This is a genomic window from Leptolyngbya sp. GGD (genome assembly GCF_026735145.1).
In the GTDB taxonomy this organism is placed as follows: domain Bacteria; phylum Cyanobacteriota; class Cyanobacteriia; order Leptolyngbyales; family Leptolyngbyaceae; genus Leptolyngbya; species Leptolyngbya boryana.
Genome location: NZ_JAPQKE010000002.1, coordinates 1,150,259 through 1,205,770, shown reverse-complemented (window position 1 = coordinate 1,205,770; position 55,512 = coordinate 1,150,259). Strand labels below are relative to the sequence as shown.

The window sequence follows — 55,512 nt, the reverse complement described above, 5'->3', positions numbered from 1 at the left end:
ATATCGCTCAAAGAACGCCAACTCACCCACATGACTTGCCAGATGCCGATACGTCGTTTCACCCATCGCAATATCGAGTCCGATTTGTTTCGTTGCTGTTTCTAATCGAAATGCCGCATTCACGGTATCACCCAATGCTGTGTAATCGGGTCGATCGCCGCTACCTGTGTTACCGACCATCGCAAATCCCGTATTCACACCTGCCCCGATCCGAATCGGAAATGGCAAGGGATAGTCTCGATACAAATCACTCGTCATCTTATGAAGCGCATTAATCGCCTGACAGATTCGTAGTGACTCATCCCGCTCGACTCCATGCGCTCCATGCGTCCAGACCGCCATCACCGCATCGCCAATATATTTATCGACCCAACTGCCATACTCTCGAATAATCTCACCTGCTTGGCGAAACCAAGTCCCGATCATCTCAGAAAGAATGCTTTCGTCTAGCTGACGCGTCAGAATCGTAAAATCGCGAATATCAACAACCAAAACCGAGATTAAACAGCGCACTGAGAGCGCTGCGGTTGCCGTGAAATCTTTAGAGTCGAGATCGCTCGACGGAGCAGGACGATTCATAGGACAGAAGAAATCTAGTTCAGTCTGTCCAAACGTGAGACGATCGCCATTCTGCAATGTCACCGGAATGCTCACCCGCCGCCCATTCACAAAAGTGCCGTTGCGACTGCCGAGATCGATCAAATAATATTCTCCCGTTTCCATCCATTGCAGCATGGCATGGTTACGTGAAATCCAGCGATCGCCAATCACAAATGTGTTATCCTCGCTCCGTCCAATTGTCCAGCAGCTATTACCCACTAAAGGCAAGCGCTGACGATTGAGATCGCTATGTAGGATGAGATGAGGAATAGGTTGGAGAGTTACCACAGGCTCAACAAGGAAAATAAGGTCATTCTTTCCTTATGATGCAACGCTTGCGATGGAAATGTGTCAGTAGTAGCGCTTGTAATGTAAAGGTGAAGTGAATTATTTTTTACTGTATTTTCCGCAGTATTCAACTGAGAGAAATTGCGTGCAATCGCGCTATCTACGAGTTTATGCCAGGGTTGCTGCAATCCAGAAAAGACTGTCAACTAGAATGGTACTGAGAACAGCACCACCAAATGCTACCCAATGCGGCGTTTTCACCCGCAGCGAGAGAACACCGATTACAAGGAGTAGCGTAGCTAGTGAAATCACCCAGAAAATGCCATGAGGTGTGTACATTTGCATAAGAGCTTCTTGAAAGATCGGCTGCACTGCATCTGGTTCTACCTGCATTAATCGCCGCCAATACGGAATCAAGTCACTCACGTAGAAATATAAATCAGTGATTGCAGTTCCAAAGAGGGAGCCTAAGTAGAAAAAGTTTCCAAGTTTGCACCAATTCTGCCGCAATCCCCAGATCGCGATCGGCAGCCCAATCGCTTCGATCGGTAAATGTAACGTGGGTTCCCAACGCATCCACCCCCAGTAAAGCGAGCCAGCAAGCCATGTCCAAGTGAATCCTGTGATTAACTCACCCCAGTGTTGTGTTTTTGATTTCGCAGAAAGCGCGATCGAGACCCAAACCCATACTGAAGTGAGTAAAAGGCAGAGCAGCGGAATCGATCGGACTAAGGGCGCTTCAAAGAACACAGGAACCGACACCAAAAAGACCGATGCACCGAAAATGAGACGATTGCGCGACGGGAGTTGCCGCTCTATCAGAGAAGATTCAGTGAGAGAAGATTTAGAAACCGCGATCACTTCAGCCTCTTGGGATGGGGTGGGGGTGGGCGAATAGGAAATCAAAGGAAAATTTAATCCTGTTCATTTTATTTACTTAACTTAACATTACCATAGGATTTTCTGGGGACGGGAGCCTCAATTTGTAAATCATTCTTAAGGAGAATGCCCCCCCTAGGCATATTTCAGAATAGCGGAACTATCTTGAAATTGCGAATAAATTTAGGAGAACGAATTCAGAAATCGCTGAAATGGCAGTACACTGCACAGCGAGAGTTCTGCTCCTAGTTTTTGAAGGTTGAGAAGCGCATGACCCCACTTTTAGTCGTTGCTAGTGAGAGCAATAGTCTGTTTGCTCTTTTCCAAGGTGTTGTCTTGGGTTTAGTGCAAGGAATTACAGAGTTTCTGCCGATCAGCAGTACGGCGCATTTGATTATTTTTACAGATGTGTTCGGCTGGCAGAACCAATGGAAAAAAGAAGCGATCGATGCGATTCAGTTCGGCAGTGTCATCGCAGTGCTGATGTACTTTTGGAAGGATATTCGGAATATTCTCTCAGGAGCTTTGGGGGCATTTGTGCGCAAGGAGTGGTATCGCGAAGACTGGAAGATCTTTATCGGCATTGTCTTCGGAACAGTTCCAGCCTTAGCGGGTGGCTTGATGCTCAAAGAGTTGGGCGTAAAGTTAGAGAGTGCGACACTAATTGCTGTGATGTCGATCGTGATGTCGCTTTTGTTGGCACTTGCCGAGAAAGTCGGTTCTCGGAAACGGGGGTTTGATGAGCTTGAGGTTAAAGATGGGATTTTGGTTGGACTTGGGCAAATGATTGCGTTGCTGCCTGGAGCCTCGCGCTCAGGTTCGACTTTGACGACTGGCTTGTTTTTAGGATTACGCAGAGAAACAGCGGCTCGATTTTCCTTTCTGCTCGGTCTGCCGACTTTGGCGATTGCCACCTTAGTGCAAACGAAAGATGTGTTGCAAGATGGTTCAATGGGAATGCCCTTGCTGTTTGGCATCATTTCAGCGTTTGTGTTTTCGTATTTATCGATCGCTTGGCTGCTGAAGTTTTTGCAGCGTCAGAGTACTTGGGTCTTTGTCTGGTATCGCTTGGCGTTAGGCATCACATTATTAGCCGCAATCGCCACACAAGTTCTAAAGGCTTAAACTAGAGAAGCTGTCAAAGTTCGAGTCATGAGCGAGATTTCTATTCGTCCGGCGTTAATTACTGGGGTGTTGTCGGGTTCAATCGCGCAAGAGATTGGATTTGAGGTGGGCGATCGCATTGTATCGATCAACGGCGAAAAGCCTCGCGATCTGATCGACTATCAGTTTTTGTGTGCGGACGAATTTTTAGAACTCGACGTGATCGATCGCAAAGGAAAAACCCATCAGATCGAAATTGAAAAGGATTACGATGAGGATCTGGGTTTGGAGTTTGAAACGGCTCTGTTTGATGGGTTGATCCAATGTACGAATCGCTGTCCATTTTGCTTTATTGATCAACAGCCTCCGGGCAAGCGAGATAGTCTTTACCTCAAAGATGATGACTATCGGCTGAGTTTTCTTTATGGGAGCTATTTGACGCTGACGAATTTGACTCAGCGCGAGTGGAACCGGATTGAACAGATGAGGCTTTCCCCACTTTATGTTTCAGTTCATGCAACTGAAGCAGATGTCAGAACTCGGTTGCTGAAAAATTCAAGAGCAGGTCAAATTCTCGACCAGATGCGATGGTTCCAAGAACGACAGCTACAGATCCATGCTCAAGTGGTTCTCTGTCCTGGTATCAATGATGGTGAGCACTTAACTCGGACGATCGAGGATCTAGCGCAGTTTCACACAGGAGAGATTCCAGCAGTTGCGTCGATCGCGGTGGTGCCCGTTGGACTGACCCGATTTCGACCCGATGAAGATGAATTGATTCCCGTTTCACCTGAGAAAGCGAGAGAAGTAATTGCCCAAGTACAAGCACTGCAAGCTAAATTCCGAAAAGAGCAGGGCAGTACGATTGTTTGGTTAGCAGATGAGTGGTTCTTAATCGCTGGAGCCGATTTACCTCCAGAATCACACTATGAAGACTATCCACAAATTGGTAATGGTGTAGGTTCGATTCGATTGTTCCTAAAAGAGTTTGAAACAGCAGCACAACGACTTCCACAGAAGATTGCGCCTGCACGCGAGTATATCTGGGTTTTGGGGAATGCAGTTGAGAGAGCGTTTCTGCCGATTCTCGATCGCTTAAACCAAGTTCAAGGTTTGACGGTCAAAATGGTTGCTCTGAATAGCCAGTACTGGGGTCAGAGCATGACTGTCACGGGGCTACTGACTGGGCAAGACATTTTGGCAGCACTGCAAGGGAGAGCGCTCGGAGACGGAATTCTTTTGCCGTCTTTGATGCTGAAACAAGATGCAGCCGTATTTTTAGATGACATGACTGTGGCAGATTTGGAGCATCGATTGGCAACGAAAATTACGATCGTTCAAGGAGTTGAAGGTCTGATTGAGGCTTGCCAATCGATGCAGGCTATTGCGGTTTAATTGCAGTTGCTAGATAGCTCTGCCCACTCGCAACTATGCAAATATTGTTAATCAGGCTTGCGAACTCGTTCTTCGATATCTTCCAAGGTTTTGAGTACTAGTCGTTTTGCTTGGAGTCGCCAGCCGAGTTTTTGAATTTGGAAGGCGATCGCGCCTCCAGCGATGGTGGCAACAAAATCTAACGGTTGCGACATGGAAATGCCAAACAATAAACCCAACCCAGCAATTCCCCAAAATGGTAGTGCAACCGTCTGACGCTGATCTTCGATGATTTTGCGAATTGGATCAGTTGGCATTTCTGCTAAAAGTTGCTCTTTGACTTGCTTTTGCTCATTGGCAGAAACCGATAAACCAATTTTCTGTCGGAGCTTTTCAATTTTACGGGCATCGGTACTGTACTGTGTCAGTTCATCTTCTGCCATGAGAATTAAGCGATCGTACTGTCCCATTCTGTTTTGAATAACTCGCCTCCTCTATTGTTCATCAAATTCTGCTTTAATTCAGGGTTTTACGGTTGGATAAGTTTTTGCCGCAAGATTGTAGCAATCAAACGCAAGCCATTTCCTAGTAGACAACCTTCAACATGCCTAGTCCTAAACGATGAGCAATGACTCTAATTTTTGTTTGTTCTTCAGCACTGAGCGGACTGTCTAACGTCATTGCAGCTTGCAGGACTCGATGAGCATCACTTTGAGCAATTTGACCTGTGGCGAGAATTCGGTCAAGCACCGAGCTAACAGCACCATCAGAGCAGGTGGAATTGGTTTGAGTGTAAAGCATCGCAGACCTCGCTAGAGTAGATGTTCAGTAAGCATTGCAGCTTGTGTTCTTGTTTATACTTTCGTCGGCGAGGCGATGATTTCCGTACAGCTAAAGTAAAGAATCAGTGAATCTTATCACTCAGAGAAAATACTGAGATGGGTTGCTTGAAGCTGCGATCGCATCTAGAACTGCCCACGCATATCTAATAGCAGCGCTGATCGATCGAACGATTAGATCAACCTCCGTAATTCTTGTAGCAACCCATGAGGAATTGCTTTCACCAGGTGCCGAGTAGATGAAAGCAATTGAGTTAGCGATGCCGATTTCAACAAAAAAGCCCCCAGAAATTCTGGGGGCTTGCAATCTATCACTCAAAGCAACTTTTGTGCTTATTTGCCGATCACTGCTTTCGCACGAGCCACAACGTTATCGACGGTGTAGCCGAATTTCTCCATAGCAACGTTACCTGGAGCCGAGATACCAAAGCGCTCAATGCTGATCATGTCGCCTTCGCTTCCCATGTACTTCTGCCAACCGAAGCTAGAAGCAGCTTCAACCACGAGGCGTTTTTGATCTGCTTTCGGGAAGATGGTGTTCTTGTAAGCTTCATCTTGCTCCTCGAACAGTTCCCAACAAGGCATCGATACCACACGGACTTTGTGACCTTCTGCACGCAGTTTCTCAGCAGCAGTTACACAAAGGCTCACTTCACTTCCCGTTCCCACCAAGATGATGTCTGGCAGGTCATCGCTACCGGAAAGAATGTATGCACCACGAGCGACTGCATCGATCGAGCTACCATCCAAGTTCGGCAATGCTTGACGAGTCATTGCCAACAGCGAAGGCTGCTTACGACGCTCCATTGCGATCTTGTATGCACCAGAGGTTTCATTTCCATCTGCAGGACGAAAGACCAACAGATTCGGAATCGCACGCAGCGATGCAAGCGTCTCAATCGGTTGGTGAGTGGGACCATCTTCACCCAATGCAACTGAGTCATGAGTCATGACATAAATCACGCCTGCTTCAGACAGTGCAGAAAGGCGAATCGCTGCCCGCATGTAGTCCACAAACACCAAGAAGGTTGCACAGTAAGGAATCAAGCCCGAATTGTGCAATGCAATTCCATTACAGATTGCGCCCATTGCATGTTCGCGGACTCCAAAGCGGAGGTTGCGGTTTTGGTAAGAGCCTTTCTGGAAGTCACCGAACCCTTTCAGCAAGGTCAAGTTCGAGTGAGTCAAGTCAGCCGAACCACCGATCAGTTCGGGAACCACAGGCGCGATCGCATTCAAGGTCTTCTCAGACGTTTGACGGGTCGCTAAGCCTTTATCTTCAGGCGAGTAGACCGGAAGGCACTTTTCCCAACCGTCTGGAAGCTTGCCGCTCAGCAGGCGCTCAAAGGTTGCTGCATCTTCAGGATATTTCGCTTTGTAGTCTGCAAATGCTGCATTCCAATCAGATTCGAGCTTCGCACCGCGCTCGATCGCTTTGCGCCAGTGATTCAACGCATCTTCGGGAACCACGAAAGGTTCGTAATCCCAACCTAACTGCTTGCGGGTTGCAGCCACTTCGTCACCACCCAAAGCAGCGCCGTGAACGCCTGCGGTTCCTTGCTTGTTGGGTGAACCGAATCCGATCGTCGTGCGGATTTTGATCAAGGTCGGCTTGGTCGTTTCTTTCTTCGCTTCTGCGATCGCGGCTTCGATTGCAGCAGTATTGGTATCGCCATCGGGCACAGTGAGAACTTGCCAACCATACGCTTCGTAGCGTTTACCCACATCTTCAGTAAAGGAAACTTCCGTGTCTCCATCGATCGAGATATGGTTGTCATCATAGAGGGCGATCAGTTTACCCAAACCCAGGTGTCCAGCCAGTGAGCAAGCTTCACCCGAAACGCCTTCCATGTTGCAGCCATCACCCATGATCACATAGGTATAGTGATCAACAATCGTTGCATCGGGCTTGTTGAATTTTGCAGCCAGGTGCGCTTCAGCGATTGCCAAACCAACCCCATTACAAATCCCTTGACCCAAAGGCCCAGTTGTGACTTCAACACCCGCAGTTTCAAAATTTTCTGGGTGTCCAGGCGTGCGCGATCCGAGTTGGCGGAACTGTTTGATATCGTCGATCGTCACACTGTCATAGCCCGCCAAATAGAGCAATGCATATTGCAGCATTGAGCCGTGACCTGCGGACAGCACGAAGCGATCGCGGTTGAACCACTGCGGATTTTTGGGATTAAACCGCATGAACTTGTCCCATAGCACGAAGGACATCGGAGCCGCACCCATCGGCAATCCTGGGTGTCCGGATTTTGCTTTCTCAACGCCATCGATCGCTAAAAAGCGAATCGAATTAATGCAAAGTTCTTCGAGTGACTGGGCTGCAACGACCATGATTTCTGTTAAGAATGAACGACGAGTGGGAAATAACGGAAGAATTCGATCAAATCCGAATACTTGATTCCATTATGAGGAAAAGTAGGCAAAAATACCTAATCAGAAAAAGCTATCAAAGGCTGTCAATTGATAACAGCCTCCTAATAATCCTAGATAACGGTAGCCAGTTCAAGTTTATGGCTCAAACTTTTTAAATGCGATCGTCACATTGTGTCCGCCAAACCCAAAAGAGTTGGACAGCGCAACGTTCACGACATGTTCGCGGCTTTCATTGGCAACGTAATCGAGATCACAAGCTGGATCGGGTTCGACCAAATTAATCGTTGGAGGAACGCGATCGTTGTGGATTGCCATCACGGTTGCAACGGCTTCAATTCCGCCAGAACCGCCGAGCAAGTGACCCGTCATCGATTTCGTGGAGCTGACGAGAATTTGTTTTGCGCGATCGCCCAGAGCAGTTTTAATCGCCATCGTCTCATTTGGATCATTGACGGGCGTACTGGTTCCGTGAGCATTGACGTAATCCACCTGATCCGGAGTGAGTCCGCCATCTTTTAGACAGAACTGAATCGCTCTTGCGGCATCTTTTCCGCCTGGAGTTTGTCCTGTGATGTGATAAGCATCGCAAGTTACGCCATAGCCGACGATTTCAGCGTAAATCTTTGCGCCACGAGCCAGCGCGTGTTCCATTTCTTCGAGCAGAAGAATTCCAGATCCTTCACCTAAGACGAAACCGTCGCGATCTTTATCAAACGGGCGGCTCGCGTGAGTAGGGTCATCATTTCTTAATGAGAGGGCTTTACACGCTGCAAATCCTGCTACTGCAAGCGAAGTGACTGCCGCTTCAGTACCACCGCAAATCATGGCTTGAGCATAGCCGCGTCGCACCCATTGAAACGCATCGCCGATCGCATTCGAGCCAGCCGCGCAAGCGGTCACTGAACAAGAGTTTGGACCTTTTGCACCAATGTGAATCGCCGTAAGACCTGCCGCCATATTCGCAATCATCATGGGAATCATGAACGGACTACAGCGATCGGGTCCTTTGGTCAGGTTAATTTCTTGCTGATCTTCGAGAACTTTCAAGCCGCCAATGCCCGTTCCGATCAAAACTCCGACCTGTTCTGCATTCAGATCATTGATCTCGAAATTTGCATCTGCCAAAGCTTGTTTACTGGCTGCAACCGCAAATTGACAAAAGCGATCCATCCGTTTTGCTTCTTTGCGATCCATATATTGAATCGGATCAAAGCCTTTTACCTCAGCGGCAAAACGACAATCATGCCGAGACGCATCGAATAAAGTAATGGGGGCAATGCCATTACGTCCCGCCATTAGCCCGTCCCAATACTCAGAAAGCGTATTGCCGATCGGCGTAATTGCACCAAGCCCTGTGACAACAACGCGCTTATTTACCGTATTTGTCATGATGTCCAATGAAAAAAGGATGTGGGGATAAAGGATGAGGGACAAGTCACAGTCTTATCCCCCATTCTTCGGAGATTTGACTAAGCCGAGGCTGCAACTTTGCCACTGATGTAATCGACTGCAGATTGAACCGTTGCAATTTCTTCTGCCGCTTCATCGGGGATTTCGATGTCGAATTCTTCTTCGAGTGCCATCACCAATTCAACGGTGTCGAGTGAATCTGCACCTAAGTCGTTTGCAAAACTAGCAGCAGGAACAACTTTAGCGGCATCGACACCTAACTGTTCTGCCACGATCTTCTGGACTTTATCAAAAATTTCGGTCTCGCTCATAAAATTCCTCTTGAGTTGCAGCCGCAACGAATCACACTAAACACAGAAATGCTCATTCATTTTGAGCATCTCTTCATCTTATCTGAATGAAGTCATCTCATATCAGATTCGGGTGCGGTGAACATTTTGCCACGATCGCTGACCAAATTCCTCAGTTTTTCTTAAGATCGGTGTTTTCGAGGCGGTGGGCGCTACTATCAAAGTCGGATGAGTCGGGCAAATTCTATGGTTCTGAAATACGCTTATTTCCCTGGTTGTGTCGCGCAAGGAGCGTGTCGGGAGTTGGATCAATCGACCAAAGCTGTGTCGCGATCGCTCGGAATCGAATTGATCGAATTGAAAAAAGCTGCTTGTTGCGGTTCGGGAACGTTTAAAGAAGATTCTCAACTGCTCGAAGATACGGTCAATGCTAGAAATATTGCTTTAGCTGAAGAATTAAACTTGCCGCTCTTGACGCATTGCAGCACCTGTCAGGGCGTAATCGGGCATGTGGATGAACGATTGAAATCAGCAGATTCAGAGTATTTGAATCAAGTGAATGGGTTTTTGAACCGGGAAGGATGTTCGCCTTATCAGGGAAGCACTGAGGTCAAACATTTACTTTGGGCATTGGTGAGTGATTATGGACTCGATGCGATCGCGGCAAAAGTCACTCGCAAGCTCTCAGGTCTTAAATGTGCAGCATTTTATGGCTGTTATCTCTTGCGCGGGCAGGATCGTCCTTTAGATGATCCATTCAATCCCACGTCAATGGAGAACTTATTTGAGGCAGTGGGCGCAACACCGATTCAGTATCGCGGTCGGACTCAATGTTGTGGATGGCCACTCTCGAGTTATGCAACTGAGCAGTCGTTTCAGATGGCAGGGAAGCATATCAAAGCGGCGATTCAAGCTGGAGCCGATTGTATGGTCACGCCATGTCCGCTGTGCCATTTGAATTTAGACTCGCGACAGCCAGAAGTTGAACAAGTCATTGGAGAGAAATTAGGCTTACCAATTTTGCATTTGCCGCAGTTGGTAGGATTGGCGATCGGGATTTCGCCTTCGGAGTTGGGACTCGATCGCCACATCGTTGCCACAAAATCAGTGCTTGCAAAATTAGGAAAATAGAAAAATACTAAGAAATAGTGCCAGGCTTGACACACTAGGTTACTTTAGTAGGTAAACGCACCGAATTCGTGAGTCTCTATGCAGCTACACTGCACTCGTCCTGGTTGTGCCCGTCCTGTGAATCATTTCGCAGACCTAGACGACCCCAACATCTTAAAATCTGTTCCCCAGAAATTTTGTATGCATTGTGGCATGCCATTGATATTGGTGGGACGGTATTTGCCGACAAAATTATTGGGACAAGGCGGATTTGGCACAGCATTTCTGGCGCGCGATCGCTATACGCCAGGCATGAGATCGTGTGTGGTCAAGCAGTTTCAACCTTCTGGCAATCTCAAGCCTGCTCAGCTCAAAGTTGCTCAAGATCTGTTTGAACGAGAAGCCGAAGTGCTCGAGCAACTCGGACGAGAACATCCGCAGATTCCCGATTTGTTCGCGTTTTTTGAAATCACTGATCCGAATTCTCCAAAAAACGCTAAATTCTTTTACTTAGTTCAGGAATATATTGAAGGGCAAACCTTAGAAGCAGAGCTAGTTCAAAACGGAAGATTTTCTGAGTCAGACATGCGCAACGCTCTAGAACAAACCCTGAAGATTTTAGAGTTTGTGCATGAGAATGGCTCAATTCATCGGGATATTAAGCCTTCCAATATCATGCGTCATCAGAATGGGCGCTTCTACTTGCTCGATTTCGGAGCAGTCAAATTTGTCACAAAGGCGGTTGGAAATATTCAAAGTTCAACCGGGATTTACTCCGCAGGATTTGCTCCGCCCGAACAGATTTCAGGCAGCCAGGTTTTTCCTGCAAGTGACTTGTACGCTCTAGCAGCCACTTGTGTGATGTTACTCACTGGAAAATCGCCGCAAGATTTATTTGATAGCTATAACAACCAGTGGAATTGGCGAAAGCAGGCTCAAGTCAGTTCACAATTTGCAGACGTCCTCGATCGTATGCTGCGTCATGCTCCAGCAGAGCGCTTTCAATCTGCAACTGAAGTGCTCGCCGCCCTCGCTCCAAAACCCACTCCCCCACCTCCCACTCCCCCACTCCCCACTCCGACTCCTCAGCGATCGCCGATTATTTCCCGCTTCTCAACCCTAGAATGGATCGGCGGATCAATCTTCACTGGATTTGAAGCAGGCATTTTAGCGATCGCAATGGTGAGCCTGCTCGGAACAACCCTCATCAGTGCGACCTTCTGGCTGATGTTGGTTGGAATTTTGCTCTTGGCACAGTACTGGCGATTCATTGAAAAGATTGATCTCGTGATTTTGGCAGGCGTTTCACTGTTGACGGTTGGATTTGTCAGGCAGCTAAATGGGGCAGGTGAATTTGTTCGGGCAGGTCATCCGGCACTGAATGTTTTAATTTTTGCAGGCTTAACGGCGTTGGTTGCACTCGCGATCGGACTTGTATTTCGTTTAATATTCAACCTAGTTTCTCGACTCTTATGACTCAGAAAAACGAAGCCCCTGCTTTACTTTTTTCGTTGTTGATTACAGGTAGCTTGATTGCTGCTGGCGTTTGGTGGCTAGCTGAGAAATCAGGAATTTCGGTTGGTAATTTTGAGCCGAAGCCTTCTGCGACTGCTTTGCCCAATTCAAAGCCCTCAGCCGATTGGACAGAGGTGCAGAATGTCCCACCTGGAATTTTTAATTATGGTGGCAGTACGTCTTGGGCACCGATTCGTTTGAGTGTGGATGCAGCACTACAAGCTGCTCGTCCCGAATTTCGACTGCGTTATGTCAATCCAGTTGGCAGCGCACCTAGCTCAGCAGTCGGCATTCAGATGTTGTTGAATGGTCAAATTCAGTTTGCTCAATCTTCACGACCTATCACGCCACAAGAGCAGCAAGAAGCACAGCAAAAAGGCTTGAGCTTGAAAGAAATTCCCATCGCGATCGATGGCATTGCGATCGCAGTTCACCCCTCTCAATCTGCGCCGGGATTAACCCTCGATCAACTCCGCGAGATTTACTTAGGGCGGATTACCAATTGGCAACAAGTCGGCGGTCAGGATTTAGCGATCGTCGTTTTTTCACGTCGGGATCTCGATGGCAATATCTTCTCTGAGCAAGTACTCAAAGGACAGCCTTTACCTGCAACGACTCAGATTGTTGGCACCACAACAGAGGGATTACAAAAAGTAGGCTCAACTCCTGGGGGAATCTACTTTGCTTCAGCGCCTGAAGTTGTGCCGCAGTGTACTGTGAAAACAATGCCGTTGGGAACGACGAATCAGTTTGTTGCAGCTTACGAAGGATCGCTTGCAACTTGTCCAACTCGGAATCGATTAAATACAAAAGCCTTTCAGGATGGCACTTATCCGCTGACCCGCAATCTTTCGGTAATTGTGAAACAAAACAATAGCAGAGAACAACAAGCAGGTGAAGCATATGCGAATCTGCTTTTGAGTACTCCAGCACAGGAGGCGATCGCGAAAGCAGGATTTGTGCGCGTGCGTTAATTTCCTCGTGGCTCTGTTGCAATAATATGCACATCAATGTTGCGCAAGGATTTTAGCAATCGCTGAGTCAGAGAGCCGCGAATCAAAGTGCTCCAGTACGATCGACGACTTTCCCCAATCACAATTTGCGTAATTCGGTATTCTTGAGCAACTTGTGCGATCGCTTTTGCTCGATCGGGTTCTGTCACGCGAATAAATTGACCGCCAAACTCCTGACAGATCTGCTCACAAGTCTCAATATGTAAGGTTTCTGCTTTCGTTAAAAATCGATCCGGCGCGTTGACAAACAGGCAGTAAAGTAGCCCGTGCATATATCCTGCAATTCTAGCTCCGCGCCGAAGTAACTGAATCGAATTGGGATAAGTCGAAATGCAGACTAAGATGCGCTCATGAATGTTACAGAAGGAAGCATTCTCACTTTCAATTTCCTTCTCTTCAACATTATCTGCAATCTCTCGCAGCGCTAGCTCTCTAAGTGCAATCAAATTCCGACGCTGAAAAAAGTTTTGCAAAGCTTGATCAATCTTCTCAGGCGCATAGATTTTGCCATCTTTGAGCCGCTCCTCCAACGTTTCAGGAGTCACATCAACTACGACAATCTCATCGGCTTGTTCTAAAACGCGATCGGGGATTCTCTCTCGGACAACAACGCCCGTAATTCGAGCTACCAGATCATTCAAGCTTTCTAGATGCTGAATGTTGACGGTCGAGAACACATCAATTCCCGCTGCCAAAATTTCTTCGACATCTTGATATCGCTTCTCGTACTTTGAACCTGGCACATTCGTATGCGCTAGCTCATCAATCAACGCAAGCTGAGGCTGGCGAGCCATCACTGCTGCTGTATCCATTTCAGTGAGGACAACTCCCGAAACCAGCAGTTGTTGGCGGGGGACTTGTTCTAGCCCGATCGCTTTTTGCGCGGTTTCCTCTCGGTTATGCGTTTCGAGTAGCCCGATGACAACATCGACACCTTCTTGTTTCAAGCCACGCGCTTCTTCGAGCATCTTGACCGTCTTCCCAACGCCAGGCGACATGCCGATGAAAATCTTATGCTTGCCCCGACGAGAAAGTGTGTTCATGGAGAGTGACTTCAAAGACTTCAGCAAACGCGATCGCAATTCTTTCTTTGACCTCTTCGACCGTAACGCCTGGAACAAACTGCTCCAAACTTCCGACCGGCTTATCTGCAATCCCACACGGCACAATTCGCTCAAATCCACTCAAATCAGGGCAGACATTCAACGCAAACCCATGCATCGTAATCCAACGACTGACTTTTATCCCAATCGCTGCGAGCTTTCGTCCCTCAACCCAAACCCCAGTCAATCCTGGAATCCGAATTCCTTCTAATTCATACATTGCTAGAACTCGGATGATCACTTCTTCCAACTGTCGCAGATACCAATGCAAATCCTTGCGATAGTACTGCAAATTCAAAATCGGATAGCCCACCAGTTGCCCAGGGCAGTGATAGGTTACTTCTCCACCGCGCTCAATTCGATGCAATTCATACTCACCCGGAGCAAACTTGAGAAATCCGATATCCGAACCCTGTCCAAGTGTGTAAACAGGAGGATGTTCTAGCAAAATCAAAATATCATCGAGAGCCGCATTCTCTTTGCGCTCATTCACCAGCGATCGCTGCCATTTCCAGGCAGTTTGATAAGGCACTAACCCTTGAGAGTACAAAAAACACGATCGCATAGAGCTTGGTGAATCCCCGATTAATAAGATTCGCTCAAAATTGCAGAAAGATCAAGCGAGAAACAGGGGAGATCACCGCCCTTTTTGAATCAAGAATTGTCAACAGATGCAAAACATTTTTAACCGAACTGTTTACTGCAATACCAAAGTGCTAGTGTGAAGTTAATCACCCACCATTCCAGGGGAGGAGCAGCTTATATGAAGCTTGTGATTCAGGGAAAGAACATTGAAATCACAGATGCGATTCGAGAGTACGTTCACCAAAAAATTGAAAAAGCGGTGAACCACTACCAGGCATTAACAACCGAAGTCGATGTTCATCTCTCTGTCGCCCGAAACCCTCGCGTTGCAAAACAAATTGCAGAGGTCACGATCTATGCGAACGGAACTGTCGTTCGCGCCGAAGAAGCCAGCGAAAATCTTTACGCCAGTATTGATTTAGTCGCAGATAAAATTAGTCGGAGACTCCGAAAATACAAAGAAAAACGTGCAAATCATCGTCATGAAAAAACGACTGAACTTCTAGAAGGACAGCCTGTGGTAGAAGAGTTGCGGCTCGACCGAGAACCGGAACTGCCTGCCCAAGTGGTTCGGACGAAGTATTTCTCAATGCCACCGATGACCGTTGATCAAGCGATCGAGCAGCTAGAACTTGTCGGACATGACTTCTATATGTTCCGCAATATCGAGACGGGTGAAATCAACGTCGCTTATGAACGGAATCACGGGGGATACGGTGTCATTCAACCGCGCAACGGCAACGGACACACTCACCAAAATGGGAATGGTAAACACGCGACTGAGACTGCCAGCTCGCTAATTTCATAAGACAAGATGGGGTGCTCAACGCGCCCCATTTTTGTTAAGACAATCTGAGATTTCAATCGATTGGATGCAATCAATTTGATAATCCATAGACTGAATAATTTCAGATTCAGAAATTCCCGATTTTCTATCTCAATTCAAGCTTCGATCGCGCTGTAAATTTAATGTCTGATTTTTGCACTCTTCAATGCAGAAATTTAGAGATTACATTTACAGAAATGCGATCGAGGTATGTTCTGCATTTCACTTAATTCAAGAGGTCAGATATGAAAGGTAATTCTATCGGCATCCGAAGTGTGGCGATCGTAGGTCCTTACCTGAGCGGCAAAACCACCTTACTCGAAAGCTTACTTTGGGTCACCAAAGCAGTGTCTCGCAAAGGAACGGTTCAAGACAAAAACACTGTCGGAGACAGCAGCCAAGAAGCCCGCGATCGCCAAATGACCGTTGAAGTCAACGCAGCACACACCGTCTATGAAGACGTGCGGTTTACCTTCCTTGACTGTCCCGGATCGGTAGAATTTGCTCAGGAAACCTTGAACGCCCTGATCGGCGTAGATGCAGTGGTTGTCGTCTGCGAACCTGTCGTCGATCGAGTGATGACTCTATCGCCCTTGTTCAAATTCCTAGACGATTGGGAAATTCCGCACTTCGTATTTTTGAACAAAATGGATCGCGCTGATGTAGATTTCATGGAAGTTCTACACGCGCTCAAAGCTGTTTCAAGCCGTCCACTGATTCCGCATCAATATCCGATTGGCCGGGGCGAATCGATTTTAGGCTTTATCAATCTCGTCAACGAGCAAGCCTACCACTATCATCCGGGCGCACCTGCTGACCCAGTTCCTTTCCCCAATGAACTCAAAGAAGAAGAGCAGCTTGCCCGTATGGAAATGCTGGAAACGCTCGCAAATTGGGATGATCACCTGCTAGAAGAACTTTTAGAAGAAATTGAGCCACCCGAAGAAGAGATTTTGAACGATCTGAAAATGGAACTGGGTGCTGACTTGATTGTGCCTGTGTTCTTTGGATGCGCAGATCGCGATTATGGTGTGCGTCCTTTACTCGAAGCATTACTACAAGAAACATCAGAGCCAACTGCGATCGCAGAACGCCGCAACATCAAATCTGATGCAGAAATCGCTCAAGTGCTCAAAACTTACAACACTCAACAAGGAGGCAAGCTCTCTCTGATTCGCGTTTGGCAAGGCACCATCACAGACGGCATGACCTTAAATGGAGTACGCATCGGTGGAATGTATCGCCTGATGGGGCAACAACAGCAAAGTATCAATGAAGCTCATGCAGGTGAGATTGTTGCACTTGCCCGAATGGAAGGCATTAAAACAGGCGATACCCTTTCGCCAGCAGAAGTTCCAGCACTGCGTCAGCCTGAGCAGATCAAACCTGTCTTTGCCATGGCAATTCAAGCCGAGAAGCGCAATGATGAAGTGAAGCTAACGGGAACACTTGCAAAACTCTTAGAAGAAGATGCTGGGCTCCGTTGGGAACAGCATGGCGATACCCATGAAATCATTCTCTGGGGACAAGGTGAAATCCACTTGCAAGTTGCACTCGATCGCTTACGCCGCAAGTACAATCTCCCAATGGTGACGCATCTGCCGCAAGTTCCCTACAAAGAAACCGTTCGCAAATCCACAAACTCTCATGGTCGCTACAAGCACCAAACAGGCGGACATGGACAATTTGGAGATGTCTATCTCGACATTCAGCCTGTTGCACGCGGGGATGGCTTCCGGTTTGGTGAAAAAATTGTGGGTGGAGTCGTTCCGAAACAGTACATTCCAGGAGTAGAAATGGGTGTACGGGAGTATCTCACAACGGGACCACTAGGGTTCCCAGTTGTCGATATTGCTGTGACTTTAACGAATGGTTCCTATCACAGTGTTGATAGTTCGGAGCAAGCTTTCAAGCAAGCCGCTCGGATTGCAATGCAGGAAGGCATGGCGAAGTGTGAGCCTGTGTTACTAGAACCGATCGTCAAAGCTGTGATTTCTGTTCCAACGGATTTCACTTCAAAGGTGCTACGGCTGTCGAGTGGTCGTCGCGGTCAAGTACTAGGCTACGACGCGAAAGAGGGTTGGACAGGTTGGGATGATGTCGTTGTGCTCCTGCCCCAAGCAGAAATGCATGACTTAATTGTAGAACTGCGATCGCAGACAATGGGAGTCGGATTCTTCCAGTGTGAATTCGATCATCTGCAAGAAGTCCCCGATAAGCTAGCCGAAAGAGTTCTCGTCACGACTGGACACAGCAACGGTAAACGTTAGTTTTTGATCTATCTCTCTAAGGATCAGCGTCTCCGGAGTCGAAATTGCTCGACTCCGGTTTCTTGTTGAAGGAACTCGATCAATGACGACGATCGACCAATTGAATTCCTCTACTTAATCTATTTTGGTTCAAATGTACTATAATAGAGCGAGGGATGATCGGCAATCACTGACCATCCCTCGCTCTCGATTTGGGCACTCTGGCTACATGATGAACCTAGTAGAGGGGCTGTAAATGATCGAAACTAAGTACGATTTTGAACAGGCAATTCTTCCGACTGGTACCCCCCTTCAAACCAATTTATTGCTACGATTTCGAGCTGATCTTCCTGAATCTCCGCGCCGCGATTTGAACTTATCTCTCGTCATCGATCGCTCTGGATCAATGGCAGGCGCGCCGCTACATCATGCTTTGAAAGCTGCTGAATCTGTTGTCGATCAACTCGAAGCAACCGATACGCTTTCAGTCGTGGTTTACGATGATGTCGTAGATGTTCCGGTTGCTCCTCAAGCTGTGAGTGACAAATCTGCACTCAAATCTGCGATTCGTCGAGTTCAAGCAGGTGGGCTTACGAATCTTTCGGGTGGCTGGCTCAAAGGATGCGAGTTTGTCAAAGCGCATCTTGATCCACAAAAGGTCAACCGGGTGCTGCTCCTGACGGATGGTCATGCAAACATGGGGATTCAAGATCCGCGAGTCCTAACTACAACTTCAGGACAAAAAGCAGAAGAAGGCATTGCGACCACGACCTTAGGGTTTGCTCAAGGCTTTAATGAAGATATGCTGATTGGCATGGCAAGAGCCTCGAAAGGGAACTTCTACTTCATTCAGAGCATTGATGAAGCGAGCGAAGTGTTTAGCATCGAACTGGATAGCTTGCGGGCAGTCGTAGGACAAAATCTCTCAGTGACGATCGAGCTTGCTCCCGGTGTTGAACTACTCGATACATTGAGCCTAGCTGAGGTGACACAAACTGCTCAAGGCGCAACTGTTATTGGCTTAGGCGATTTGTATGAGCGCGAAGACAAGTTACTAGGCTTGAGCTTGTCACTTCCCTCTGCATCGGTTGGCGATTTGCCGATTATGAGAGTGCATTACAGCGCAGATGTGATTCAAGACGGAGCAATTCAATCCGTTGCAGGAACATCTGAGATTGTGGCAAAGATTGGCACGATCGAGGAATCTGCCAGCGCTGCATCTAGTCATATCCTTCTAGAACTCAGCCAACTGACGATCGCGAAAACAAAGGAAACTGCGCTGAATCTAGCAGAACAGGGCAAGCATCAAGAAGCAGAATTTGCTCTGCGATCGCTGATTCAAAATCTTCGCAGTAAAGGCTTAGACGAAACCTTTGAAATTGCAGAAGAGATCGAGCAGCTTGATTACTTTGCAAATCGGATTGCACAAGGAGTACTCGGAAATGCAGGACGCAAAGAACTAAGAGATCAAAGTTTCCAAAGCTTGACTCGCAATCGGAGCGATCTAGCAGGTCGGGGTGTGACGGCTGGCGAAGAAATTGCAGCCATGGCAACGGTGCAAGAAGTTGGCTCTGGAATTGAATTAATCTGCGTGCGAGAAGGCGGAAAACTGCGAGTCAAGGTCGTTTCCGATGGCTATGATTCGACCAAGAATGTACAGTTTCCACGTGCGATTCGAGCAGAAGGAGCGCGTTATGTCGTAGAAGGAATTGAGCTTTCCGCAGATCAATCTTTCTACCGAGTGCAAGGTCAGATCCAGCGATTTGTGAAGCCAGGGGAAGTAGATGTATTTGCAAGTTTTGGTCGATCGCGATCGAGAACTGCATCCACCGCATCAAAAGCACCCGCAACAGCCGCAGCTTTGCCAACCACAGATACAGTTGGAGATGGCATCTTAGTGCAGTGTGTGAAAGACGGCAGCAAGTTGAGAGCGCGAGTCGTTGCAGACGGGTACGAACCGGACTGGAACATGCGCTTTCCGCGATCGATTCGCGAAGAAGGAATGCTCTATGTCGTCGAAGCGGTGAAAACGGCTCCTGATGGTAAGTCTTACATCGCTTGCGGCGAGATCAAGCGGTTCGTCCAAGCTGCAATCGCAAGTTAACCCTATCTAAGCTTCGATCACAGGCTGATAGTCGTCTGGATTGTCAAATCCAGCTATCCAGGCGGCTGCCTGATGACAAGTTCGTAGATAAGGCGGAACTCGCAAAATATGCAGATGTCCCGTTGAAGGACAAGTCACTTTTAAGAGCATCAGCGGCTCGTCATCTTCAAAAGCAATACAGATCAGTTGACGTTCTCCACCCGCATCGGTATCACGATCGCGCACGACACCCCCCACCTGCTGCAAAAAGGTGTCATATCCCAATCGCTCAATCAGCACCCGGCGCAGTTCAACATTTTCGACATTGAGAATATCTTGTCCCGTATGGGTTTCAAACGCGATCGCATCGCTGACCCGCACGCCCCGCCAGCGCAACACAAATCCATGCCCTTTCGGAAGGTGCATAATTCCGCTGTCTGCAATTTCAATCCAGTGCGTCACATGCAACCCTTTCGGCAGGAACGTGAGATTCGGACAATCACTAATATCCAAGCTTTCACACGTGAGATTTTCGGGCAGCGTGTAAAGGGCTGACGCGCGACTTAGATTCAAATGACCCAAAACGCGCATCCCGTCCCAAGCGCGACGTTCAAGAATCAACTTCCGAGCACGATCGCCCGAAATCGGTTCATGAGTTTCAGGAAGAGGACGAATCGACTTTTTGGGAATTCGCCCATTTGCCATTAAGCTCCGCATTAATCAGACACCTCAACATAGTGACCAGGACGATATTCGCGCTGTTTCCAAACTCGATACAATCCCTGCGGAAGCTCGATCGCATGATGTTCCTCGTGAACTAAGGTGGCACTGAATGCTTTAACTTCTAAAAATAGATTCTCACCTTGCTCCCAAAGTTGCACCGCTTGAGCTTGCTGAATTCGATGCTGATGTCCTGTTACTTCACCTTCGGCTAAGGTTACACTCTCGCGTTTTCTCACGTTATTGGGAAGACGATCAATTTGTCTCAGTAAAACATCACCATGTCGGTAAAGCGTACCTGCAATCGGACTTCGCATCAGCGTACTCCTGAAAGTCTAAATTAGTACAATTTTACCAATTGAATACTCTGAAGGTCAATATTTATAGAGAGTCCTCAATCTTGCTTTAAGACAGTCGATCGCACTTTGAGTGTCATAACCAAGCGAATCGATGCTACTATTGCCAAGAATTGTTTCGCAAATTGTTCATATTCATGAACAATTGTCATTTGATCGCGATCGGAAACTTAATTCGTTTCGCCTCGGTCAAACTGAACAGGATGATTGAGCCGAATCACAACTCCGATCTGATGCAACGAGCCTGCGATGAAAATCCGCCGTTTGCAGATGATCGATAGGGACAGTAAACGCCTCGGATTTCAGTCGATGTATCGTTTTTGAAGCCAGGAGCAATCATGAAGTCATTGGTTCGTTGGAGTACAACCGCTGCGTTAGTTGGCGGAACCTTGATGGGGACGCTAGTCGGCGGGCTGCAGGCACTTGCCCTAACACCAGAACAAATTAGTCAAAAGTTACGGGCTGTTCCAGTTTTCACGATCGCCAATAACCAAGGTGCGCCACTCGTCGCCCAGCCTCCCAACGGTCAAAAGGGAAATCCGGTTGCAGGGGTATTTATTAGCCAGAAAGATGCAGCAGCATTTTTAGAGAATTTGAAAGCAAAGAATCCAGCCCTGGCAAAGGATGTCAGAGTCGTTCCGGTCTCGCTCGCTGAAGTCTATCAACTCAACCAGGGAGCACAAGGCAAGCCTGATAAGTTAGATTTCGCGTATGTTCCTACGAAGCAGCAGGTTGATTCTGCTGTCGCGATTCTCAAGCAAGGGGGTCAGCAAGTCAGCCAGTTTAATGGCACACCGCTATTCGTCGCACGAGCTGGAAAAGAAAAGGGATTTTTGACGATTCAAGAAGGCAACCAGTCTGTGATCCCAATGTTCTTTAACAAAGAAGATTTACAGCCGTTGGTCGATCGCTTTAAGCAACAAAAGCCTGATTTAGCAGCCACAGTGGATATTCAGGTCTTCCCGCTTGAAGGCGTAATGGAAGCGATGAAGAAGGAAAAAGACCCGCAACTCGATAAGATTGTGCTGATTCCGCCGAGAGAGACGATCGAGTTTGTGCGATCGCAGCAACCGCAGCAGGGTCAACAGCAAAGACCGCAGCAGGGTCAACAGCAAAGACCGCAGCAAGGTCAACAGCAAAGACCCGCTCCACAACCGCAAAGACGTTAATTTGAATGGGATTTTCAGTTCCCGGTGTCCAACTTTGGCAGTGGCGATCGCGCGCAAAAAATAGCGCGATCGCCCACGGTCTTCCCCCGAACGAAGTCGATTGGCTCTTGCAAGAATTAGCAGGAGTGAGTCGGCTTTTCCTGCGTTTGCAGCCAGAATCCGAGCTTGAGTTGAAGGTGTCTTTACAAGAACTCGATCGACTTTGGCAGCGCAGAGTGCAGGAATTCGTTCCCGTTCAGTATTTAGCGGGCGTTACGCCTTGGCGTGAATTTGAATTGCACGTCGCTCCGGGAGTCTTGATCCCGCGACCTGAAACGGAATTGCTGATTGATTTGGCACTCGCGCAAGATTTAACCCTCAAATCGGGGCATTGGGTAGATTTAGGAACCGGAAGCGGGGCAATCGCGATCGGACTCGCTTTTGCCCTACCGAATGCGACCATTCATGCCGTTGATCGCAGTGCAGAAGCTTTAGCGATCGCATCACTCAATGCAGAAACCTTGAATGCACCTGTTCAGTTCTATCAGGGCAATTGGTTTGACGCGATCCCTCATTTGAAAGGTCAACTCAGCGGAGTGGTGTCTAATCCGCCTTATATTCCGACTGAGAGTGTTGCTGAATTGCAGCCTGAAGTGAGATTACACGAACCGCATCTGGCTTTAGATGGCGGAGCAGATGGGTTAGAGAGTATTCGAGAATTGGTGAATCGTGCCCCGGACTATCTAATTTCGGGAGGCGTTTGGATGGTTGAGATGATGATGGGACAAGGAAACGCGATCGCACAACTGCTTTCGGCACAGGGAAGTTACGATCGCATTGAGATTCACAAAGATCTCGCTGGAATTGAACGATTTGTAACTGCTTACCGACTATGATGCGACCGACTCCAATACCACCCGAACCTGGACAGGAATCTGTCTGGGATTATCCGCGCCCACCGAGATTAGAGCCTGTTGAGAAACAGATTCAGATTATTTTTAATGGCGTGACGATCGTCGATACGCATCACGCGATGCGAGTGTTAGAGACAAGCCATCCTCCGACTTACTACATTCCACCAGAAGACATTCAGCAACAGTACTTACTGCCCTCGGCTCGCACCACATTCTGCGAATGGAAAGGGGCAGGCAGTTATTACAGTGTCAAAGTGGGAGAAAAAAGCGCGATCGATGTCGCTTGGTACTACAGCAATCCGACTCCAAACTTTGCAGCGATTCAGAACTATGTCGCGTTCTATGCAGCTCCGATGGATGGATGCTATGTGAATGGAGAAAAGGTGATTCCGCAGCCAGGACAGTTTTATGGAGGCTGGATTACAAAAGATATCGTAGGCCCATTTAAGGGTGAGATGGGATCTTGGGGGTGGTAGCTAAGAAACTGAAACCTTGAAGTGTTTCCAAAGCCTTCAATTTCTTCGCGTAAAATAGAGCCTAGACCGAGGACGATCTAGGCTCCGTTTTTTATAACCCAACCTAATTAAGCCAGTCGGGAAGTCTCGTAAGAGTTCAATACCTTTATTACTTTCAATCTTACGCAAAGCATTTCCAAACTGGTGGGAAAGCACACAGTTCTTTAGATTTTGACACTTAGTTTAACAATACGGCTGGGATCATACGACCGATCCTGCGAAACTACAGTTTTGGCAAAGACAGAACTAAACGCTGATTTTGCCCAAATTGGTCGATGAGATCGCGTCGCATCGCTAAAAATAACGCAACAATAAAAGTATCCTTAACTCCAAGTGTTCATGAGCAGCAACGAATTAAACAGCACCGAATTTGCCCGGTATCTTGAGCAAACTGGAAATGTGACAAAACCCTGGTTGCTCGCCCAGCTTAGACTCATGAAGCTGAAAGAACAACGATCGCAGCTATCCTTAGAAGAATATGAACAGCGAGTGACCGATATTCATCAGGATGTGATGAATTTGGGCGAATGGTGGGTTGGAATCGAAGATGAGGTGTTCTAATGCGACGGCGTAAGCAAGCGACGGTGGAAATTAATCTCAATGATCCGCAGTACTATCTGAATCGAGAGTTGAGTTGGATTGAGTTTAATAGCCGAGTTCTTCATGAAGCATTTGATCCACGCACGCCTTTACTTGAGCGCTTAAAGTTTTTAGCGATTTTTAGCTCGAACTTAGATGAGTATTTCATGGTACGCATCGGAGCACTCAAAGAGCAAATTGAAGCTCAGGTAAGAAAGCTGAGTCCAGATGGTCGCACGCCTCAAGAACAGTTAAATTTAATCAACGATCGCTTACGTCCCCTTGTTGCAAAACAGCATCGTCATTTTGAAGAAGCACTGCGCCCGCAGCTTTCAGCACAAGGCGTTTATCTACTGGACTATATCGATCTTAACCAAGAACAACGAGCATACTTACATCAATACTTTGAGGAAAAAGTTTTTCCAGTTCTGACTCCGTTAGCGATCGATCCTGGACATCCTTTTCCTTACATTTCCAATCTCAGTCTCAACTTAGCGGTTGTGATCAAAGACCCGGTAGACGACGAGGAACTGTATGCACGGGTAAAAGTTCCGAAAGTTTTGCCACGATTTATTCCTTTGCCGATCGAGACGCAAGATCTGCCAACTTCGATCGCAAAAAGCCGGGCAACCGTCTGGGCAGGTGTGCCGCTCGAGCAAGTCATTGCTCACAATCTAGAGGCATTATTTCCTGGCATGAACATTCAGGAATATCATCCCTTCCGAATCACGCGCAATGCCGATTTAGAAGTCGAAGAAGATGAAGCCGATGATTTGATGTCCGCGATCGAAGAAGAATTGAGAAAGCGGCGATTCGGTGGTTCTGCCGTGCGCCTTGAAGTCAATCCATCGATGCCCGAACAATTGCGATCGATGCTGATCGAAGAGATGGAGATTTCTTCAGAAGATGTTTATGAAATCGAGGGTCTACTCTGTCTGCGCGATCTGTTTATGTTTGGAGGATTACCGCTTCCAGAGCTAAAAGATCCCCCCTGGAGTCCGATTACACATCCGAAGCTCAAAAGAGTTAATGAAGTCCCTGTGCAAGAAGCTTTAACGCATGATGAGAACTTCTTTTCAGTCATGCGAAAGCAGGATTTGCTGGTACATCACCCGTATCATTCCTTTTCTCGCAGTGTGCAGCGATTTATTGAAGAAGCAGCCCACGATCCGAATGTGCTGGCAATCAAGATGACCCTATATCGAACTTCAGGGGATTCTCCGATCGTTCAAGCATTAATTGCAGCCGCAGAGAATGGCGTTCAAGTTGCTGCTTTAGTCGAACTGAAAGCTCGATTTGATGAAGAAAATAACATCAATTGGGCGAAAAAGTTAGAAAGTGCCGGGGTTCACGTTGTTTATGGGTTAGTCGGGCTAAAAACTCATACGAAGCTTGTCTTAGTCGTTCGACGTGAAGAAGACCGAATTAAAAGATATGTGCATATTGGCACAGGTAACTATAATCCGAAGACAGCTCGCCTTTATACCGATTTAGGGGTTTTTAGTTGTCGAGAGGAGCTAGGCGCTGATTTAACGGATCTCTTTAACTATTTGACCGGATATTCACGGCAGCAGTCTTATCGCAGATTATTGGTTGCGCCTGTGAATTTGCGCGATCGTATGTTGGCATATATCGAGCGTGAAATTGAGCATCAACAGAACGGCGGTCAAGGTCGAATTGTTGCCAAGATGAATGCTTTGGTTGATCCGCGCTTGATTATGGCATTGTATGAGGCTTCGCAAGCGGGCGTTCAAATTGATTTGATTGTGCGGGGAATTTGCTGTCTGCGCCCCGGATTGCCCGAGATTAGTGAGAATATCCGCGTCATCAGCATTGTGGGACGCTTTCTCGAACATGCGCGCATTTTCTATTTCAACAACAATGGTGAGCCAGAGGTCTTTATTGGCAGTGCCGACTGGATGCCGAGAAATCTCGATCGCCGAGTTGAAGCAGTTGTCCCTGTCGAAGAACCGAGTCTGGCTCAAGATTTGCAAGAAATTTTAGGCATTATGCTGGCAGATAATCGTCACGCCTGGGATTTGCAGTCGGATGGTAAATATGTCCAGCGCAAACCCCAAGCGGATCAAGCTGAGCAGAGTTCGCAGCAAACTTTTATGGACATGGCGCAAAAGCAAAGTTAATTGCTTCGAGATCTTCAAATGTCAGACTCGCTCGGCAAGAGCAGCGAATGTAGAACCAGATTTCGTAGCTAGCTAATTTGCGATCGAACTCTTGCCAGAGTCGCAACTCTTCCAGACTTTCTAAGCGTTGGATCTTTCTCTTTAGAACAATGTGTGAGGTAAATTCGGATCATTTTGTTTCAGATCCAATCGATCTGGCTGAGAAGATCCAAATTGTAGAATCAGCTGCCAAGCATTTCGGTACATGGCGCTCTTTGGCTTACGCTGGCGTTTCTCAGCTTCTACAAAATGAATTTCACTGCCGTAGCTGATGAAGATATCAACCGGAAAAACATAGAACACATCAAGATCTGCAAGGTAAGCAAGAGCAAAATCGAAGTCAGTTGGCTGATAGACGTCCCGAAGCATGACGCGGCGATTTGTTTTAGTCCGACGATTATCAACGACATAATTACCAGAGGGTTCATCCAACCAAGCAGATTTCACCTGAATCTTGATTAACCTTCCCGACACATCAAAGACCAAATCATAGGGAAGTCGATCGCCAACAGGTTGCAGCACACCCCACCCCTGTTTCAGCGCATAGAGGATCGCAGCTTGCTCAGCAATATCGCCCCTTAGCTTAGTATCCATACTTCTAAATCTGTTTAAACGACTAGAGCGGTAGACTCTTTTGAATCTACCGCTCTAGATTTGGTGGCGGGGCATGGATTTGAACCATGGACCTTCGGGTTATGCTTACCACTACAACTTTCGTTGCCTGAACTCTGTTCAGTTTGTGGTCTGGACTGTCCCTTCACCCTCAGCTTTCCTGTTAGGGTGCTTGCCTAACCAGTCTCTACACCTTCCTCTTTCGAGGCTTGGTTCGGGATTACCGCGCTATTGGCTTCCCCGACTTAGACAAGTAAACACACATCAGTTTCTTGATATGCCGCCCATCTAGAAAATCAGCTTAAAAGCGTATAACTGATCTTCGATCCGAGCCCGACGAGCTACCAGACTGCTCTACCCCGCGTCGCTGTGTGCTTTCGCTTGGCAACTCAACCAGTATAACCATAAGTCCCCAAAAGTTGCAATACCCAATTTAAAGCGAGAAGATAGAGAGGTTCTTATTTGAGCCGAAATCATGGCGACTTGGCGGTGCGTAAAATATTGTGGAGCTTGCTGCAACCTCGATCCGAGCGATCGACCAGAGTTAGAAACCTATCTCAATCCCGAACAACTCCATCTGTATCTCAGCATGGTCGGTGAAGACGGCTGGTGTGTGAATTTCAACCAAACGACTCGCGAATGCGAAATTTATGACACTCGACCGAGCTTTTGCCGCGTCACGCCGGAAACCTTTCAGGAGATGTTTGGCATTGAGCCAGAAGAATTAAACGAGTTCGCGATCGACTGCTGTCGCGAACAGATCGAAGCCGTTTATGGCGATCGCAGTTTGGAGTCGTTGAAATTTGAGCGAGAAATTGGACTCTAGCAAAAGAAAGCATTTGCGGGTATAGTGTCAGAATAATGAAAAGAAAATGAAAGTAGTTTCATGCCTTCTCCTGACCTCCCCACCCTTGAAACACAAGAAGTCATCATTCTTGAAAAGACCCAGCCTAGCCTGAAGGCGAATTTTCTGAGCGCCTTCGGTTCCACTTTCATCACGATCTTCTTAGCCGAGTTAGGCGATAAGACCCAACTGGCAACCTTGCTGATGAGCGCTCAATCTCATCATCCTTGGATCGTGTTTGCGGGCGCTGCGACTGCACTCGTGGCAACCAGCTTAGTCGGCGTTCTGGTCGGGCGTTGGCTCTGTCAAAACGTTTCTCCAAAAACCTTGGAAAAAGCAACCGGTGGAATTCTCTTATTAGTTGCAGCGCTGTTAGTTGTCGATGTCATGGGGATGTAAATTATGGACTGGCAATTAATGGGCATTAGTTTTGTCACTGTCTTTTTAGCAGAGCTAGGCGATAAAAGTCAGCTTGCCGCGATCGCGCTCAGCAGCAACAGCAATAACTCTCCCAAAGCAATTTTTCTTGGAACTGTAGCGGCGTTAGTTCTAGCCAGTTTTATTGGTGTGATTCTTGGAGAAGGAACCGCACAGCTTTTGCCGACAAAATGGACAAAAATCATTGCAGCGATCGGATTTTTGATCCTAGCCGTACGACTCCTTTGGTTTAGCAACTGCGAAGAAGAAGCGTAACCCCATTGCAATTCTACAATTTAGAAAAAATTAGAGAAAAAGCCTCCAGCATTTGGAGGCTTTTCAATGGAGTTCACCGCACGAATTGGAATTCACCATTCCAAACTTGTCTAAAATTCACGTTTCAGCAGCCATCCCCCTGCAAGTAGCTTGCACGATTCAAGCATCCAATAGCCGATGTGAAGCTGATCCATTCCCGTTGGAACTTGCGCAGGCGCAAAGAGATTCAGATTCAAGCCGAGCGCACTCATCTGAGGCGACAGCAAATAAGTGCAAGTTATCGCGATCGCAAACAACACTCCAGCTAATACGATCGAAGTTAAAGTCTTCTCAGACTGCTGCTGAACTAAAACACTCGTCAAAACCGAAGCAGCACAAAGCAATTCTAAGCGATTAAATATCCAGAAAATTCCATATCCAGCCGTTGCAAAATCAGGCTGCGACATCATTCCAGCTGCAAATAGACTTGGCAGAACTACCAAATCAAGCAACACACTACTGCTGATCCAAAATGCCAAGGTGAGGATCAAAATCTTTCGCCAATTTACAAAATTGGAACTGACTTTTGAAGCGACAGTCATAACGCAGACCTATGCTCGAATTACTCTAAATTCAGCCTAACAAATCCCACTTTAGACGATGGATTTGAGATAAGAAACTTAGCAAAGAAATTTAGATCAAAAATAGAGGATCTAGCGATAAAAACTAGATCCTCTATTCAGGTAATCGAACATTAAAATATAAATCGAAACTGATCAGAATCCTGCAACTTCCATCTTGAGAGATGCAATATCCTCCTTAATTGATAACAGTACAAACTCAATTGGCTACGTATCTTCTGAAAACAGCAAGATATCCAGTTGCAGGGGCTTTGAGGCGGAGACACAGAACTCAAAGCGGTGGTATGGAGATTGAGGAGAAACATCTCTCTGTGTCTGCATTTAAATTAGCATTTCTCTCCAAAATTGACGAGCGAGTTTAATAGTTAAAAATCGAAGTTAATATAAGTTAATCTTCTCTTAAACTCCGGTTTAAAGTACGATCGCTTAGACTGAAAGTATTGCTCTACATCGCTTTATGAAAAGCCAATTCGCTGCAATTGTCTTCAGTCTTTTGAGCTTGACGCTTCCCGCTCAAGCCGTACAAGTTCGAGGCACAACTTACTTTGTCTCCCCACCTCGGCTAGTCGGTGCATCCACCACTCAGAATCATGTCTATGCTTGGAGCGCAACCTACTACTTTACGTTAGAGATTCCAGACAATTCGGGCGAACCCCTGCAACGAGTGACGATCGCTCAAGACGATGGAGTTGATCGGGTTCGGTTCAATCTCAAGGAAACAGAAGCCTTCGACGGCGATCGGCGATCGCGCACTAAACTTGGACTCGGTGAAGTTACGCTTGACGAGAAAACCAAAGCCGTAACTGTTAACTTCAATCCACCAGTTCCGGCTGGAAAACGAGTGACGATCGCACTTGCACCAGAGCGCAACCCCGCTTACGGAGGAGTCTACCTGTTTGGAGTCACTGCCTTTCCCACAGGCGATCCAGCCTATGGACAATTTCTAGGATTTGGGCGCATCTCAATTTACGACAATCGCTTTGATTCGTTCTTTTTCCGTCCTCGATTTCGGCATTAGCTACAGATCGATCTGTTTCTATCCCACATCAACCCTTGCGCGGCTGCAAACTCTGTATCTTCTATTCCGCAAGCTTTAGTGCCACTTCGGGAACAGGAACATCTTGCACCAAAATCGATTTTGTGACTAGTCATACTGAAACTGTGAGAGTCCCCAGGAGTGAACCCATCATGCAAGCTTCTCTACGCTGGTCAATTTTTCCGACTGCGATCATGGCTGTTTTCGCAATGTCTAATCTCGCTGCAAGTCAACAAGTGGTCTCGATCGCCTCTAATACGTCGCCCATTACTCTCAATGGCATATCCGGAGGTGACAAAAAAGATTCAAGCTGTGCTGGCTTCATTGGCGATCGTCCAAATCACACCGTTCAAGTCACTGCCGATCGTAATCTCAAATTTACACTTCAAGGCAGCGGCGAACCGACACTATTGATCATCGGTACACAAGGACAAAATTTTTGTGTCCAAGCTGATCGTCTTTCTAACGGCAAGGTGGAAATTCCAGGGCGATGGACAAAAGACAATTATTCAGTCTTTGTAGGAGACAGAGGACGGGCGCGAAATCCTTATACATTGTCTATTTCTCCGCAATAGAGCAGACAAATGAGCCGCTCGATACGAACATATCTGCTCTCAAACACGATCATTTCAAATCAACAAGAGTGCCGATCCTTCTAACAGGATCGGCATTCTAATTAAGAGTGACTTTTCTTGTGTTCCGCTTCTTGCCCCAATTGATTGACTATCGCAATCAAATCCTGCACTGCCGTCTCTTTATTACAAAACGCATCCACTTTTGCCGTCTGCAGCATCACCTCAGTTTGAGGATCTTCTAACGACGAATACGCCAAAATCTTAATCTGGGGATGCACGCTCTTAATCTGAGTTGAAGCACTCAGCCCATCCATGACAGGCATTTGTAGATCCAGAACGATCACATCGGGGCAATGCCGATCCGCCATTTCCACAGCTTCTCGTCCATTGCTCGCTAAACCTACTAACTCGATTCCCGCTTGACGCTGCATTGCTAACTTCAAGCTAAATCGGGTTAGTTCATGATCATCGACAATTAAAACACGCAACACTTTGCACTCACTAGACAGCATGGGACAACCGACCGATAATTCGAGTGTTACAGGAGAGTGTAGCGAGACGAACACTCTGAAAACCTCTACCGCAAGGATTAATCTAGTCAGCCATTTTGGAGAAGAGCGAGGAGAAGCAAAAAAAATCAGCGATCCTTTTACTAAATCAAGCATTTAGAAGAAGCATCGCTGATAGCAACCGACAGACTTGAAAACTTACATCCAATCTTTCAATAAGGCTTGACGACGAGGGTGACGTAGCTTTCTCATCGCTTTCGCTTGAATTTGGCGCACACGCTCGCGGGATAAATCATAGATCTGACCGATTTCGCTCAGGGTGTAGTGCTGACCATCCGTTAAACCAAATCGCAACTTAATAATTTCACGCTCACGATCGCTCAAATGATCCAACACGGAGTTGAGGCGATCGACTAATAATTTGTGATCCAGATTATCGTTGGGTGCAACATTATCTGCATCTTCGATCAGTTGCATTAATTCAGTATCTTCATCGCGTCCCACCCAAGCATGAAGCGATAAAGTACGCTGGCTCACGTCTAGAACCTGCTCTAACTTATCTTCCTCCATATCCAGCGCGCCTGCTAACTCTTGCTTGGTCGGCTTGCGACCGAGTTCTTGAGAAAGCATTTGCCGAACTTTACGAACCTGATTGAGCTTTTCAACCATGTGTACGGGTAAGCGCACTGTTCTTGATTGAGACGCAATAGCACGGGTGATCCCTTGACGAATCCACCAGTAGGCATAGGTTGAGAACTTATAACCCCGTTCGTAATCGAACTTTTCAGCAGCCCTCATCAGACCCATCGCCCCTTCTTGAATTAGATCTAAGAAAGGTACGCCCCGATTCAGGTACTTTTTCGCGATCGAAACAACTAAGCGCAAATTTGCCCGGACTAACTTCCGCTTTGCTCGCTCTCCTATGACTCCACCTTTTGAAATTTCTCTAGCGAGCTCAATCTCTTGTGCCTGAGTTAAAAGGGGGTAGCGTGCCATCTCTCTCAGGAACATTCCAACCGAGTCATCTGATAGACCTAAATATTCGCTGGTTTTACCACGCAGCGATTTCGCCAAAGCTTCGGGTGAAAGATCTTCATTTTCGAGAGACTCGAGTTCGGAAAGATCGATATCGCCCTCAGTTACAACTGAGTCAACCGGAAAGGAGTCAGTGGGTAATTTAGTTGCCATTGTCAGGTTACGCTGGGTCTTTAATTTTTTCGGAAAGTCATCTTCAACTGCAACCTACTGTAATCGAAATGTTTGAGTTTGGTTCAGTAAAATAACGCTTTTTTGATTGTTTTTTATGCACTTTATCAAGGCTTAGTTTATGAATTGAAATGAGTCCGTTTTTTCGCTGAATTTCAGTAGCTATACGGAAGAAACAACACGGTGGAAAGGCGGTATAGTAATCGGTTTTTGCTTAAGTAACTGTCCAGAACTTTCACTGAGTTGTACAGTTACACTAACTCATTTTAAGAATTAGATCCGGGGAATTGCAGTGGTTTTTTGAAGAAATTTGAAATTGTGATGTTTCTCCGAAATATTGCGGAGGAATCAAAGAAACCTGGATCGATTCAATTTGAATTTTGAAATTAGTGTCTTTGTAGAGTAACTTAGACTACAAAAAATAGCGCACTAATTTGAAGAGTTAAAGACAAAAGTCGAAGATTGACACTTTTGAATGGGATAACCCAAAAAAACACGCCCTAAAGTACACTCAGGGCGTGTTAATGCAAAGATTGACAGTAGATTAGTCGCGGTTGCTCAATTTCCAAGTTGCGCCAGAAACGAGATTCGTCAGAATGTGCGCCACAATCGGGACTAAGAGATTTCCTGTCCAAACGGCGCTCAGACCTAATGCTATGCCGACTAAGGATGCCCATACGACATACGACCATTGTTTAAGATTGCTCATATGCAGGACTCCAAAACAGAGGCTTGATAACAGAACGCCAAGCTCATCTAAGCCAAACTCTGGCAGCATGACCCCTCGAAATAAGAGTTCTTCACTTAACCCGGGAAGTAACCCAAGCCAAAGCAGATCAGGAACGAGCAGGGGTTTGATCACCATCGTGAGATATTGATCCGCACTTCTGCGATACTCTCCCCAAATCCGGTAGACGATCGCACTAGCAATCGAGATGCCAACGCCTAATGCTAGTCCTTCAAGCCAGGCTTGAACTGAGAAGCGAACGGGCAACATTGATAACTGGCTAAAATGAAGCCAAATTTTAGAAACAACTAATAGAACAACCGCGGTTACCCCCATTGCAATGAGAACTTGGGTACGAGTTAGCGGCTGCATTTCCGGCGTATCAGGAATTTGTTGTGCCACAGTAAATTTAAGGTGCTTGATTTAAGGCTCACAGTATAACTCAAGCGCTCGAAAGGAAACTAGAGGCTAAATTCCTGTAAGTTGCGATCCCCGAATCGATTGATCGAACCGTTTGAGAGCAGCGATTTCTGGACTTAACGCTGTCGGGTTGATCCCTGCACGATCGCAGATCAAAATCCCGATCGCTTCTAAATAAGATTTGACGATTGTTGCGCGAATTCCCAAAGCTTCTGCGGAAACATTAAGCTTTGTCTGGTTCTCTTGCACGGCAATAATTCGCGTGCGTGTCTGACTGAGATGCAAGATTGCACTCCCTCCGCAGGCAGAAGCAGGAATCACTAAAGCATTCATCTGATCCGCCCAAATTGCATGAGCCTTAGGAAATTCTGTAAATTGTGGTGCACGACTCAAACCGACTAAGACACAAGGTAAGAAAGTATGTCCTAATTCTTCCGCTGCCGATCGCGGAGAGAGATCAGGATCCAGGGGTAACGCAGACAAAGCAGGCGCGTGTGCACAAGGCACACGAAATGTGCGCACAATGAGATGACTGATCACCGCTTCTGCTCCAGATAGCGGATCTACACCTTGCCCATGTCGATAGTTCTGCAATGCTTCACTACCTGTATCGTCAGGAAATCGAGCGACAACCGCGATCGCATCGGCTCCAGCCTGAATGAGTTTCTCAGCCGCTCTCAATAAGCTATCAGGATGCTCGATCGTGCCCCAGGTCGCGCCGGACTTTGCCGTTCTTAATTCAACATTCAAAGGCTGATCTGTGACCACATAGTCCAAAATATTTAGTCCTAATGTGGCTCTTGCAGCATCCGCAACTTGTAAATGCCTTAGTTTCAGATCAGGTTCGATAGCTTGATCCAAAATCAAGCCAATCCGATTCGAGGTAGTGGGTAACAATCCCCAATGTCCAGCAGCGAACTGATCTAACCCATAGCCTTCTACATAAAGTGCATTCGGTAGATTCCAGTAGAGTTGTGCGCCGTTGAGAACATTGGGGTGCGTGATCAAACAATCTGCAACTTCCGAGATCGCGCGCGCGACAGGCATTGCATCCCCTGCATATCCGCCGATTGCAGCTCCAATCCCAGTTGGAACAATCAGCCCAACCGTAAATGATGGTTTATTCACGAGTCACGACCGCTTCGATCTCAACTGTATTTGCATCAATTCGAGTAATTGCCCACCGCAGAGGCTCACCGAATTGACGCAGTTTTTGTTCGATAAGTGGATGTAACTCTCGAACGGGAGCTAAAGAAAGTTCGATCGTAATAAAATCCGTGATCATCCTTGCTGTCCGAATTGCTTTTTGTAAACGGTTTCTTCTTTTTCGGTTTCGAGTTTGATATTCGATCGCGGATACGAGACACAAAGCAGCGCATATCCTTGCGCTTGTAAATCGGGGCTTACACCCATCCCGTCTGTTTGATCGACTGTGCCTTCTGTAATCAACGCAGCACAGGTCGTACAAACGCCCGCTGTACAGGATACAGGGAGATTCAAACCTTTATCGTCATTCGCAACACTGAGAATCGTGCGATCGTCGGGCACTTCGATCGTGTAGATCTGACCTTGATGTGAAATTTCGACAGTATAAGTAGCCATAAACAATGATGTCTGGAGGATCATTATTATCCATCACGAGTGGCGATCCTGCCAGCGCAAAAGTTTTGCTGACCATTCTAAATTTATCCTCAGTTAATAGCCCCTTAACCTCTTCTCAGTCGGAATTTAATAGCCAAGTGAGATGCTGCTGTAAGACCTGAAAAGTGCGTCTTTATCGATCACGAGGTTTCTACTAGTAGGATCGCTACTCGTGCCATATTTTCAGATATTTCTAAGAGTGATCTATCGTGCTCTCTTCACGTCAAATGATCCAACTGCGGGGATAAATAATTTTGAGTTGATATTGACGGGTGGATCAGGCAAAAGGAACAGTAATAGCAATAGTACTGATTTCAGGAAAACGGCAGCAGCAATGCGATCGCATTTTACTCTCGTTAAGACCAGCACTGATTCGGGCATTCTAACCAATGATGAGCTTTGACCCAGAAAGAGATGAACGATCCGATTGCTCCAATCGTGAATCAGTTTGACCAAGATCCGAGTGCAATTCGGATTCAAAAGTTACTAGTTTACGTGTGTCGAAATCATTGGGAGAGTGAGATGTCCCTTTTCGATGCTAGCCAGTGGAGATCACTGATCGAAGAAGTCAGAATCGCGTATCCGACACTCGACCAATTGCGCTCTCGTCTGACTCATCAAATCGGAACGCTGAATAAATCCAAAGAATATGCCGCAATTGGACAAATCATTCTTTCTGTTCTAGAGGGACTTTATGCCGAAGGTGCGGTCACGATGGTTAGCGCGTCACGGCGATCCACGAAATTAGAACAAGATATCAACATTCATCGCATCAAGAAGCTTCTTATCTACACTTGTAAAAAATATTGGGAAGCGAATTCTTACATCATTGAACAAACCGCTCTTCCGGACCTGATTGATACTTTGATCAAACAGTATCCCACCACTGCAGAACTGCGATCGGGGTTGAATAAAATGGTGAAGACTTTGAATAAATCGGTTGAGTATGCATTGATTGCAGAGATCATTATTCGTGAAGTAGAACCCCTGTATGGCAATGATCAACCAGCAGACAATTTAGCGCTGTGTGATCCGATTGACTTATTTGATATTCGGCGTGCGATTCTCAAATCTGCAAACCCTCTACAGACAAAGGTTTTACTGTTTTCATCCGTTTACTATTTGTTCGAGTTTTGTGAGCAAGATTGGTCAAATCTCAAACTTTATAGCTTAGATGGATTACTGCGAACCGTTGTGATTCAATCGGCAACGCTCGAGGAACTCCAGCAGCTTTTAAATAGTAAAGCGAGTCAACTGCGAGATCCAGATACTTATCTAGAGATTGTGCCTGTGCTAATCAGATCTCTGAAAAAGGATTACAACGATCTCCGGCAAAAATTGCAACAAGTCTCTAGCGTGAGTAGTCTTGCAGATACAACGATTGCACGATCGACTCGCGCATTTTCCTAGAAGTTGGGAAAACTGAACATCAAGATCTTCGTAGGGCTGCATGACGATGAATGCTCAAGAATTGATGCGACAGTATGATGCCGGAAAACTCAACTTTTCGAGTCAAAATTTAAGCAGAATTAATTTGATAGGGGCGGATTTAATTGGCGCCAATTTGGCTCAGGCAGATCTCAATCATGCAGTTTTAATTCTAGCTTTTCTCAATCGCGCAAATCTGAGCCAGGCAAACTTGTTGCAAGCGAGCCTGAGCGGAGCAAATCTCAGTCAAGCTGATTTACTCAATGCGAATTTACGGGATGCAGATTTACACGGCGCAATTCTCTGTGGAGCTGATTTGCGTGGGGCTGACCTTTCACTCGCGATCGCATTAGATGCAAATTTTAGTGGTGCGGATTTGCGAAATGCAAACTTTAGCGGAGCCGACTTGCGCGGGGCGGATTTACGCGGCGCAAATTTTAGAGAGGAGAAACGCGCTTATGAAGGCGCAACGCTACGCGGAGCCGATTTACGTGGGGCGGATTTACGCGGCGCAAATCTGAGTGGAGCGGATTTAAGTCGCGCCAATCTCGCAGGTGCAAATCTCAGCGAAGCGAGTTTGAGAGAGGCTAACTTGGCGCAAGCGAATTTGAGTGAGGCAATTTTACGCGGTGCTTTTCTGACCGATGCGAACCTGAGCGAGGCAAATCTGACTCAAGCGAGCCTCAGAGACGCAAAGATGAATCGATCGATTCTCAATCAAGCAATCCTCAGCCAAGCGAATCTCTCAGAAGTGACCTTAAACCATGCAAAATTACATAAAGCGAAGCTCGATCGTGCGAATCTGACGCGCGCTCAAATGAATCAAGCAGATCTAAGTCGCGCGGATTTGCAGAATGCAATTTTAATGGATGCCGTTTTAGTCGCCGCTTATTTGGGACGTGCTGATTTGCGTCAGGCAAATCTGACTCGTGCGAATTTTACACGCGCTGAAATGAGTAGTGCTTTAATGACAGGTGCGATCACGGATTCTATGATTCAACCCGATGGTTCAACTGTATCGTAACCTGTCGTTCCAAGAACATAGAAGAACTCATACAAACACTCTCTCGAAACCACCCAATTTTTTAATTGTCTTCTCTATCTAGCACTTGATAACGCTGCTTTAAAGCAGAAAAAGAGGGTACGATCGTACCCTCTCAACGTTGATTGAAGACTTCAAATTTAAAGTTAAACCTGACCACCAGCAGCCTGCAATCTAGCGCGCGCACGCTTCAATGCTTGAGTTGCTTTCAATTGGTCTTCTTTAGATCCACCTTGTTCTGCTTGAGCAAATTTGGTTTGTGCGTCCGCGTAAGCAGTTTGAGCAGCAGTCCGATCGATATCTTCACCACGTTCTGCCCCATTGACTAGAATCGTGACTTCATTCTTCTCGACTTCCGCAAAACCGCCCATCACTGCGATCGGAACCCAATTTTTCTCAGCCCGAACGCGCAGAACGCCCGTTTCTAAAGCCGTCAGCAAGGGAGCGTGACCTGAGAGAATGCCCAGCTGCCCTGTAGTGCTAGGAAGAATCACTTCCTCAGCCGAAGAATCCCAGACTGTTTTGTCTGGTGCAATTACACGAACAGTTAAAGCCATAGTAAAAAATGAAGGTAAAGGGTGAAATGAGAAGCGGTGAAGGATGAGAGTTCACCCTTCACAATTCAGATTTTCCTGGCAATTAGCCCGCCTTCATTTTTTCTGCTTTCGCGATCGCTTCATCGATGTCGCCAACCAAGTAGAATGCTTGCTCTGGCAGATCATCCAATTCACCAGCCAAGATCTTCTTGAAGCCTGCGATGGTTTTCTCCAGGGTTACATACTTACCAGGAGATCCGGTGAAGACTTCTGCCACGAAGAACGGCTGAGACAAGAAGCGCTCAATCTTACGTGCACGAGCAACGGTCAAACGATCGTCTTCCGACAATTCGTCCAAACCAAGAATCGCGATAATATCTTGCAATTCTTTGTAGCGTTGCAGTGTCGATTGAACTGCACGAGCCGTATCGTAGTGGTCGTTTCCAACGATGCTGGGTTGCAACATGGTCGAAGTCGAATCCAATGGATCTACCGCTGGATAAATTCCTTTTGCAGCCAAACCACGGGAAAGAACGGTGGTTCCATCCAAGTGAGCGAAGGTGGTTGCAGGTGCGGGGTCAGTCAAGTCATCCGCAGGTACGTAAACTGCTTGAATCGAAGTGATCGAACCTTCGGTCGTCGAGGTGATCCGCTCTTGCAAGTCCCCTACGTCTGTACCCAAAGTCGGCTGATATCCTACCGCAGACGGCATCCGACCCAAGAGTGCGGATACTTCAGAACCGGCTTGCACAAACCGGAAGATGTTGTCAACGAACAGCAATACGTCTTGCTTGTTCACGTCGCGGAAGTATTCTGCCATCGTCAATCCTGACAGACCGACGCGCATCCGTGCTCCCGGCGGTTCGTTCATTTGACCGTACACCAGAGCGATTTTCGATTCGTTCAGGTTGTCTTTTTTGATTACGCCAGACTCGATCATTTCGTTGTAAAGGTCATTTCCTTCACGAGTCCGCTCACCTACACCTGCGAATACGGATACTCCACCGTGATTCGTTGCGATGTTGTTGATCAGTTCCATCATGATGACGGTTTTGCCGACACCCGCACCACCGAACAGACCAATTTTTCCACCACGACGGTAGGGCGTGAGCAAGTCGATCACCTTAATTCCAGTTTCAAAAACTGACGGCTTCGTTTCGAGTTCGGTCAGTTTCGGAGCGGGGCGGTGAATCGGAGAAGTTTCAGTGTTATTGACCGGACCTTGGTTGTCCACAGGTTCGCCCAATACGTTAAAGATTCGTCCTAAAGTTGCGGTTCCAACGGGGACGCTGATCGGTGCGCCCAAGTCTGCAACCTCCATGCCGCGAACTAAACCATCGGTGGAACTCATTGCCACCGCACGAACTTGGTTATCGCCCAAAAGTTGTTGCACTTCGCAGGTCACTGAAACGTGTTGACCTGATTCGGTTTGACCCGAAATGGAGAGTGCGTTGTAGATTCGGGGCATTTTGCCACCGGGAAATCGAACGTCCAATACGGGACCGATGATTTGTGTGATGTAACCGATGTTTGTTTTCTCTGCGGTGGTGACCATGAAGAACGCCCTACAAGTTGTGGTTCTACTATTTGTGAATAGACCGTGTGAATACACGGGTTGCGCGGATTCGCCAAGAGTTAGCTTATCATTGAAGGGTTACAGATGATTAAGCAATTTTTCCTATTGTGCGATCGTTTGTTGTCTATGACACTGCGAAGAAATTGAAGCGCAAATCTGAGTGAGCAAGGATGGACTCAACTCATGTTTTGAGATTTTTCAAGACGCTGTAGAATTTTGACTAACTCCGAAATAATCGACTGTAGAGCGTTTCATGAGACATGCTGGCGATCGCGAATCCCCATCCACACGTTTCAAGTTCATCATCGCTTAGATCCGCGATCGTACTTTTCCCCATCTCTTCGCCCAACTTCAGCAGCAACTTTTGCCCAGAAGTTTGTCCCAATGGAATTAATTTCACGCCTGCGCTGACGAGATTCGTTGCCCAACTGTGCAGATATGCAAGAAGCGCCGAGGATTCTTCAATTTCCCAGAGTGCCGCGACGAGTCCGAACGCGATCGCGAAATTGCACCCGTCTGGAAAATTTGGAATCGGTTCGGGATAGAGCGCGCGAAATAATCGTAAAAGTGAACCGCCCATTTGTAGACTTTGCGATCGCAGTTCTTCGGTTTCGCGAGCGGCGGTAAACCATTGATTCCACTCCAGCACGCGATCGAACTCTTGATTCAGTGTGGCGCGATACGATCGCAGCATCATGGCTGCTTCGAGCCGAACTGCACCATAGTTTAATTCTTGAATGATCCAATGTTCGAGAGCATCGACATTGTGAATCACACCGCTATGTACTAGAGTTTCTAATCCTTCTGAATAGCTATATGCGCCAACAGGCAAAGCAGGACTTGCCAATTGCAAAAGCTTAGTGAGAGTGTCCATACGCACCGGATTCGGGTTGAAAGGGAACGATTTCAGATTTCACTTGGAGTCCGCGATGTTCTAACAAGTCTTGCAGCACGGGGTCAGGTGAAAGTCTCAAATACGCGCTACTAATTTCTAGCGGAACGTGGCGATTGCCTAAGTGATAGGCAGCTTGGAGCAGCTCTAATGACTGCGAGGTTGTGATGGTTAGAACAGGTTCAGGCTTCGCTTGAATTTTGGCGAATTTTCCCTGATCAGATTCCAGCCAGTCGCCATCTTTGAGCGTTGTGCCTCTGGGAAGATTGAGATACACTTCTTGCCCGTCATCAGATTGGAAGAGAAAGCGAGATCGCGTTCTCTCTTCAGCCGTGAGCGAGAGAATATAATCCGGTGAGGATTGAGGGGGAATGCGTCGGACGAAAGTCGGAGTCACGATAACAAACTGAAAACGAATTGTTCTCAGAGTATCGTGCTGTGATTTGAGAGGGCTAAATTTTTAGAATATCGATCGCTTTGCCATTTGCCTGCATCGATTCAGAAAGTGCGACTAAAGTTTGGACTAACCCCGCACCGAGCCAACCTGAAGAAATTGCTGAAGTTCGATTGTGCTGAACGCAGTCTAAGAAATGATTGCAGACTTGTTGAAGCGGTTCTTGATTTTGGAGGTCAAGAATTTCGCGACTTTGTGCGATCGGTCTAAATTTCTCGTCAAATTTTCCCCACTGTACAGTTAATTGATCTTGAGCCAGTTCGTCAAAAATCAAACTGCCATTCTCGCCAACAAGACACGATCGCCGCTGTTTGTCTGGATTGAGCCAGCTTAAATGCAGTCTTGCTTCAAAGCCAGAAGGATAAGTCAAAGTCGCCCAAACGGTATCGGCTAACCCTGCTTGTAACCAAGTCGATCCTTTTGCTTCAACTTGGCAAGGCGTTTCACCGAGCCAAAAATTTAGGATGGCAATATCGTGAATCGCTAAATCCCACATTGCATCGACATCAGAGCGAACGGGGCTGAGATGCGATCGCGTTGAATACCCATATCGCAACTGCCCAAGTTTGCCAGATTGGACGAGTTCTCGACCCCGCAACACCGCAGGATGGAACAAATAAGTGTGATCGATAACGAGTTGACGCTGTTGTTCCTCAGCTAAACGGCAAAGTTGGACTGATTCTGCAAAACTTAACGTCAGAGGCTTCGCTGCGAGGACATGCAGATCTTGTTTCAGTGCGGCGGTGATGAGAGTATTGTGAGTCGTGGCGGGAGTCGTAATCGCAACTGCATCGAGTCCACTCATGTCTAAAACGTCTTGCCATTGCGTGGTGCAGAAAACGTCTAATTCAAATCGTTGCGCGATCGCTTCTAATTGCTCAAGGCAGGGATCGACGACTGCCACCACTCGCGCTCTGGGATTGTGAAGAAAATTCCGCAGAAGATGCGCTCCCCAACGTCCAACGCCAAGCAGTGCGATCGCTGTTTGCTCTGACATAACCAACCTCTTAAAATCTTGGGCTGGTTAAGTCTCCTGACCGCTCAGCACCAAAAACGCCTCTTGCGCGGCTGCTTGTTCGGCAGCTTTGCGCGATCGACCTGTTCCTTGTCCCATACAGCGTCCTTGAATCCAGACTTCTGAAACAAAGCGGTTCGGATCATTGTGAGTGTTCCCCATTTCCTGAGTACGATATTCAGGGAGCGTTTTCTGATGCCCTTGTGTCCAGTTCTGCAAAGCAGCTTTGTAGTTTTGCCGAGCCGGATCAGCGAGAATTTCTTCAGCAAGGGGGTGAAATTGCTCATCGAGCCAAGGATGAATCAAACTGAGGTTATGAGTGCTTAGGTAAAGTGCTGCAAGAACGGCTTCGAGAGAATCGGCAAGCCGAGAATCACGTCCAGCCGGATCAGATTTGGCACTCGATGCGACGAGAAGATAACGATCGAAGCCAAAGGAATCTGCAATTTTGGCAAGAATACGATCGCTCACTAGAACAGATCGAATTGCAGTAAATTCTCCGACTTTCAAATCCGGATAAGTCTTGAGCAGAAATTCGGCAGCTGCTAATTTCACCACTGCATCGCCTACGAATTCAAGCTGTTCGTAGTTTCGTTCGGCTGAGAAGGTAATGTGAATCAGCGCGAGATCCATCAAATTCCAGTCGATCGCGTCGAGCTTTGATAGCCCTAATCGTTGAGCCAGTGCGTGGAGTTCCTGCTGACGGCGCGGGTAGGCAAGAGACATGGGATCAGTAAAAAATCAGGCTGTTCCCATCGTAGGGGTGAAAGGACACTCCGACAAATTTAAGCGGATTTCAAAACGGCATAGGTGCGCTCGATTTCGCTAACGGTTGCGCTTGTCAGTAAGGGCACTTCCGGCGTTTCATGCCGATTCATCGAAATCGTGGTGACTTTTAGCTGATCTGAACCGGGGAGAAATGACATCGTTCCAGTTCTGCTGCCCCGCCAGTGTTGGACTCTAACTTGCTCGATCGTGCCCGGAAAGACACCCGCTAAAAGCGCTAACACTTCGCTGGGTAAGCCAATCACGACTTGCCGCCCAAAAAATTCTTCAAATCCGGCTAATAATTTTTCCGCCCGCATCATCGGGTCAGGATGTTCGACGATTTTCTGAAGCCATCGTCCCCACTGAATTCTTCGTCCATAGGCTCGCCGACGTTCGTCAAAGGTTTGAGTCGGAATTAATTCAGGAGACCCGATCGCAATCACAGCGCGATAAATCGGTTCGACGCCGCAATTCACTGCTGCACCGGGTCCGGCAAACTCTGCGTGATATTGCTTACAGAGGATTAAACCGCTCTTTTTATGTTCGCTAATTGCGAGCAGGGATTCTGAGGACGGGCATACCTCGGAATGCTTCGGGAGTTCGAGTGTAGAAGCTTGACTTTTCACAGACTTACCCTACGGGGGTGCAAGTGGGCGATTGACTGACGAACGGCTCAGACGCGGACGTTTAGCACATTTATAGTAGACCAGGCAACCCCAACTCATTGCTTAACTTTCATGGACTTTGCTGAATCTACATATTGGTTCCCACTGTTTAAAGTAAGTTCAAGAAGAAAAGCGCGGATCACAATTTCTGAAGGGAGTGATTCTCAGTATCGGGCGCGCGATCGAGGGAAAAGTCCGTGTTTTCCACGAGTTTAGAAGCGGGTCGAGAAGAGTTAGACATAAGCCGGATTCTGTTCTCTTCATATCAAAGACATGAAGAGGGCAGTTATCTATCTGGGATTGAAGTTACCTTCAACCTCAAGCGGTTCACAATCGTCCGCAGACATGTCCGCAAACAATTCGCCGAAACAGGAAAAAACCCAACCTTTGTTTCGTCTGACCTTGCTCCCAACCGGGGTTTACCGAGCCAATACCTCTCGATATTGCTGGTGCGCTCTTACCGCACCTTTGCACCCTTACCAACGGAGTTGGCGGTATCTTTCTGTGGCACTATCCTCACGCTCACGCGCACTGGGCGTTATCCAGCAAGTCTGGGTTTTTGGGAGTCCGGACTTTCCTCAGATTTAGTTGTGCTAAATCCGCAACTGCCGCGCTGACTCTTCTCTGTTGTTTAGTCTAGCGGATGAAGGGTGGGGAGTGGGGAAGTGGGGAGTGGGGGAGAAGAATTATGATTTTTGGGTTTGGTTATTTCTCCTGATCTACCTATGGCATTTTGGGATTCCAGGGAAGTCCAGCTGTCCAGTCGAGTTTACGGACGTTGAAGCGACAGACGAGGCGAATGCGATCGCCGGTTGGAGAGGTGCCGAAACCGATGAAGCGTAAGACGAGATCGAGGTCGAACTGGAACGGTTCTTTGCTATTGACGAAGTTTTTGTAGAGTTTTTTCTTGGCTTCGGGGGCTTTTTTATTGGGTTCTGAAAAGTCGATTAAAGTCTTGCTTGCTTTGATCGTGCTATCTTTGCGAGCCATCATGTCTTCTGCAAAGATGTCCTCGAAGAGGGTTTTTCCAGGAGCAATGACGCTGAAAACTTGACGCTGAAATAGATCAGTCGAGTCGCCAGGAACGGAACGGGTGACCCGACGCGATCGCTTATCGTACTGTTCGGTTAAGACACAGTAGTCCCAATCGACATAGAGCGCCCGATCTTTCGTTTTGTTATTGATTCGGATTTGTAGCTTTTCCAGGTTGTGATATTCATAGCGACTGTTGAACTTAAAGCTAACGCCAACGGCATCAGTTAGATTTTGGTCGGCGAGCTGCTGCTTTAAGTCGTCCTCGTCGAGCCAGACCATCACTTCATCGTTGAATGAATTGACGATTTGGTAGAGGACGTAAGTAACGCACAAAAAATAGACCGTCAGTAAGACAAAATCGAGTTCAGTCATTCTCTTGGAGCAGATACAGCTTTGATTCTGTTCTTATACCATTTTGAGATTGGTTGTGTTCATCGATCAAAAAATCGGCGCAAGTTGCAATTGCGCCGATTCTTTCAAGACAAATTTAGAAGTTAATTTAACGCTCAAAATCTTTTTTGGCGTGTTTCCGATCGTAAACATCTCCACTAAATGGCTGTACTCCTGACTCTGGATACTGGTCATCTCTTAAACCGAAGATTCGACCAAATGCGCCGGAGAAATAGTCTACTACGTCTACTACAACTTTTGGAACGCTCATGAAATCACCTCTGAAGTTTCTAGGTCAACCAATTCAATGGGTGAATGATCTCTTACTGAGTCAATTATCAGGATTTCAAGAAAAAATGACTAGCGATCGCATCAATTTGTTAGAAAGAATAGGCTTTTTTCGGTGTTTCTTAAAGCTTTGTATTTTTGTTTTAAATAGCAACATAAATGAAGAGGGAGAACAGGCGCGATCGCGACAATTTCTTTACAAATCGAGAGGCTGATTTTTGTCGAATTCACTATAATGCACCGCGCATCACACATAAATTCGCTAGAAAAATCAGAAAGGGTCGCTTGACTTTTGGTTAAATTAACTATAATTTAGATGAAGAAGCGCTTTCAACTGCCCCCTAACTCTCACAACCCTTTTGCATCTAAGGAGGATTTGGGTGGAAGACCTTAAACTGACAATTCAACCTGAAGATTACAGTCTGCTCACTGATTTATATCAGTTAACAATGTCAGCTTGTTATGTGGGCGAGGGTTTGGATCAACGACGTGCCAGTTTTGAGCTTTCAGCGCGACGCTTGCCCAAAGGTTTTGGTTACGCGATCGCGATGGGTCTCGCACAAGCGTTAGATTATTTAGAAAGTTTTCGATTTAGCTTAGATCAAATTTCAGCACTGCAAGCCACCGGGATTTTTGACGATGCGCCCGCTGAATTTTGGACGGTGCTAGAAACAGCATGCTTTGAAGGAGATGTGTGGGCGGTTCCAGAAGGGACAGCAATTTTTGCCAATGAGCCATTTTTGAGAGTTGAAGCTCCGCTGTGGCAAGCGCAATTGGTGGAAACTTATTTGCTGAATGTGATTAATTATCAAACTTTGGTCGCAACTCGTGCGGCGCGGCTGCGAGATATTGCAGGCAAAGATGCGACCTTGCTAGAGTTTGGAACTCGGCGCGCGTTTAGTCCACAAGCCTCAGTTTGGGCAGCCCGAGCGGCATTAGCAGGTGGACTTGATGCAACATCAAACGTCTTGGCAGCTTTGAAGTTGGATCGTAAACCTGCTGGAACGATGGCGCATTCGTTGGTGATGGCGCTGGGTGCGATCGAAGGTACTGAATCTCAAGCGTTTCATGCTTTTCATCGCTACTTTCCAGGTGCGCCATTATTAATTGATACCTATGACACGATCGCTGCTGCTGAAATGCTGTCTAAACAGCTTCAAGCCGGAGAAATTCAGCTTTCGGGTGTGCGGCTTGATTCAGGTGACTTAGTTGATCTCTCGAGAAAAGTACGATCGCTGCTGCCTGGCGTTCCGATTTTTGCCAGTGGCGATTTAGATGAATATCGGATTGCGGAACTGAAAGCTCAGGGTGCGTGTATTGAGGGCTATGGTTTGGGAACGCAACTCGTAACAGGTTCGCCTGTGAATGGCGTTTATAAATTGGTCGAAATTGATGGCATTCCTGTGATGAAGGAAGCGCCTGGAAAGATGACTTATCCAGGGCGCAAGCAAATTTTTCGAGGAGAAAACCGCGATCGCTTAGGTTTAATCACAGAAGCTGCAAATGGTGAAATTCCCTTATTACAATTAGTCTTGAAGCAGGGAGAGCGAGTCAATGAGCCTGAGACGATTGCTGAAATTCGCGATCGGGCAACGGTCAATGTTGCGCGATTGCCAAAAGCGGTTCGATGTCTTGAAAACCCGGTATCGATTCCAGTCGAACTATCCCAAGCGTTATTTGAGTTAACTGATCGTACCCGGAGCCGTCACGCATGAGAATCGCGTTATTTGGAACAAGTGCCGATCCGCCTACGACGGGACATTTAGAGATTTTACGCTGGCTCTCGCAGCGATTTGATCACGTTGCAGTTTGGGCTGCCGACAATCCGTTTAAGTCTCAGCAAACTGAGTTGAGATATCGAACCGAGATGCTGAAAGTTTTAGTGGATGAGCTAGCGTGTGCCAACGTGGAAGTGCATCCAGAGTTGAGCCATCCGAGAACTCTGATTACGGTTGAGCGCATTCAGCAACGCTATCCGAATGCAGAATTAACGTTAGTGGTCGGATTTGATGTCGCGAGGCAATTATCGAAATGGTATCGTGCTCAAGAATTGTTGCAGCGCGTTCAAGTGTTGGTGATTCCGCGATCGCGCTATTCATTTACTCAAGAAGATTTGGAGCAGTTGAAGACTTTGGGTGCGAAGACTGAGATTGCCCCGGCAAGTGTTCCAGATGTTTCTTCGACTGCATATCGCGAAGGCTGTGACTTATCTGGGGTGACCGCTTCAATTCAGGCTTATATCGATCGGGAGCAATTGTATCCATGCCACGCACACATCGAAAAACAACCAGTTCATTAATAGGAGAGAAGCTTGCAGATTTCAGGGTGGGAGTCGATAACGCGATTTTCTCAGTCGATACGGCACAAAATCGGTTACTGGTTTTGCTCGTAATGCGTCATGAGGAGCCGTTTTTGGGTCAGTGGAGTTTGCCTGGCACACTGGTTCGCCAAGGGGAATCGCTAGAAGATGCGGCGTATCGAATTCTGTCCGAGAAGATTCGGGCGCGTAATCTCTATTTGGAGCAGCTTTATACGTTTGGTGGCCCCGATCGCGATCCGCGTGAGGCGAAAGATAGTTATGACGTGCGGTATCTATCGGTGAGCTATTTTGCGTTAGTTCGATTTGCAGAAGCTGAACTGATTGCAGATGGGGTGAGCGGAATAGCTTGGTATCCTGTGGATCAATTACCTGAACTTGCCTTTGATCACAACAAGATTTTGGAGTATGGTCATCGACGTTTAAGAAACAAGTTAGAGTACAGCCCGGTTGCGTTTGATGTATTGCCTGAACTGTTTACGCTGAGTGATTTGTTTCAGCTTTATACGACTGTGTTGGGAGAAAACTTTTCAGATTATTCTAATTTTCGATCGCGCTTACTCAAGCTTGGTTTTCTCTCAGATACGGGGGTAAAAGTTTCCAGAGGGGCGGGACGACCTGCTAGCTTATATCGCTTTGATGCTGAGGCATTTGCGCCACTAAAAGATAAGCCTTTAGTGTTTATTTGAGTGTTGAAATTATGGGACTTGGGATTGAAGAATTACTAGCCGATAAGCGAGAAGAGATTTTAGCGATCGCGCTAAAACACGGAGCTTACAACATCAGAGTTTTTGGCTCTGTTGCTCGTCATGAAGCAAATAGTAAGAGCGATATTGATTTCTTAGTAGATATGGGTGAAAAACATAGCTCCTGGTTTCCTGTTGGATTAATTCAAGATCTTGAAGATCTACTAGGGCGAGAAGTGGATGTTGCAACTGAGAAAATGCTGCATGAGCGGATTCGCGATCGTGTCTTGAAAGAGGCAATTTTCTTATGATTGACGATGGCTTAAATATGACTTGCATTGCAGAATGTGTTGCCCGAATTGAAGAATATACTACTGCTGGACAAGACGCATTTGCAGCATCAACTTTAATTCAAGATGCCGTCATTCGGAACTTTCAAGTAATTGGCGATGCAACTAAAAACCTTTCTCCAGAACTTAGACAATCTTATCCAGATGTTCCATGGCGAAGAATGGCTGGATTTCGAGATGTACTTGTTCATGACTATCTAAGAGTTGACCTGGCAATTGTTTGGGAAATTATCGAAATTGAATTACCTAGCCTCAAGCCGAAAATTCTAGAAATTCTGCAAACTTTGAATTCCATACCATCATGAAAATTGCGATCGCACAACTCAATCCGACGATCGGAGATCTCCAAGGTAACGCGGACAAAATTCTCAAAGCATCTCACCGCGCAGCATCTGAGGGTGTTCGTTTGTTACTCACTCCAGAACTTTCACTTTGCGGCTATCCACCTCGCGATTTACTGCTGCATCCAAGCTTTGTTGAAACAATGGCACAGCAGCTTTCTCAACTCGCATCGAATTTGCCTGAAGGTTTAGCAGTGCTAGTCGGAACAGTTGAACCGAATGCGGGAGCGGTTTCTACAGGTGGTAAACCTCTGTTTAACAGTGTCGCTCTGATTGAGAAAAGCAACATTCTCAAAGTCTTTCATAAGCGGTTACTACCCACTTACGATGTCTTTGATGAGGATCGTTACTTTGAACCGGGGAATGAGCCGAATCAGTTCGAGCTAGATGGCGTTCGGATTGGAGTCACGATCTGTGAGGATCTTTGGAATGATGAGGAATTTTGGGGGAAACGCACGTACAACTTGAACCCGATCGCAGATTTAGCTCAAGCAGGAGTCGATTTTACGATTAACCTTTCTGCGTCTCCTTACACCGTTGGAAAGCAAAAGCTTCGAGAAGCAATGTTGAAGCATGGAGCGGTAAGGTTCAATCAACCGTTGATCTATGCAAATCAGGTGGGTGGCAATGATGATCTGATTTTTGATGGGGCGAGTCTTGCGATCGACAGAAAAGGCGAACTGATTGCGCGAGCCGTTAGCTTTGAAGAAGATTGGGTTGTGCTTGAGTACGATTCAGAAAAGCAAGACTTCGAGAAAAGCTCGATCGCCTCTGCCCCAGAATGTAAAGAAGCCGAACTTTGGTCAGCATTGGTGCTAGGGGTGCGAGATTACGCCCGCAAATGTGGCTTTTCTAAGATTGTGTTGGGTTTGAGTGGTGGGATTGATTCCTCTTTGATTGCTGCGATCGCATCTGAAGCAGTGGGCAAAGATAACGTTCTCGGTATTTTAATGCCTTCGCCTTATAGTTCAGATCACTCGATTCAAGATGCTCTAGCACTCGCTGAGAATTTGGGAATTCAGACTCAAACATTTCCAATTGGAACCTTAATGGAATGTTTTGACCACACGCTCGATCCATTGTTTGCTGGAACGCCCTTTGGACTTGCAGAAGAGAACTTACAGTCTCGAATTCGCGGCACCTTGCTGATGGCAGTATCGAACAAATTCGGACATCTACTCGTTTCGACTGGGAATAAATCTGAGGTCGCTGTTGGTTACTGTACGTTGTATGGCGATATGAATGGGGGGCTTGCTGCGATCGCAGATGTTCCGAAAACTCAAGTCTACAAACTGTGCGAATGGTTAAATCGTTCTACTGAAATCATTCCGAACAATGTTCTGAGCAAGCCTCCGAGTGCAGAACTGAAGCCAGATCAAAAAGATCAAGACTCGTTGCCAGAGTATGACGTGCTGGACGATATTCTCGATCGCTATCTTCACCAGCATCAATCTTTAGCAGAAATCGTTGCAACCGGACATGACGCTGCGATCGTCGAACGAGTGGCGAAATTAGTTCGGATTGCGGAGTTCAAACGGAAGCAAGCACCGCCTGGATTGAAAGTTACCGATCGAGCTTTTGGAACCGGGTGGAGAATGCCGATCGCGAGTCGCTGGATTGCTCAAATTTCTCACAATTCGTAAAATGTGTAGTTGTGTGAAGCAAGACCGATGACGAGACGAACTTCTCCAGATGATTTACAAAATTGGGACGATGCTCAGGATATCGAGCATTTAGTGAACGATAAGCGATCTCATAAACGTGCCACACCTGCTAAAGGTCGTCGCCGCAATCGTCGCTATGAAAATCGCTTACTCAAATTGCAGATCGAGAACGTTGAGTTTGACGAAGATAGCTGAGTTCGTCGGGGGTTAATTCTCGCCATTCTCCGGGAGATAGACCTGTGAGGCGAAGCTTTCCGATCGCAACTCGAACCAGTCTCAAAGTTGGAAATCCCACAGATGCAGTCATGCGGCGAACTTGGCGATTTCGTCCCTCAGTTAACGTGATTTCGAGCCAAGCGGTCGGAATGTTTTTGCGAAAGCGAATCGGTGGATCGCGATCAGGTAAATCTGGCTGAGCCAGTCGATCGACGATCGCCGGACGAGTTAAATAATCCTTGATTTTTACGCCTTTTCGTAATTGAGCGATCGCTTCGTCTGTTGGAATGTTTTCAACTTGTACCCAATAGGTTTTGGAATGTTCAAATTTTGGATCGCTGAGTCGGTGCTGAAGCTGACCGTTATCCGTCAACAGCATCAAGCCTTCGCTGTCTTGATCGAGCCGACCGACCGCGTAAACATTCGGCACAGGAATGAAATCTTTTAGCGTCGATCGAGGATTCGGTGAGTCATCGGTAAACTGACTCAGCACATTGTAAGGTTTATAAAACAGCAAGTGAGGCATAACGATTGCCAAAGACTTGCTTGATTTTACGATCCTAGGAAGGGCAATGTGAGCCAGCGGCGTGATCGACCATTTGAAGTTGTTTCTGACAGTTGCAGCACAATTTTTAATTCATGCAGCGGCTTTGTTGTGCGCGCGATCGGCGTATTGAATAGCAGCGCGATCGTAATCACTAGAACTAATGTCCAAGCGGTCGGAAACTTAATCAGTGGGAAATGACGAACCATCGATATGTCTGAGAACAGCTTGTTCATTATGGCGGAATTCGTCCAAGATGACACAGTTGAACAATCGGTGGCATTACGGAATTTATTGCGAACTTAAATCTTTCGTCCCAAAATAATCACATCGCGATCGCACTGCCAGGATTGAGCAACTTCGGGCAAATATCCCCATTGGGCAAAGCCGAATTTTTTCAGCAATTCAACACTGGGCATATTTTCAGCAAAAGCAATGCCAAGCAAAGTTTTGATGCCGAGGCGTGGCGATTGTGCGATCGCATGTTTGAGCAAAGTCTGCCCAACGCCTTGTCGATGAAATTTCGGTGCAACATATAAGCTAATTTCAGCCGTCGATCGATACGCTTCTCGACCGTAATACATGCGAAACGCAAACCATCCTGCAATCTGATTGTCTCGCTCTAAAACCCATAAAGGATAGCGATCGGGAGAATGCGATCGAAACCAATCTAATCGACTTTCGACTGATACAGGTTCAACATCAGCCGTAATGGTTTTTGCCGCAACTGCGTGATTATAGATTTCAACAATGGCGGGTAAATCAGCTTCAACAGCATCTCGAATCATTGCGGCGTAACCTGCTGAGAAATCCATTGCAAATAAGGGTGTGATCCTTGAACAATCGGGAGGGCAATAATTTCAGGAACTTCGTAAGAATGAAGTTCACGGATTTTCGCTTCGAGTTCAGCAAAGAGATCGAGTTTTGACTTAATGACCAATTGCCATTCTTCTTCTTGATGAATTTCCTCTCGCCAAGTGTAGACGGACTGTACGGGTAGGAGTGTTACGCAGGCTGCTAATTTCGCAGCAACCAGCGATCGCGCTAGCATTTCCGCCTGAGCCTTTGAGCTTGCGGTTACTAAAATCATTCCGAACTCTGATTGTGTCATAAGCTTAAAAATGAACCCTAGCGCCTTTCAGTGTAATTGCCATGAGCAAAAAAATCCTGTTGACTTTAGTATGGATCGGTTTTGTGAGCTATGCGTTCACGCTTGCTCCTCCTCAGCAGCCTGACACGTTTGATTTAATTATCAATCTCTCAACCGGAAAGATCGCAGGGGTGAATCCTTTGATTGTGGCGCTCTTTAATATCATGGGCGTTCTGCCGATGGCGTATAGTTGCATCACATTCTTGGATGGTCGATCGCAAAAAATTCCGGCTTGGCTGTTTACGCTTGCATCATTTGGTACTGGTGCATTTGCGTTATTGCCGTATTTGATTTTCCGTCAGCCGAGTCCGACCTTTCAGGGACAGAAAAATTGGCTCCTCAAGATTTTAGATTCTCGAATCACAGGTAGCGCGATCGCACTCGGCGGAATTGGTTTATTTCTTTACGGAGTGGCGAATGGCGATTGGAGTAACTTTGTGCAACAGTGGCAGACCAGTCGATTTATTCATGTGATGAGTTTAGATTTCTGTCTGTTATGTGCGTTGTTTCCTATGCTGTTACAAGATGATATGAAACGGCGTGGGTTAACTGATTCAAACTTGTTCAAGATCCTGTCATTCGTTCCGTTCTTTGGAGCGTTGATTTATTTGGCATTGCGTCCACCCACGATCGAGCAATCGACTCCTGTTCCATCTGAGCAAGTTGTGGTATGAAGTTAGGCGATTCCGAAGTCCACATTTGGCAAGTGAACTTAGACGAGGTGCAACTTCATCTCTTATCTGCTGATGAACAAGTCAGAGCCGATCGATTTAAATTTGAGCAGCATCGCAAACGGTTTATTGCAGGGCGATCGTTTTTGCGATCGCTGCTTTCCCGCTATATTCAAACTGATCCAATGGCTTTGGAGTTTGAATATAGCTCACACGGAAAACCGACGCTCAAGCGATCTCGAATTCAATTCAATCTAGCGCATTCGCAGCATTTAGCTCTGTATGCAGTGACTTACGATCGACTGGTGGGAATTGATGTTGAAGCAATTCGACCGATGGATGATTTAGAGTCTCTGGTGCAGCGATTCTTTTTGCCTTCGGAGTACAAAGCAATTCGAGCTGATAATGCTTTATTTTTTCAGTACTGGACTTGCAAAGAAGCGTTTCTAAAAGCGATTGGAACCGGAATTTCAAAACTGAAAGAATTAGAGATTGAGAATGCACAATTAAAGACGATTCCAGTGGAAGCGAGATCGCGAAAATGGCATCTTCAGCAGCTATCGATTCAAGATGATTTTGCTGGAGCCATCGCAGTTGAGCAAAACTGTCCATCTCTCGAATTGAAGTCTTTTAAATCACTCACAGGTGAGATGCAGGAGCTTGATTAGTCAAGCAATACTCCAAAAAGTATGCTCTCCTCAAAAATATGACAATCGAGTTTAATCTCTTCGCGCCTCGCAACGAAGCAGTGGAGCTTATTGGTTCTTTTTCGGATTGGCAAGGCGTTCCGATGGAGAAAGATGAAACAGGCTTTTTCCGAGTTCAGCTTGAGCTAAAAGACGGCGATTATCAATATAAATTTCGCATTAAACATCAGGATAAATGGATTGAAACCAACGATCCGTACATGACAGAAATGGATCGTAAAACTCAAAATGGCATCGTTCATATTAAAGAAGGTCAACGCACCTTAGATACCTTTATTTGGCAAAATGACGACAGTTTTCTCCCCGATAATCGCGATCTAGTTCTCTACGAAATGCACATTGCTGATTTTTGTAGTGCCGATCCTTCTGATCCGACGAAATTCAAACAAGCCTTAGAAAAGCTCGATTATCTCAGCGAATTAGGCATTAATGCGATCGCGCTAATGCCGATTACTGAATATGCTGGCGATTACCGTTGGGGATATATGCCTCAACACTTTTTTGCCCTAGAAAGTAGCTATGGCAAACCCGCGGATTTCAAATCTTTTGTCGATGACTGTCATGCGCGTGGAATTCGTGTTTTCATCGACTGTATTTTCAATCACACGCATGAAGAAAGCCCATTATTGTTAATTGATCGAGATTATTGGTACTACCACGATCGACATTACCCTGAAGACGATGCGAACTACTGGGGGCCTGAACTCAGCTACGAAAACTACGACCCCGATCGCGACATCCGCCCAACTTGGAACTACGTCAATGCCATCGTGCAATTCTGGACTCATGAGTATCACATTGATGGCATCCGTTATGATGCCGTTCGCCAAATTGCTAACGATGAATTCTTTGGCTGGTTATTTGAGCAGGTTAAAGTTCCTAAGCCGTTCTTTCACATTGCAGAACACATTCCCGACTCTAGCGAAATCTGCAAACCGCAAGGCGTATTTGATGCCTGCTGGCATGAAAGCTTTCGCTACTTTCTCACAGATCTCCTGATTGGCAAAGACATCGACTTCAACGAATTCAAATCTGCGATCGCGGCTCAACCGCAAGGCTATGCAGGTGCGACTTCTGTGATTAATTATCTCGCAACCCACGATCGCGAACACATGATCGTCGAACTGCAAGACGCTGGCATTGATGATCTCGATCGCATCAAACTCGGCGCAATGATTCAATTCACTGCCCTTGGAATTCCTATGCTCTGGATGGGGGACGAATTCGGACAAGACACGTACAAAACCGAAACGACAACTGAACCTAACCCACTTGATTGGTCACTGCTTCAGAAAAATCAGCCTCTTTTTGACTTTTACAAACGCCTGATCGCACTGCGGCATGAAAAATCATCCTTACGCAGCGACAATCTTGAATTTTTCCATGAGAACGGCAAAGTTTTAGCCTATGTGCGTTGGAATGAGGCAGGAGAAAGAGTGGTCGTTGTTGCCAATTTCTCAGATCAAGATTTTGAGAATTATGCGATCGACCATTTTCCCGCTGATGGAACTTGGAAAGATTGGAGCGATGGGCAAGAGGTTGACCCTAGTGCGATCTATCTCCCCAGGTTTAGCGCCAAAATTTTGCTCCAATGATCCGGCTCTCGAATTGCTGTGATAATATTGTAAACTGCCGTATTCATCGCAATTCAGGACAACGTAATGGCACTGGTACAAGAGCGCAAACAAGAAATCATCACCCAATATCAAGTTCACGAAACCGACACCGGATCGGCTGATGTCCAAGTTGCCATCCTCACCGAGCGGATCAACAAACTCAGCCTTCACCTCCGCAGCAACAAAAAAGACCACGCATCCCGCACCGGACTT

At 46.8% G+C, this 55,512-nt stretch carries 63 protein-coding genes and 1 other RNA gene (2 of these 64 only partly in view); 31 read left to right on the top strand and 33 right to left on the bottom strand.

Translation table 11 applies throughout. From position 1 onward, the window contains the following. Together OU814_RS14545 and OU814_RS14540 are read right to left on the bottom strand one after the other, a co-directional pair. Nucleotides 1–888 carry the 5' portion of an adenylate/guanylate cyclase domain-containing protein gene (locus tag OU814_RS14545; RefSeq protein ID WP_017286702.1) on the bottom strand. It extends 102 nt beyond the left edge of the window, so only the first 888 of its 990 coding nucleotides appear in the window; the start codon lies at nt 886–888; the stop codon falls past the left edge of the window. Nucleotides 889–1,056: 168 nt separating this feature from the next. Beyond that, nucleotides 1,057–1,794 (bottom strand): DUF3120 domain-containing protein, encoded by a 738-nt coding sequence (locus OU814_RS14540; protein ID WP_017286701.1) that lies wholly within the window; start codon nt 1,792–1,794, stop codon nt 1,057–1,059. A 243-nt stretch (nt 1,795–2,037) separates the two neighbouring features. On the opposite strand from OU814_RS14540, the gene OU814_RS14535 reads away from it, so the two are divergent. Then, nucleotides 2,038–2,892, top strand: a complete 855-nt coding sequence (locus OU814_RS14535; RefSeq protein ID WP_017286700.1) for an undecaprenyl-diphosphate phosphatase — start codon at nt 2,038–2,040, stop codon at nt 2,890–2,892. A 27-nt stretch (nt 2,893–2,919) separates the two neighbouring features. Beyond that, nucleotides 2,920–4,266, top strand: coding sequence for a TIGR03279 family radical SAM protein (locus tag OU814_RS14530; protein ID WP_190649082.1), 1,347 nt, complete (start codon nt 2,920–2,922; stop codon nt 4,264–4,266). 47 nt (nt 4,267–4,313) lie between these two features. On the opposite strand, the gene OU814_RS14525 is transcribed toward OU814_RS14530, so the two are convergent. The 5 genes from OU814_RS14525 to acpP all read right to left on the bottom strand — a co-directional run bounded on the left by OU814_RS14525 (nt 4,314) and on the right by acpP (nt 9,190). Then, nucleotides 4,314–4,715: a hypothetical protein gene (locus OU814_RS14525; RefSeq protein WP_017286698.1), complete on the bottom strand. Its 402-nt coding sequence runs from the start codon at nt 4,713–4,715 to the stop codon at nt 4,314–4,316. A gap of 115 nt (nt 4,716–4,830) precedes the next feature. Then, complete coding sequence (locus OU814_RS14520) at nt 4,831–5,046, bottom strand: hypothetical protein (RefSeq protein ID WP_017286697.1); 216 nt, start codon at nt 5,044–5,046, stop codon at nt 4,831–4,833. A 371-nt stretch (nt 5,047–5,417) separates the two neighbouring features. Continuing rightward, nucleotides 5,418–7,427, bottom strand: a complete 2,010-nt coding sequence (gene tkt / locus OU814_RS14515; RefSeq protein WP_268183820.1) for a transketolase — start codon at nt 7,425–7,427, stop codon at nt 5,418–5,420. A gap of 177 nt (nt 7,428–7,604) precedes the next feature. Next, the gene (fabF, locus tag OU814_RS14510; RefSeq protein WP_017286693.1) at nt 7,605–8,858 is read right to left on the bottom strand and encodes a beta-ketoacyl-ACP synthase II; all 1,254 of its coding nucleotides are present in this window, start codon (nt 8,856–8,858) and stop codon (nt 7,605–7,607) included. Nucleotides 8,859–8,938: 80 nt separating this feature from the next. After that, nucleotides 8,939–9,190, bottom strand: a complete 252-nt coding sequence (acpP, locus tag OU814_RS14505; RefSeq protein ID WP_017286692.1) for an acyl carrier protein — start codon at nt 9,188–9,190, stop codon at nt 8,939–8,941. Nucleotides 9,191–9,415: 225 nt separating this feature from the next. Between acpP and OU814_RS14500 the strand changes: the two genes are divergently transcribed. The 3 genes from OU814_RS14500 (at nt 9,416) to OU814_RS14490 (ending at nt 12,768) form a co-directional block, all read left to right on the top strand. Next, entirely contained in the window at nt 9,416–10,300 is an 885-nt protein-coding gene (locus OU814_RS14500) for a CoB--CoM heterodisulfide reductase iron-sulfur subunit B family protein (protein ID WP_017286691.1), read from the top strand. Between the two features lie 78 nt (nt 10,301–10,378). Beyond that, a complete protein-coding gene (locus OU814_RS14495; RefSeq protein WP_326498303.1) occupies nt 10,379–11,755 on the top strand; it encodes a protein kinase domain-containing protein in 1,377 nt (458 codons plus the stop codon). Then, the gene (locus OU814_RS14490; protein WP_268183814.1) at nt 11,752–12,768 is read left to right on the top strand and encodes a substrate-binding domain-containing protein; all 1,017 of its coding nucleotides are present in this window, start codon (nt 11,752–11,754) and stop codon (nt 12,766–12,768) included. The genes OU814_RS14495 and OU814_RS14490 overlap by 4 nt, the downstream gene beginning before the upstream one ends. Here OU814_RS14490 and OU814_RS14485 read toward each other — a convergent pair. Together OU814_RS14485 and lipB are read right to left on the bottom strand one after the other, a co-directional pair. Continuing rightward, nucleotides 12,765–13,850, bottom strand: coding sequence for a sensor histidine kinase KdpD (locus tag OU814_RS14485; protein WP_036044440.1), 1,086 nt, complete (start codon nt 13,848–13,850; stop codon nt 12,765–12,767). The two genes, OU814_RS14490 and OU814_RS14485, sit on opposite strands and share 4 nt — an antisense overlap. Further along, the gene (gene lipB / locus OU814_RS14480; protein ID WP_268183809.1) at nt 13,819–14,475 is read right to left on the bottom strand and encodes a lipoyl(octanoyl) transferase LipB; all 657 of its coding nucleotides are present in this window, start codon (nt 14,473–14,475) and stop codon (nt 13,819–13,821) included. The genes OU814_RS14485 and lipB overlap by 32 nt, the downstream gene beginning before the upstream one ends. Nucleotides 14,476–14,673: 198 nt before the next feature. Between lipB and hpf the strand changes: the two genes are divergently transcribed. From hpf to OU814_RS14465, 3 genes are all read left to right on the top strand, one after another. Continuing rightward, nucleotides 14,674–15,303: a ribosome hibernation-promoting factor, HPF/YfiA family gene (hpf, locus tag OU814_RS14475; RefSeq protein WP_017286686.1), complete on the top strand. Its 630-nt coding sequence runs from the start codon at nt 14,674–14,676 to the stop codon at nt 15,301–15,303. A gap of 263 nt (nt 15,304–15,566) precedes the next feature. Continuing rightward, nucleotides 15,567–17,591 carry an elongation factor G gene (locus OU814_RS14470; RefSeq protein WP_017286685.1) on the top strand — a complete coding sequence of 675 codons (2,025 nt, stop codon included), beginning with the start codon at nt 15,567–15,569 and terminating at the stop codon, nt 17,589–17,591. Nucleotides 17,592–17,826: 235 nt separating this feature from the next. Next, nucleotides 17,827–19,674 carry a VWA domain-containing protein gene (locus tag OU814_RS14465; RefSeq protein ID WP_268183806.1) on the top strand — a complete coding sequence of 616 codons (1,848 nt, stop codon included), beginning with the start codon at nt 17,827–17,829 and terminating at the stop codon, nt 19,672–19,674. A gap of 6 nt (nt 19,675–19,680) precedes the next feature. Here the strand turns inward: OU814_RS14465 and OU814_RS14460 are convergent, their stop codons facing one another. Further along, complete coding sequence (locus tag OU814_RS14460; RefSeq protein ID WP_017286683.1) at nt 19,681–20,370, bottom strand: DUF6745 domain-containing protein; 690 nt, start codon at nt 20,368–20,370, stop codon at nt 19,681–19,683. Next, complete coding sequence (locus OU814_RS14455; RefSeq protein WP_268183802.1) at nt 20,370–20,690, bottom strand: hypothetical protein; 321 nt, start codon at nt 20,688–20,690, stop codon at nt 20,370–20,372. The genes OU814_RS14460 and OU814_RS14455 overlap by 1 nt, the downstream gene beginning before the upstream one ends. 377 nt (nt 20,691–21,067) lie before the next feature. Here OU814_RS14455 and OU814_RS14450 point away from each other — a divergent pair, with 377 nt between their 5' ends. The 5 genes from OU814_RS14450 (at nt 21,068) to ppk1 (ending at nt 26,026) form a co-directional block, all read left to right on the top strand. Beyond that, complete coding sequence (locus OU814_RS14450; RefSeq protein ID WP_190649112.1) at nt 21,068–21,898, top strand: Tic22 family protein; 831 nt, start codon at nt 21,068–21,070, stop codon at nt 21,896–21,898. Between the two features lie 5 nt (nt 21,899–21,903). Further along, nucleotides 21,904–22,773 carry a peptide chain release factor N(5)-glutamine methyltransferase gene (gene prmC / locus OU814_RS14445; protein ID WP_268183799.1) on the top strand — a complete coding sequence of 290 codons (870 nt, stop codon included), beginning with the start codon at nt 21,904–21,906 and terminating at the stop codon, nt 22,771–22,773. Continuing rightward, nucleotides 22,770–23,267, top strand: a complete 498-nt coding sequence (locus tag OU814_RS14440) for a DUF427 domain-containing protein (protein ID WP_190649117.1) — start codon at nt 22,770–22,772, stop codon at nt 23,265–23,267. Before prmC ends, OU814_RS14440 begins: the two co-directional genes overlap by 4 nt. Nucleotides 23,268–23,645: 378 nt before the next feature. Beyond that, on the top strand, nt 23,646–23,867 hold the full coding sequence (locus OU814_RS14435; protein WP_017286676.1) for a hypothetical protein: 222 nt from the start codon (nt 23,646–23,648) through the stop codon (nt 23,865–23,867). Continuing rightward, nucleotides 23,867–26,026: a polyphosphate kinase 1 gene (ppk1, locus tag OU814_RS14430; RefSeq protein WP_017286675.1), complete on the top strand. Its 2,160-nt coding sequence runs from the start codon at nt 23,867–23,869 to the stop codon at nt 26,024–26,026. Before OU814_RS14435 ends, ppk1 begins: the two co-directional genes overlap by 1 nt. 141 nt (nt 26,027–26,167) lie before the next feature. Here ppk1 and OU814_RS14425 read toward each other — a convergent pair whose 3' ends face one another. Then, the gene (locus OU814_RS14425; protein ID WP_268183795.1) at nt 26,168–26,659 is read right to left on the bottom strand and encodes a group I intron-associated PD-(D/E)XK endonuclease; all 492 of its coding nucleotides are present in this window, start codon (nt 26,657–26,659) and stop codon (nt 26,168–26,170) included. Between the two features lie 493 nt (nt 26,660–27,152). On the opposite strand from OU814_RS14425, the gene OU814_RS14420 reads away from it, so the two are divergent. From OU814_RS14420 to OU814_RS14410, 3 genes are read left to right on the top strand one after another with little or no spacing between them, the layout of a single operon-like run. Next, nucleotides 27,153–27,503, top strand: coding sequence for a YkgJ family cysteine cluster protein (locus OU814_RS14420; protein ID WP_017286673.1), 351 nt, complete (start codon nt 27,153–27,155; stop codon nt 27,501–27,503). 60 nt (nt 27,504–27,563) lie between these two features. Further along, nucleotides 27,564–27,920 carry a TMEM165/GDT1 family protein gene (locus OU814_RS14415; protein WP_017286672.1) on the top strand — a complete coding sequence of 119 codons (357 nt, stop codon included), beginning with the start codon at nt 27,564–27,566 and terminating at the stop codon, nt 27,918–27,920. A 3-nt stretch (nt 27,921–27,923) separates the two neighbouring features. Further along, nucleotides 27,924–28,214, top strand: coding sequence for a TMEM165/GDT1 family protein (locus OU814_RS14410; RefSeq protein ID WP_017286671.1), 291 nt, complete (start codon nt 27,924–27,926; stop codon nt 28,212–28,214). Between the two features lie 110 nt (nt 28,215–28,324). Here the strand turns inward: OU814_RS14410 and OU814_RS14405 are convergent, their stop codons facing one another. Then, nucleotides 28,325–28,795, bottom strand: coding sequence for a DUF4149 domain-containing protein (locus OU814_RS14405; RefSeq protein ID WP_017286670.1), 471 nt, complete (start codon nt 28,793–28,795; stop codon nt 28,325–28,327). A 496-nt stretch (nt 28,796–29,291) separates the two neighbouring features. On the opposite strand from OU814_RS14405, the gene OU814_RS14400 reads away from it, so the two are divergent. Together OU814_RS14400 and OU814_RS14395 are read left to right on the top strand one after the other, a co-directional pair. Next, entirely contained in the window at nt 29,292–29,852 is a 561-nt protein-coding gene (locus OU814_RS14400) for a DUF2808 domain-containing protein (RefSeq protein WP_190649120.1), read from the top strand. Between the two features lie 170 nt (nt 29,853–30,022). Then, nucleotides 30,023–30,445, top strand: coding sequence for a hypothetical protein (locus OU814_RS14395; RefSeq protein ID WP_190649123.1), 423 nt, complete (start codon nt 30,023–30,025; stop codon nt 30,443–30,445). Between the two features lie 101 nt (nt 30,446–30,546). On the opposite strand, the gene OU814_RS14390 is transcribed toward OU814_RS14395, so the two are convergent. From OU814_RS14390 to OU814_RS14365, 6 genes are all read right to left on the bottom strand, one after another. Beyond that, nucleotides 30,547–30,936 (bottom strand): response regulator, encoded by a 390-nt coding sequence (locus tag OU814_RS14390; RefSeq protein ID WP_268183788.1) that lies wholly within the window; start codon nt 30,934–30,936, stop codon nt 30,547–30,549. Nucleotides 30,937–31,152: 216 nt separating this feature from the next. Beyond that, on the bottom strand, nt 31,153–32,142 hold the full coding sequence (locus OU814_RS14385) for a sigma-70 family RNA polymerase sigma factor (protein WP_017286666.1): 990 nt from the start codon (nt 32,140–32,142) through the stop codon (nt 31,153–31,155). A 562-nt stretch (nt 32,143–32,704) separates the two neighbouring features. Then, complete coding sequence (locus OU814_RS14380) at nt 32,705–33,289, bottom strand: CPBP family intramembrane glutamic endopeptidase (RefSeq protein ID WP_268183782.1); 585 nt, start codon at nt 33,287–33,289, stop codon at nt 32,705–32,707. A 66-nt stretch (nt 33,290–33,355) separates the two neighbouring features. Further along, nucleotides 33,356–34,435 (bottom strand): DUF3326 domain-containing protein, encoded by a 1,080-nt coding sequence (locus OU814_RS14375; RefSeq protein WP_268183780.1) that lies wholly within the window; start codon nt 34,433–34,435, stop codon nt 33,356–33,358. Further along, on the bottom strand, nt 34,428–34,592 hold the full coding sequence (locus tag OU814_RS14370; RefSeq protein ID WP_017286663.1) for a hypothetical protein: 165 nt from the start codon (nt 34,590–34,592) through the stop codon (nt 34,428–34,430). The genes OU814_RS14375 and OU814_RS14370 overlap by 8 nt, the downstream gene beginning before the upstream one ends. Beyond that, nucleotides 34,589–34,909 (bottom strand): 2Fe-2S iron-sulfur cluster-binding protein, encoded by a 321-nt coding sequence (locus OU814_RS14365; RefSeq protein WP_017286662.1) that lies wholly within the window; start codon nt 34,907–34,909, stop codon nt 34,589–34,591. Before OU814_RS14365 ends, OU814_RS14370 begins: the two co-directional genes overlap by 4 nt. Before the next feature lie 453 nt (nt 34,910–35,362). Between OU814_RS14365 and OU814_RS14360 the strand changes: the two genes are divergently transcribed. Then, nucleotides 35,363–36,358, top strand: coding sequence for a hypothetical protein (locus tag OU814_RS14360; protein WP_268183776.1), 996 nt, complete (start codon nt 35,363–35,365; stop codon nt 36,356–36,358). Nucleotides 36,359–36,404: 46 nt separating this feature from the next. After that, nucleotides 36,405–37,400 carry a pentapeptide repeat-containing protein gene (locus OU814_RS14355; RefSeq protein WP_026148450.1) on the top strand — a complete coding sequence of 332 codons (996 nt, stop codon included), beginning with the start codon at nt 36,405–36,407 and terminating at the stop codon, nt 37,398–37,400. 164 nt (nt 37,401–37,564) lie between these two features. Here the strand turns inward: OU814_RS14355 and atpC are convergent, their stop codons facing one another. The 10 genes from atpC to OU814_RS14305 form a co-directional block, all read right to left on the bottom strand. Further along, entirely contained in the window at nt 37,565–37,975 is a 411-nt protein-coding gene (gene atpC, locus OU814_RS14350; RefSeq protein ID WP_190649129.1) for an ATP synthase F1 subunit epsilon, read from the bottom strand. An 82-nt stretch (nt 37,976–38,057) separates the two neighbouring features. Beyond that, entirely contained in the window at nt 38,058–39,509 is a 1,452-nt protein-coding gene (gene atpD / locus OU814_RS14345; RefSeq protein WP_017286658.1) for a F0F1 ATP synthase subunit beta, read from the bottom strand. Between the two features lie 241 nt (nt 39,510–39,750). Next, nucleotides 39,751–40,404, bottom strand: coding sequence for an urease accessory protein UreF (locus OU814_RS14340; protein ID WP_268183772.1), 654 nt, complete (start codon nt 40,402–40,404; stop codon nt 39,751–39,753). Continuing rightward, the gene (gene ureE, locus OU814_RS14335) at nt 40,388–40,819 is read right to left on the bottom strand and encodes an urease accessory protein UreE (protein WP_268183769.1); all 432 of its coding nucleotides are present in this window, start codon (nt 40,817–40,819) and stop codon (nt 40,388–40,390) included. The genes OU814_RS14340 and ureE overlap by 17 nt, the downstream gene beginning before the upstream one ends. Nucleotides 40,820–40,874: 55 nt before the next feature. Next, nucleotides 40,875–41,873: a Gfo/Idh/MocA family protein gene (locus tag OU814_RS14330; RefSeq protein ID WP_268183767.1), complete on the bottom strand. Its 999-nt coding sequence runs from the start codon at nt 41,871–41,873 to the stop codon at nt 40,875–40,877. A 27-nt stretch (nt 41,874–41,900) separates the two neighbouring features. Further along, entirely contained in the window at nt 41,901–42,617 is a 717-nt protein-coding gene (rnc, locus tag OU814_RS14325) for a ribonuclease III (RefSeq protein WP_017286654.1), read from the bottom strand. Nucleotides 42,618–42,676: 59 nt separating this feature from the next. Then, complete coding sequence (locus tag OU814_RS14320; RefSeq protein ID WP_017286653.1) at nt 42,677–43,285, bottom strand: hypothetical protein; 609 nt, start codon at nt 43,283–43,285, stop codon at nt 42,677–42,679. 264 nt (nt 43,286–43,549) lie between these two features. Then, an RNA gene (rnpB, locus tag OU814_RS14315) (RNase P RNA component class A) lies at nt 43,550–43,945 on the bottom strand. Nucleotides 43,946–44,047: 102 nt separating this feature from the next. Then, nucleotides 44,048–44,731: a hypothetical protein gene (locus OU814_RS14310; protein WP_268183763.1), complete on the bottom strand. Its 684-nt coding sequence runs from the start codon at nt 44,729–44,731 to the stop codon at nt 44,048–44,050. 127 nt (nt 44,732–44,858) lie between these two features. Continuing rightward, nucleotides 44,859–45,020, bottom strand: coding sequence for a hypothetical protein (locus OU814_RS14305; protein WP_172410470.1), 162 nt, complete (start codon nt 45,018–45,020; stop codon nt 44,859–44,861). A gap of 397 nt (nt 45,021–45,417) precedes the next feature. On the opposite strand from OU814_RS14305, the gene OU814_RS14300 reads away from it, so the two are divergent. The 7 genes from OU814_RS14300 to OU814_RS14270 are packed head-to-tail and all read left to right on the top strand — an operon-like array spanning nt 45,418 to nt 50,590. After that, nucleotides 45,418–46,752: a nicotinate phosphoribosyltransferase gene (locus tag OU814_RS14300; protein WP_268183760.1), complete on the top strand. Its 1,335-nt coding sequence runs from the start codon at nt 45,418–45,420 to the stop codon at nt 46,750–46,752. After that, complete coding sequence (locus tag OU814_RS14295; RefSeq protein WP_268183758.1) at nt 46,749–47,336, top strand: nicotinate-nucleotide adenylyltransferase; 588 nt, start codon at nt 46,749–46,751, stop codon at nt 47,334–47,336. Before OU814_RS14300 ends, OU814_RS14295 begins: the two co-directional genes overlap by 4 nt. Continuing rightward, nucleotides 47,300–48,043 (top strand): NUDIX hydrolase, encoded by a 744-nt coding sequence (locus OU814_RS14290; protein WP_017286647.1) that lies wholly within the window; start codon nt 47,300–47,302, stop codon nt 48,041–48,043. Before OU814_RS14295 ends, OU814_RS14290 begins: the two co-directional genes overlap by 37 nt. 11 nt (nt 48,044–48,054) lie before the next feature. Continuing rightward, nucleotides 48,055–48,351, top strand: coding sequence for a nucleotidyltransferase family protein (locus OU814_RS14285; RefSeq protein ID WP_268183754.1), 297 nt, complete (start codon nt 48,055–48,057; stop codon nt 48,349–48,351). Beyond that, nucleotides 48,348–48,695, top strand: coding sequence for a HepT-like ribonuclease domain-containing protein (locus OU814_RS14280; protein ID WP_268183752.1), 348 nt, complete (start codon nt 48,348–48,350; stop codon nt 48,693–48,695). Before OU814_RS14285 ends, OU814_RS14280 begins: the two co-directional genes overlap by 4 nt. Continuing rightward, nucleotides 48,692–50,374: an NAD+ synthase gene (locus OU814_RS14275; protein ID WP_268183749.1), complete on the top strand. Its 1,683-nt coding sequence runs from the start codon at nt 48,692–48,694 to the stop codon at nt 50,372–50,374. Before OU814_RS14280 ends, OU814_RS14275 begins: the two co-directional genes overlap by 4 nt. A 27-nt stretch (nt 50,375–50,401) precedes the next feature. Next, nucleotides 50,402–50,590 (top strand): hypothetical protein, encoded by a 189-nt coding sequence (locus OU814_RS14270; protein WP_268183747.1) that lies wholly within the window; start codon nt 50,402–50,404, stop codon nt 50,588–50,590. Here OU814_RS14270 and OU814_RS14265 read toward each other — a convergent pair. The 4 genes from OU814_RS14265 to cutA all read right to left on the bottom strand — a co-directional run bounded on the left by OU814_RS14265 (nt 50,547) and on the right by cutA (nt 52,245). Continuing rightward, nucleotides 50,547–51,137 carry a pseudouridine synthase gene (locus tag OU814_RS14265; RefSeq protein WP_190649160.1) on the bottom strand — a complete coding sequence of 197 codons (591 nt, stop codon included), beginning with the start codon at nt 51,135–51,137 and terminating at the stop codon, nt 50,547–50,549. The two genes, OU814_RS14270 and OU814_RS14265, sit on opposite strands and share 44 nt — an antisense overlap. A gap of 26 nt (nt 51,138–51,163) precedes the next feature. Then, nucleotides 51,164–51,364 carry a hypothetical protein gene (locus tag OU814_RS14260; protein WP_017286639.1) on the bottom strand — a complete coding sequence of 67 codons (201 nt, stop codon included), beginning with the start codon at nt 51,362–51,364 and terminating at the stop codon, nt 51,164–51,166. 93 nt (nt 51,365–51,457) lie between these two features. Then, a complete protein-coding gene (locus OU814_RS14255) occupies nt 51,458–51,970 on the bottom strand; it encodes a GNAT family N-acetyltransferase (RefSeq protein ID WP_268183742.1) in 513 nt (170 codons plus the stop codon). Next, nucleotides 51,940–52,245 carry a divalent-cation tolerance protein CutA gene (cutA, locus tag OU814_RS14250; protein ID WP_268183740.1) on the bottom strand — a complete coding sequence of 102 codons (306 nt, stop codon included), beginning with the start codon at nt 52,243–52,245 and terminating at the stop codon, nt 51,940–51,942. Before cutA ends, OU814_RS14255 begins: the two co-directional genes overlap by 31 nt. A gap of 62 nt (nt 52,246–52,307) precedes the next feature. Here cutA and OU814_RS14245 point away from each other — a divergent pair, with 62 nt between their 5' ends. The 4 genes from OU814_RS14245 to rpsO all read left to right on the top strand — a co-directional run. Further along, nucleotides 52,308–52,979 (top strand): DUF2834 domain-containing protein, encoded by a 672-nt coding sequence (locus OU814_RS14245; protein WP_268183738.1) that lies wholly within the window; start codon nt 52,308–52,310, stop codon nt 52,977–52,979. Continuing rightward, complete coding sequence (locus OU814_RS14240; protein ID WP_268183734.1) at nt 52,976–53,644, top strand: 4'-phosphopantetheinyl transferase family protein; 669 nt, start codon at nt 52,976–52,978, stop codon at nt 53,642–53,644. The genes OU814_RS14245 and OU814_RS14240 overlap by 4 nt, the downstream gene beginning before the upstream one ends. 38 nt (nt 53,645–53,682) lie before the next feature. After that, entirely contained in the window at nt 53,683–55,278 is a 1,596-nt protein-coding gene (locus tag OU814_RS14235; RefSeq protein WP_268183732.1) for an alpha-amylase family glycosyl hydrolase, read from the top strand. Between the two features lie 66 nt (nt 55,279–55,344). Continuing rightward, nucleotides 55,345–55,512, top strand: partial view of a 30S ribosomal protein S15 gene (gene rpsO, locus OU814_RS14230; RefSeq protein WP_017286633.1) — the 5' portion only. It continues 102 nt past the right edge of the window; only the first 168 of its 270 coding nucleotides appear in the window; the start codon lies at nt 55,345–55,347; its stop codon lies beyond the right edge, outside the window.

Excerpts from the sequence above, each read along its gene's own strand:
- OU814_RS14535 (WP_017286700.1), top strand. The coding sequence starts at position 2,038 with ATGACCCCACTTTTAGTCGTTGCTAGTGAGAGCAATAGTCTGTTTGCT.
- OU814_RS14530 (WP_190649082.1), top strand. The coding sequence starts at position 2,920 with ATGAGCGAGATTTCTATTCGTCCGGCGTTAATTACTGGGGTGTTGTCG.
- OU814_RS14525 (WP_017286698.1), bottom strand. The coding sequence starts at position 4,715 with ATGGGACAGTACGATCGCTTAATTCTCATGGCAGAAGATGAACTGACA.
- OU814_RS14520 (WP_017286697.1), bottom strand. The coding sequence starts at position 5,046 with ATGCTTTACACTCAAACCAATTCCACCTGCTCTGATGGTGCTGTTAGC.
- tkt (WP_268183820.1), bottom strand. The coding sequence starts at position 7,427 with ATGGTCGTTGCAGCCCAGTCACTCGAAGAACTTTGCATTAATTCGATT.
- fabF (WP_017286693.1), bottom strand. The coding sequence starts at position 8,858 with ATGACAAATACGGTAAATAAGCGCGTTGTTGTCACAGGGCTTGGTGCA.
- acpP (WP_017286692.1), bottom strand. The coding sequence starts at position 9,190 with ATGAGCGAGACCGAAATTTTTGATAAAGTCCAGAAGATCGTGGCAGAA.
- OU814_RS14500 (WP_017286691.1), top strand. The coding sequence starts at position 9,416 with ATGGTTCTGAAATACGCTTATTTCCCTGGTTGTGTCGCGCAAGGAGCG.
- OU814_RS14495 (WP_326498303.1), top strand. The coding sequence starts at position 10,379 with ATGCAGCTACACTGCACTCGTCCTGGTTGTGCCCGTCCTGTGAATCAT.
- OU814_RS14490 (WP_268183814.1), top strand. The coding sequence starts at position 11,752 with ATGACTCAGAAAAACGAAGCCCCTGCTTTACTTTTTTCGTTGTTGATT.
- OU814_RS14485 (WP_036044440.1), bottom strand. The coding sequence starts at position 13,850 with ATGAACACACTTTCTCGTCGGGGCAAGCATAAGATTTTCATCGGCATG.
- lipB (WP_268183809.1), bottom strand. The coding sequence starts at position 14,475 with ATGCGATCGTGTTTTTTGTACTCTCAAGGGTTAGTGCCTTATCAAACT.
- hpf (WP_017286686.1), top strand. The coding sequence starts at position 14,674 with ATGAAGCTTGTGATTCAGGGAAAGAACATTGAAATCACAGATGCGATT.
- OU814_RS14470 (WP_017286685.1), top strand. The coding sequence starts at position 15,567 with ATGAAAGGTAATTCTATCGGCATCCGAAGTGTGGCGATCGTAGGTCCT.
- OU814_RS14465 (WP_268183806.1), top strand. The coding sequence starts at position 17,827 with ATGATCGAAACTAAGTACGATTTTGAACAGGCAATTCTTCCGACTGGT.
- OU814_RS14460 (WP_017286683.1), bottom strand. The coding sequence starts at position 20,370 with ATGCGGAGCTTAATGGCAAATGGGCGAATTCCCAAAAAGTCGATTCGT.
- OU814_RS14455 (WP_268183802.1), bottom strand. The coding sequence starts at position 20,690 with ATGCGAAGTCCGATTGCAGGTACGCTTTACCGACATGGTGATGTTTTA.
- OU814_RS14450 (WP_190649112.1), top strand. The coding sequence starts at position 21,068 with ATGAAGTCATTGGTTCGTTGGAGTACAACCGCTGCGTTAGTTGGCGGA.
- prmC (WP_268183799.1), top strand. The coding sequence starts at position 21,904 with ATGGGATTTTCAGTTCCCGGTGTCCAACTTTGGCAGTGGCGATCGCGC.
- OU814_RS14440 (WP_190649117.1), top strand. The coding sequence starts at position 22,770 with ATGATGCGACCGACTCCAATACCACCCGAACCTGGACAGGAATCTGTC.
- OU814_RS14435 (WP_017286676.1), top strand. The coding sequence starts at position 23,646 with ATGAGCAGCAACGAATTAAACAGCACCGAATTTGCCCGGTATCTTGAG.
- ppk1 (WP_017286675.1), top strand. The coding sequence starts at position 23,867 with ATGCGACGGCGTAAGCAAGCGACGGTGGAAATTAATCTCAATGATCCG.
- OU814_RS14425 (WP_268183795.1), bottom strand. The coding sequence starts at position 26,659 with ATGGATACTAAGCTAAGGGGCGATATTGCTGAGCAAGCTGCGATCCTC.
- OU814_RS14420 (WP_017286673.1), top strand. The coding sequence starts at position 27,153 with ATGGCGACTTGGCGGTGCGTAAAATATTGTGGAGCTTGCTGCAACCTC.
- OU814_RS14415 (WP_017286672.1), top strand. The coding sequence starts at position 27,564 with ATGCCTTCTCCTGACCTCCCCACCCTTGAAACACAAGAAGTCATCATT.
- OU814_RS14410 (WP_017286671.1), top strand. The coding sequence starts at position 27,924 with ATGGACTGGCAATTAATGGGCATTAGTTTTGTCACTGTCTTTTTAGCA.
- OU814_RS14405 (WP_017286670.1), bottom strand. The coding sequence starts at position 28,795 with ATGACTGTCGCTTCAAAAGTCAGTTCCAATTTTGTAAATTGGCGAAAG.
- OU814_RS14400 (WP_190649120.1), top strand. The coding sequence starts at position 29,292 with ATGAAAAGCCAATTCGCTGCAATTGTCTTCAGTCTTTTGAGCTTGACG.
- OU814_RS14395 (WP_190649123.1), top strand. The coding sequence starts at position 30,023 with ATGCAAGCTTCTCTACGCTGGTCAATTTTTCCGACTGCGATCATGGCT.
- OU814_RS14385 (WP_017286666.1), bottom strand. The coding sequence starts at position 32,142 with ATGGCAACTAAATTACCCACTGACTCCTTTCCGGTTGACTCAGTTGTA.
- OU814_RS14370 (WP_017286663.1), bottom strand. The coding sequence starts at position 34,592 with ATGATCACGGATTTTATTACGATCGAACTTTCTTTAGCTCCCGTTCGA.
- OU814_RS14365 (WP_017286662.1), bottom strand. The coding sequence starts at position 34,909 with ATGGCTACTTATACTGTCGAAATTTCACATCAAGGTCAGATCTACACG.
- OU814_RS14360 (WP_268183776.1), top strand. The coding sequence starts at position 35,363 with ATGAACGATCCGATTGCTCCAATCGTGAATCAGTTTGACCAAGATCCG.
- OU814_RS14355 (WP_026148450.1), top strand. The coding sequence starts at position 36,405 with ATGAATGCTCAAGAATTGATGCGACAGTATGATGCCGGAAAACTCAAC.
- atpC (WP_190649129.1), bottom strand. The coding sequence starts at position 37,975 with ATGGCTTTAACTGTTCGTGTAATTGCACCAGACAAAACAGTCTGGGAT.
- atpD (WP_017286658.1), bottom strand. The coding sequence starts at position 39,509 with ATGGTCACCACCGCAGAGAAAACAAACATCGGTTACATCACACAAATC.
- OU814_RS14340 (WP_268183772.1), bottom strand. The coding sequence starts at position 40,404 with ATGGACACTCTCACTAAGCTTTTGCAATTGGCAAGTCCTGCTTTGCCT.
- OU814_RS14330 (WP_268183767.1), bottom strand. The coding sequence starts at position 41,873 with ATGTCAGAGCAAACAGCGATCGCACTGCTTGGCGTTGGACGTTGGGGA.
- rnc (WP_017286654.1), bottom strand. The coding sequence starts at position 42,617 with ATGTCTCTTGCCTACCCGCGCCGTCAGCAGGAACTCCACGCACTGGCT.
- OU814_RS14310 (WP_268183763.1), bottom strand. The coding sequence starts at position 44,731 with ATGACTGAACTCGATTTTGTCTTACTGACGGTCTATTTTTTGTGCGTT.
- OU814_RS14305 (WP_172410470.1), bottom strand. The coding sequence starts at position 45,020 with ATGAGCGTTCCAAAAGTTGTAGTAGACGTAGTAGACTATTTCTCCGGC.
- OU814_RS14295 (WP_268183758.1), top strand. The coding sequence starts at position 46,749 with ATGAGAATCGCGTTATTTGGAACAAGTGCCGATCCGCCTACGACGGGA.
- OU814_RS14290 (WP_017286647.1), top strand. The coding sequence starts at position 47,300 with ATGCCACGCACACATCGAAAAACAACCAGTTCATTAATAGGAGAGAAG.
- OU814_RS14285 (WP_268183754.1), top strand. The coding sequence starts at position 48,055 with ATGGGACTTGGGATTGAAGAATTACTAGCCGATAAGCGAGAAGAGATT.
- OU814_RS14280 (WP_268183752.1), top strand. The coding sequence starts at position 48,348 with ATGATTGACGATGGCTTAAATATGACTTGCATTGCAGAATGTGTTGCC.
- OU814_RS14275 (WP_268183749.1), top strand. The coding sequence starts at position 48,692 with ATGAAAATTGCGATCGCACAACTCAATCCGACGATCGGAGATCTCCAA.
- OU814_RS14270 (WP_268183747.1), top strand. The coding sequence starts at position 50,402 with ATGACGAGACGAACTTCTCCAGATGATTTACAAAATTGGGACGATGCT.
- OU814_RS14265 (WP_190649160.1), bottom strand. The coding sequence starts at position 51,137 with ATGCCTCACTTGCTGTTTTATAAACCTTACAATGTGCTGAGTCAGTTT.
- OU814_RS14260 (WP_017286639.1), bottom strand. The coding sequence starts at position 51,364 with ATGGTTCGTCATTTCCCACTGATTAAGTTTCCGACCGCTTGGACATTA.
- OU814_RS14255 (WP_268183742.1), bottom strand. The coding sequence starts at position 51,970 with ATGGATTTCTCAGCAGGTTACGCCGCAATGATTCGAGATGCTGTTGAA.
- cutA (WP_268183740.1), bottom strand. The coding sequence starts at position 52,245 with ATGATTTTAGTAACCGCAAGCTCAAAGGCTCAGGCGGAAATGCTAGCG.
- OU814_RS14245 (WP_268183738.1), top strand. The coding sequence starts at position 52,308 with ATGAGCAAAAAAATCCTGTTGACTTTAGTATGGATCGGTTTTGTGAGC.
- OU814_RS14240 (WP_268183734.1), top strand. The coding sequence starts at position 52,976 with ATGAAGTTAGGCGATTCCGAAGTCCACATTTGGCAAGTGAACTTAGAC.
- OU814_RS14235 (WP_268183732.1), top strand. The coding sequence starts at position 53,683 with ATGACAATCGAGTTTAATCTCTTCGCGCCTCGCAACGAAGCAGTGGAG.